This is a genomic window from Streptococcus sp. Marseille-Q0941 (assembly GCF_943736975.1).
GTDB lineage: Bacteria > Bacillota > Bacilli > Lactobacillales > Streptococcaceae > Streptococcus.
On record NZ_CALSFO010000003.1, the window covers coordinates 173,015 to 230,685 of the forward strand.

Annotated in this window: 57 protein-coding genes, 2 tRNA genes and 2 pseudogenes (2 of these 61 running past the window's edge); 54 read left to right on the forward strand and 7 right to left on the reverse strand. The window is 40.4% G+C overall.

All coding sequences use genetic code 11. The annotated features are described in order from the left end of the window. Positions 1-318, forward strand: the final stretch of a protein-coding gene (locus tag NGI26_RS02690; protein ID WP_251935613.1) for a sensor histidine kinase. The gene continues 1,017 nt to the left of window position 1, outside the view; only the last 318 of its 1,335 coding nucleotides appear in the window; its start codon lies beyond the left edge, outside the window; the stop codon is at positions 316-318. Between the two features lie 26 nt (positions 319-344). On the opposite strand, the gene NGI26_RS02695 is transcribed toward NGI26_RS02690, so the two are convergent. After that, the gene (locus tag NGI26_RS02695) at positions 345-620 is read right to left on the reverse strand and encodes a DUF3270 family protein (protein WP_251935615.1); all 276 of its coding nucleotides are present in this window, start codon (positions 618-620) and stop codon (positions 345-347) included. A gap of 369 nt (positions 621-989) precedes the next feature. On the opposite strand from NGI26_RS02695, the gene NGI26_RS02700 reads away from it, so the two are divergent. The 9 genes from NGI26_RS02700 (at position 990) to deoD (ending at position 9,555) form a co-directional block, all read left to right on the forward strand. Next, positions 990-2,045, forward strand: a complete 1,056-nt coding sequence (locus NGI26_RS02700; RefSeq protein ID WP_251935617.1) for an ABC transporter permease — start codon at positions 990-992, stop codon at positions 2,043-2,045. Positions 2,046-2,058: 13 nt separating this feature from the next. Further along, a complete protein-coding gene (locus NGI26_RS02705) occupies positions 2,059-2,739 on the forward strand; it encodes an ABC transporter ATP-binding protein (RefSeq protein ID WP_251935619.1) in 681 nt (226 codons plus the stop codon). 110 nt (positions 2,740-2,849) lie between these two features. Then, positions 2,850-3,779, forward strand: coding sequence for a peptidase U32 family protein (locus NGI26_RS02710; RefSeq protein ID WP_251935622.1), 930 nt, complete (start codon positions 2,850-2,852; stop codon positions 3,777-3,779). A 104-nt stretch (positions 3,780-3,883) separates the two neighbouring features. Then, positions 3,884-4,567, forward strand: coding sequence for a ribose-5-phosphate isomerase RpiA (rpiA, locus tag NGI26_RS02715; protein ID WP_251935625.1), 684 nt, complete (start codon positions 3,884-3,886; stop codon positions 4,565-4,567). Positions 4,568-4,586: 19 nt separating this feature from the next. Continuing rightward, complete coding sequence (locus NGI26_RS02720) at positions 4,587-5,798, forward strand: phosphopentomutase (RefSeq protein ID WP_251935627.1); 1,212 nt, start codon at positions 4,587-4,589, stop codon at positions 5,796-5,798. 1 nt (position 5,799) lies between these two features. Beyond that, positions 5,800-6,360 (forward strand): DUF1697 domain-containing protein, encoded by a 561-nt coding sequence (locus NGI26_RS02725; RefSeq protein ID WP_251935629.1) that lies wholly within the window; start codon positions 5,800-5,802, stop codon positions 6,358-6,360. Then, the gene (locus NGI26_RS02730; protein ID WP_153225929.1) at positions 6,357-7,166 is read left to right on the forward strand and encodes a purine-nucleoside phosphorylase; all 810 of its coding nucleotides are present in this window, start codon (positions 6,357-6,359) and stop codon (positions 7,164-7,166) included. The genes NGI26_RS02725 and NGI26_RS02730 overlap by 4 nt, the downstream gene beginning before the upstream one ends. A gap of 2 nt (positions 7,167-7,168) precedes the next feature. Next, positions 7,169-8,449 carry a chloride channel protein gene (locus NGI26_RS02735; RefSeq protein ID WP_251935632.1) on the forward strand — a complete coding sequence of 427 codons (1,281 nt, stop codon included), beginning with the start codon at positions 7,169-7,171 and terminating at the stop codon, positions 8,447-8,449. Between the two features lie 395 nt (positions 8,450-8,844). Further along, a complete protein-coding gene (gene deoD / locus NGI26_RS02740) occupies positions 8,845-9,555 on the forward strand; it encodes a purine-nucleoside phosphorylase (RefSeq protein ID WP_000022080.1) in 711 nt (236 codons plus the stop codon). Positions 9,556-9,897: 342 nt separating this feature from the next. Here the strand turns inward: deoD and NGI26_RS02745 are convergent, their stop codons facing one another. The 3 genes from NGI26_RS02745 to coaA all read right to left on the reverse strand — a co-directional run bounded on the left by NGI26_RS02745 (position 9,898) and on the right by coaA (position 11,700). Further along, on the reverse strand, positions 9,898-10,413 hold the full coding sequence (locus NGI26_RS02745) for a DNA topology modulation protein (protein ID WP_251935634.1): 516 nt from the start codon (positions 10,411-10,413) through the stop codon (positions 9,898-9,900). A 65-nt stretch (positions 10,414-10,478) separates the two neighbouring features. After that, the gene (rpsT, locus tag NGI26_RS02750; protein WP_006148721.1) at positions 10,479-10,727 is read right to left on the reverse strand and encodes a 30S ribosomal protein S20; all 249 of its coding nucleotides are present in this window, start codon (positions 10,725-10,727) and stop codon (positions 10,479-10,481) included. Between the two features lie 52 nt (positions 10,728-10,779). Further along, positions 10,780-11,700 carry a type I pantothenate kinase gene (gene coaA / locus NGI26_RS02755; protein ID WP_251935647.1) on the reverse strand — a complete coding sequence of 307 codons (921 nt, stop codon included), beginning with the start codon at positions 11,698-11,700 and terminating at the stop codon, positions 10,780-10,782. Between the two features lie 509 nt (positions 11,701-12,209). Here coaA and NGI26_RS02760 point away from each other — a divergent pair. The 8 genes from NGI26_RS02760 to NGI26_RS02795 all read left to right on the forward strand — a co-directional run bounded on the left by NGI26_RS02760 (position 12,210) and on the right by NGI26_RS02795 (position 19,968). Then, positions 12,210-12,800 carry a class I SAM-dependent methyltransferase gene (locus NGI26_RS02760; RefSeq protein ID WP_251935649.1) on the forward strand — a complete coding sequence of 197 codons (591 nt, stop codon included), beginning with the start codon at positions 12,210-12,212 and terminating at the stop codon, positions 12,798-12,800. Further along, on the forward strand, positions 12,797-14,080 hold the full coding sequence (locus NGI26_RS02765; protein WP_251935651.1) for a pyrimidine-nucleoside phosphorylase: 1,284 nt from the start codon (positions 12,797-12,799) through the stop codon (positions 14,078-14,080). Before NGI26_RS02760 ends, NGI26_RS02765 begins: the two co-directional genes overlap by 4 nt. 17 nt (positions 14,081-14,097) lie before the next feature. Beyond that, on the forward strand, positions 14,098-14,760 hold the full coding sequence (gene deoC / locus NGI26_RS02770; RefSeq protein ID WP_251935653.1) for a deoxyribose-phosphate aldolase: 663 nt from the start codon (positions 14,098-14,100) through the stop codon (positions 14,758-14,760). Further along, entirely contained in the window at positions 14,747-15,136 is a 390-nt protein-coding gene (locus NGI26_RS02775) for a cytidine deaminase (RefSeq protein ID WP_251935655.1), read from the forward strand. The genes deoC and NGI26_RS02775 overlap by 14 nt, the downstream gene beginning before the upstream one ends. A 90-nt stretch (positions 15,137-15,226) precedes the next feature. Then, a complete protein-coding gene (locus NGI26_RS02780) occupies positions 15,227-16,282 on the forward strand; it encodes a BMP family lipoprotein (RefSeq protein WP_251935657.1) in 1,056 nt (351 codons plus the stop codon). A 140-nt stretch (positions 16,283-16,422) separates the two neighbouring features. Beyond that, positions 16,423-17,958, forward strand: coding sequence for an ABC transporter ATP-binding protein (locus NGI26_RS02785; protein ID WP_251935659.1), 1,536 nt, complete (start codon positions 16,423-16,425; stop codon positions 17,956-17,958). Further along, positions 17,951-19,009 carry an ABC transporter permease gene (locus tag NGI26_RS02790; protein WP_214261756.1) on the forward strand — a complete coding sequence of 353 codons (1,059 nt, stop codon included), beginning with the start codon at positions 17,951-17,953 and terminating at the stop codon, positions 19,007-19,009. Before NGI26_RS02785 ends, NGI26_RS02790 begins: the two co-directional genes overlap by 8 nt. 2 nt (positions 19,010-19,011) lie before the next feature. Next, positions 19,012-19,968 (forward strand): ABC transporter permease, encoded by a 957-nt coding sequence (locus NGI26_RS02795; protein WP_251935661.1) that lies wholly within the window; start codon positions 19,012-19,014, stop codon positions 19,966-19,968. 30 nt (positions 19,969-19,998) lie between these two features. Here NGI26_RS02795 and plsY read toward each other — a convergent pair whose 3' ends face one another. Continuing rightward, positions 19,999-20,640, reverse strand: coding sequence for a glycerol-3-phosphate 1-O-acyltransferase PlsY (gene plsY, locus NGI26_RS02800; RefSeq protein WP_251935663.1), 642 nt, complete (start codon positions 20,638-20,640; stop codon positions 19,999-20,001). A 173-nt stretch (positions 20,641-20,813) separates the two neighbouring features. Between plsY and parE the strand changes: the two genes are divergently transcribed. The 20 genes and pseudogenes from parE to NGI26_RS02900 all read left to right on the forward strand — a co-directional run bounded on the left by parE (position 20,814) and on the right by NGI26_RS02900 (position 40,625). Further along, positions 20,814-22,757 (forward strand): DNA topoisomerase IV subunit B, encoded by a 1,944-nt coding sequence (gene parE, locus NGI26_RS02805; RefSeq protein ID WP_251935665.1) that lies wholly within the window; start codon positions 20,814-20,816, stop codon positions 22,755-22,757. Positions 22,758-22,775: 18 nt separating this feature from the next. Continuing rightward, the gene (locus NGI26_RS02810; RefSeq protein WP_251935667.1) at positions 22,776-23,936 is read left to right on the forward strand and encodes an AbiH family protein; all 1,161 of its coding nucleotides are present in this window, start codon (positions 22,776-22,778) and stop codon (positions 23,934-23,936) included. Between the two features lie 278 nt (positions 23,937-24,214). Continuing rightward, positions 24,215-24,953 (forward strand): annotated as a pseudogene (locus tag NGI26_RS02815) (DUF6261 family protein). Positions 24,954-24,980: 27 nt separating this feature from the next. Further along, positions 24,981-25,796: an aminoglycoside 6-adenylyltransferase gene (locus NGI26_RS02820; protein ID WP_251935669.1), complete on the forward strand. Its 816-nt coding sequence runs from the start codon at positions 24,981-24,983 to the stop codon at positions 25,794-25,796. Further along, positions 25,771-26,391 (forward strand): GNAT family N-acetyltransferase, encoded by a 621-nt coding sequence (locus NGI26_RS02825; RefSeq protein WP_251935671.1) that lies wholly within the window; start codon positions 25,771-25,773, stop codon positions 26,389-26,391. Before NGI26_RS02820 ends, NGI26_RS02825 begins: the two co-directional genes overlap by 26 nt. Before the next feature lie 302 nt (positions 26,392-26,693). Continuing rightward, complete coding sequence (gene parC, locus NGI26_RS02830) at positions 26,694-29,171, forward strand: DNA topoisomerase IV subunit A (protein ID WP_251935673.1); 2,478 nt, start codon at positions 26,694-26,696, stop codon at positions 29,169-29,171. A gap of 130 nt (positions 29,172-29,301) precedes the next feature. After that, positions 29,302-30,324: a branched-chain amino acid aminotransferase gene (locus NGI26_RS02835; protein WP_251935676.1), complete on the forward strand. Its 1,023-nt coding sequence runs from the start codon at positions 29,302-29,304 to the stop codon at positions 30,322-30,324. A 103-nt stretch (positions 30,325-30,427) separates the two neighbouring features. Then, a complete protein-coding gene (locus tag NGI26_RS02840; RefSeq protein WP_251935678.1) occupies positions 30,428-30,658 on the forward strand; it encodes a DUF2969 domain-containing protein in 231 nt (76 codons plus the stop codon). Positions 30,659-30,707: 49 nt separating this feature from the next. Beyond that, positions 30,708-30,788 (forward strand) — tRNA-Tyr (locus tag NGI26_RS02845). Between the two features lie 9 nt (positions 30,789-30,797). Next, positions 30,798-30,869: transfer RNA gene (locus NGI26_RS02850), tRNA-Gln, on the forward strand. 158 nt (positions 30,870-31,027) lie between these two features. After that, the gene (gene rpsA / locus NGI26_RS02855; protein WP_006145742.1) at positions 31,028-32,230 is read left to right on the forward strand and encodes a 30S ribosomal protein S1; all 1,203 of its coding nucleotides are present in this window, start codon (positions 31,028-31,030) and stop codon (positions 32,228-32,230) included. 85 nt (positions 32,231-32,315) lie between these two features. Next, on the forward strand, positions 32,316-32,813 hold the full coding sequence (gene msrC / locus NGI26_RS02860) for a free L-methionine (R)-S-oxide reductase MsrC (protein WP_251935680.1): 498 nt from the start codon (positions 32,316-32,318) through the stop codon (positions 32,811-32,813). After that, the gene (gene dnaX, locus NGI26_RS02865) at positions 32,813-34,477 is read left to right on the forward strand and encodes a DNA polymerase III subunit gamma/tau (RefSeq protein ID WP_251935682.1); all 1,665 of its coding nucleotides are present in this window, start codon (positions 32,813-32,815) and stop codon (positions 34,475-34,477) included. Before msrC ends, dnaX begins: the two co-directional genes overlap by 1 nt. Positions 34,478-34,499: 22 nt before the next feature. Next, entirely contained in the window at positions 34,500-34,694 is a 195-nt protein-coding gene (locus tag NGI26_RS02870; RefSeq protein WP_251935684.1) for a DUF3272 family protein, read from the forward strand. 153 nt (positions 34,695-34,847) lie between these two features. After that, entirely contained in the window at positions 34,848-35,618 is a 771-nt protein-coding gene (sufC, locus tag NGI26_RS02875; protein WP_000114489.1) for a Fe-S cluster assembly ATPase SufC, read from the forward strand. A gap of 27 nt (positions 35,619-35,645) precedes the next feature. Next, on the forward strand, positions 35,646-36,908 hold the full coding sequence (gene sufD, locus NGI26_RS02880) for a Fe-S cluster assembly protein SufD (RefSeq protein WP_251935686.1): 1,263 nt from the start codon (positions 35,646-35,648) through the stop codon (positions 36,906-36,908). 10 nt (positions 36,909-36,918) lie between these two features. After that, positions 36,919-38,145: a cysteine desulfurase gene (locus tag NGI26_RS02885; RefSeq protein WP_251935688.1), complete on the forward strand. Its 1,227-nt coding sequence runs from the start codon at positions 36,919-36,921 to the stop codon at positions 38,143-38,145. Further along, positions 38,132-38,572, forward strand: coding sequence for a Fe-S cluster assembly sulfur transfer protein SufU (gene sufU, locus NGI26_RS02890; protein ID WP_251935690.1), 441 nt, complete (start codon positions 38,132-38,134; stop codon positions 38,570-38,572). Before NGI26_RS02885 ends, sufU begins: the two co-directional genes overlap by 14 nt. Positions 38,573-38,625: 53 nt before the next feature. After that, positions 38,626-40,038, forward strand: coding sequence for a Fe-S cluster assembly protein SufB (sufB, locus tag NGI26_RS02895; protein WP_000797046.1), 1,413 nt, complete (start codon positions 38,626-38,628; stop codon positions 40,036-40,038). Positions 40,039-40,056: 18 nt separating this feature from the next. After that, positions 40,057-40,625 (forward strand): annotated as a pseudogene (locus tag NGI26_RS02900) (hypothetical protein). Between the two features lie 40 nt (positions 40,626-40,665). Here the strand turns inward: NGI26_RS02900 and pbp3 are convergent. Continuing rightward, positions 40,666-41,907 carry a D-alanyl-D-alanine carboxypeptidase PBP3 gene (gene pbp3, locus NGI26_RS02905; protein ID WP_251935692.1) on the reverse strand — a complete coding sequence of 414 codons (1,242 nt, stop codon included), beginning with the start codon at positions 41,905-41,907 and terminating at the stop codon, positions 40,666-40,668. A 105-nt stretch (positions 41,908-42,012) separates the two neighbouring features. Here pbp3 and NGI26_RS02910 point away from each other — a divergent pair, with 105 nt between their 5' ends. From NGI26_RS02910 to NGI26_RS02980, 15 genes are all read left to right on the forward strand, one after another. Beyond that, positions 42,013-43,113 carry an AI-2E family transporter gene (locus NGI26_RS02910; protein ID WP_251935694.1) on the forward strand — a complete coding sequence of 367 codons (1,101 nt, stop codon included), beginning with the start codon at positions 42,013-42,015 and terminating at the stop codon, positions 43,111-43,113. 204 nt (positions 43,114-43,317) lie between these two features. Further along, complete coding sequence (gene tuf / locus NGI26_RS02915) at positions 43,318-44,514, forward strand: elongation factor Tu (protein WP_061409157.1); 1,197 nt, start codon at positions 43,318-43,320, stop codon at positions 44,512-44,514. 160 nt (positions 44,515-44,674) lie between these two features. Further along, positions 44,675-45,784 carry a glutamate 5-kinase gene (gene proB / locus NGI26_RS02920; RefSeq protein WP_251935696.1) on the forward strand — a complete coding sequence of 370 codons (1,110 nt, stop codon included), beginning with the start codon at positions 44,675-44,677 and terminating at the stop codon, positions 45,782-45,784. Positions 45,785-45,793: 9 nt separating this feature from the next. Then, positions 45,794-47,056: a glutamate-5-semialdehyde dehydrogenase gene (locus NGI26_RS02925; protein WP_251935698.1), complete on the forward strand. Its 1,263-nt coding sequence runs from the start codon at positions 45,794-45,796 to the stop codon at positions 47,054-47,056. A 3-nt stretch (positions 47,057-47,059) separates the two neighbouring features. Next, on the forward strand, positions 47,060-47,857 hold the full coding sequence (gene proC / locus NGI26_RS02930) for a pyrroline-5-carboxylate reductase (protein WP_251935701.1): 798 nt from the start codon (positions 47,060-47,062) through the stop codon (positions 47,855-47,857). A gap of 108 nt (positions 47,858-47,965) precedes the next feature. Beyond that, positions 47,966-48,604, forward strand: a complete 639-nt coding sequence (gene tmk / locus NGI26_RS02935) for a dTMP kinase (RefSeq protein ID WP_251935703.1) — start codon at positions 47,966-47,968, stop codon at positions 48,602-48,604. Then, a complete protein-coding gene (locus NGI26_RS02940; protein ID WP_251935705.1) occupies positions 48,601-49,485 on the forward strand; it encodes a DNA polymerase III subunit delta' in 885 nt (294 codons plus the stop codon). The genes tmk and NGI26_RS02940 overlap by 4 nt, the downstream gene beginning before the upstream one ends. A 30-nt stretch (positions 49,486-49,515) precedes the next feature. Next, complete coding sequence (gene yabA, locus NGI26_RS02945) at positions 49,516-49,833, forward strand: DNA replication initiation control protein YabA (protein ID WP_251935706.1); 318 nt, start codon at positions 49,516-49,518, stop codon at positions 49,831-49,833. A 2-nt stretch (positions 49,834-49,835) separates the two neighbouring features. Further along, positions 49,836-50,714, forward strand: a complete 879-nt coding sequence (gene rsmI, locus NGI26_RS02950) for a 16S rRNA (cytidine(1402)-2'-O)-methyltransferase (RefSeq protein WP_251935708.1) — start codon at positions 49,836-49,838, stop codon at positions 50,712-50,714. Between the two features lie 131 nt (positions 50,715-50,845). Then, positions 50,846-52,180, forward strand: coding sequence for a methylenetetrahydrofolate--tRNA-(uracil(54)-C(5))-methyltransferase (FADH(2)-oxidizing) TrmFO (gene trmFO / locus NGI26_RS02955; RefSeq protein WP_251935720.1), 1,335 nt, complete (start codon positions 50,846-50,848; stop codon positions 52,178-52,180). A gap of 83 nt (positions 52,181-52,263) precedes the next feature. Further along, positions 52,264-53,001 carry a UMP kinase gene (pyrH, locus tag NGI26_RS02960; protein ID WP_251935742.1) on the forward strand — a complete coding sequence of 246 codons (738 nt, stop codon included), beginning with the start codon at positions 52,264-52,266 and terminating at the stop codon, positions 52,999-53,001. A gap of 8 nt (positions 53,002-53,009) precedes the next feature. Beyond that, complete coding sequence (frr, locus tag NGI26_RS02965; protein ID WP_251935744.1) at positions 53,010-53,567, forward strand: ribosome recycling factor; 558 nt, start codon at positions 53,010-53,012, stop codon at positions 53,565-53,567. Positions 53,568-53,627: 60 nt separating this feature from the next. Next, complete coding sequence (gene cvfB / locus NGI26_RS02970) at positions 53,628-54,482, forward strand: RNA-binding virulence regulatory protein CvfB (protein ID WP_251935746.1); 855 nt, start codon at positions 53,628-53,630, stop codon at positions 54,480-54,482. 8 nt (positions 54,483-54,490) lie between these two features. Next, on the forward strand, positions 54,491-54,706 hold the full coding sequence (locus NGI26_RS02975; protein ID WP_001232085.1) for a YozE family protein: 216 nt from the start codon (positions 54,491-54,493) through the stop codon (positions 54,704-54,706). Between the two features lie 83 nt (positions 54,707-54,789). Continuing rightward, positions 54,790-55,776, forward strand: a complete 987-nt coding sequence (locus NGI26_RS02980) for a PhoH family protein (protein WP_251935748.1) — start codon at positions 54,790-54,792, stop codon at positions 55,774-55,776. A gap of 211 nt (positions 55,777-55,987) precedes the next feature. Here NGI26_RS02980 and ald read toward each other — a convergent pair whose 3' ends face one another. Further along, on the reverse strand, positions 55,988-57,100 hold the full coding sequence (gene ald, locus NGI26_RS02985) for an alanine dehydrogenase (protein WP_251935750.1): 1,113 nt from the start codon (positions 57,098-57,100) through the stop codon (positions 55,988-55,990). 188 nt (positions 57,101-57,288) lie between these two features. On the opposite strand from ald, the gene NGI26_RS02990 reads away from it, so the two are divergent. Next, on the forward strand, positions 57,289-57,671 hold the 5' portion of the coding sequence (locus NGI26_RS02990) for a hypothetical protein (RefSeq protein ID WP_251935752.1). 232 nt of this gene lie beyond the right edge of the window; 383 of the gene's 615 nt are visible here — the first part of the coding sequence; it begins with the start codon at positions 57,289-57,291; its stop codon lies off the right edge, out of view.

Consider the following 57,671-nt stretch of genomic DNA (forward strand, 5'->3'; position numbering starts at 1 on the left):
AATGCGGTCAAGTATACAGAAGAAGAGGGTGATATTTATTTTGAGATTTCAACGACAGAACGCAGCCTTTATCTAACGGTTGCAGATAATGGTATCGGTATTTCTGCAGTCGATAAAAAGAAAATCTTTGATCGTTTTTATCGCGTTGATAAGGCTCGGACACGTCAAAAGGGTGGTTTCGGTTTAGGCTTGTCTTTAGCTAAGCAGATCGTCGATGCCTTAAAGGGCTCTATCAGTGTGAAAGATAACAAACCTAACGGAACAATTTTTGAAGTCAAGATAGCTATCTCAACACCATCAAGACGAAAGAATAAATAAAAAAACCTTCGATGAATCGAAGGTTTTTATTTGATTTTTTTCTTGATAAAAGTGCGCTGAAATTGTAAAGCCACGAGACTGAGGCCGATAGCCAAAGCAAATGATAAAACAGTGTTCAATTTTAGCGATAAGAACATAAAACTAAAGATAGCTAAAAAGACGCAGAAGCAAGCAATGTTTACAAAAAATAGGACTTCCTTTACACTAGCGACAGAAGTATTCTCTGGAACATAATCTTGATACTGAGCAGTTTTTTTACTTTCTTGTTTGAACTCATACGGGTGTAGTTTTCTTGCGGGCATATTTCTCTCCTTAACAGTACATTACTATTTTATCATTTTTTAAAGAGAGAATTATTACAGGATTGTTACAAATTGCATAAAATCTGTTATCAAGGTCACTTTCAGTTTTCTTGACATTCTTATGGCAACATGATATGATGAGTAAACTGTTTAAATTTTATCATTTTTTTCTATCTTATACGAGGAGAAGTTTGATGATTGAAACGAATAAAAATCATACACAGATGCAAATAAATTCAATTTTCAAGCAAGGACAGGATTCTTTTAAATTGATTCTAGTTGTTCATGACGAGATAGTTTTCTATCTTTAGTGCTATGGTAAAGAGGAGATTTGTTCCCTCGACAACAGAATACTTAAAGGAGATTGGCATGTATCTTGCTATCAAAGAAATTTTACAGAATAAACTGCGTTACAGTTTAATTCTAACAACCATTTTTCTCATTGCTTTTATGGTCTTTTTTATGACCAGTTTGGCTCTCGGGCTTGTTCGAAATAACAGGGCTGCTATTGATAATTGGCAGGCAACAGGAGTTGTGCTATCCGATTATGCAAATGATAATTTGACGGCATCCTTTATACCAGAAAAAGACTACAAAGATAAAGTGTCTGAGGATGCTGTTCCCCTAAGCTACATGTTTGCGGTGACAAACCTTGTCGATAGTAGTGACAAGTTGAATGTCTCTATTTTTGGTCTAGAGTGGGACAGTTTTATCTCGCCAACCTTGATTGAAGGGCGTTACCCAGAAAATGACCAAGAAGTGGTAGTGGATCAGTCTTTTGAAAATTACGGCATCAAACTCGGGGACGCTATTCAACTCAACGGAAGTGAGACAAGTTTTAAGATTGTAGGTTTGACCAGAGAAAATAAATTTTTCACGGAACCTGTTGTCTTTACAAGTTTAACAACTTATTGGGATTTACAAGGAATAACAAAAGGCAATCGTTCGATCTCTGCATTGGTATTGCAAAATAATGTAGAAGTGACTGGCGATGGCTTGAAGCAGATTTTTATTCAAAAAATGATTTCGAAAATTCCTGGCTATACTCCACAGGTCAATGTATTTTCAGGAATGATTCTAGCTATGATTGTCATTACAGGTCTGATTGTAGGGATTTTTATCTACATCATTACCATTCAAAAATTAGGCCTCTATGGAATTATGCGAGCACAAGGAATTCAGATCAAATCCATCGTATGGTCCCTTTTCTGCCAAATCTTTTTCTTATCTGGTTTGGGTATAGGATTGGCTTTATTAGCTATTTGGATTGTCATTTTAGTCTTACCTGCAACCTTCTTTTTCTACCCTAGTTGGTTGGCATACATTATGCTAAGCTTGGTTATCTGCTTGATGGCACTTCTGGGTGGCGTCATTTCGCTTCCGCGTCTACTTAAAGTGGATCCAATTACAGCGATTGCAGAATGATAAGGAGAATGATATGACGACACTAATTGAGATGATTCAAGTGACAAAAACTTATGGCGAAGGCAATATGAAAGTCGTAGCTCTCCATGAGACCAATTTTCAGCTGAATTCCGGTGAGTTTGTAGCTATCGTGGGGCCTTCTGGATCAGGTAAAACAACCTTTTTAACGACTCTAGGCCAACTTCAGGAAGCTTCAAGTGGAAAGATTCTAGTAAAGGGAAAAGAGACTGGGCATTTATCTGAAAAAGAAAAAACGGATTTGCGCTTCCGTGAATTTGGTTTTATCCTCCAGGCTTCAAATTTGATTCCATTTTTAACGGTTAAGGAGCAATTAGATTTAATTGACCGTTTGGATAAAAAGAAATCTATAAAAAGTGATCGACAAGAGTTATTTACTTTGTTGGATTTGGAAAAAGTCCAAAATCACTATCCAAAAGCTCTCTCTGGCGGAGAACGCCAACGCGCTGCAATTGCTAGAGCCTTATACAATAATCCGAGTATCGTGCTTGCAGATGAGCCGACAGCTAGCTTAGATACGCAACGTGCTTATCAAGTTACGGATATGTTGGCTTCAATTGCCCATGAGCAAGGCAGGGGAGTTGTCATGATTACACATGATACTCGCCTGCTAGATAAGGTTGACCGTATTTATGTGATGGATGACGGACGACTTGTTGAAAAGACACAAGCATAAATCTAAAAAGTGAACTGTTATTGATACGGTTCACTTTTTTTAAAATTTGGACTAACAAGATCCACTTTTCTATATAGCTGATTTTTTGGAAATGTGGTATAATTTTCTCTATGGAAAAGATTATCATTACAGCAACTGCTGAAAGTATTGAACAAGTTGAACAACTACTTGAAGCTGGTGTCGACCGCATTTATGTCGGTGAGAAAGATTTTGGACTTCGTTTGCCAACGACCTTTAGTCATGAAGAATTGCGTGAAATCGCAAAAATCGTCCATGATGCAGGTAAGGAATTAATCGTTGCAGTTAACGCCCTCATGCACCAAGATATGATGGACCGTATCAAGCCCTTCCTAGACTTTTTGGAAGAAATCAAGACAGACTATATCACAGTTGGGGACGCAGGTGTCTTTTATGTCGTTAACCGTGATAAATATTCTTTCAAAACGATTTACGATGCCTCAACCATGGTTACCAGCAGTCGTCAGATTAACTTCTGGGGACAAAAAGCAGGAGCGTCAGAAGCAGTTTTGGCGCGTGAAATCCCATCTGCAGAACTTTTCAAAATGCCTGAGATTCTTGAAATTCCTGCTGAGGTCTTGGTATACGGTGCTAGTGTCATCCACCATTCGAAGCGTCCACTCTTGCAAAACTACTACAATTTCACACAGATTGATGATGAAAAATCTCGTCAACGTGATTTGTTCTTGGCTGAGCCAAGTGACCCAGAGAGCCATTATTCTATTTTTGAAGACAATCATGGGACTCATATCTTTGCTAACAATGACCTTGATTTAATGACCAAGTTGACTGAACTAGTAGAACATGGATTTACCCACTGGAAACTGGAAGGTCTCTACACTCCAGGCCAGAACTTTGTAGAAATTGCAAAACTCTTTATCCAAGCGCGCAATTTGATTCAAGAGGGTAACTTTACACATGACCAGGCCTTCTTGCTTGATGAAGAAGTTCGCAAGCTCCATCCTAAAAATCGTTTCTTGGATACTGGATTTTACGACTATGACCCTGATATGGTTAAATAAACATCACAAAACCCGACATAACATGTTCGGGTTTTTCTAGTGCAAGGATGAATTTGAAGCGTATTCATGATATAATAGAAGTAGCTCTATTTGGAGGTGTATAAGTGGAAAATCTGAAAAAAATGGCAGGTGTCAAGGCTGCTGAGTTCGTCAAAGATAGTATGGTTGTCGGGCTTGGAACAGGCTCAACTGCCTACTATTTCGTAGAAGAAATAGGTCGTCGTATCAAGGAAGAAGGCCTACAGATTACAGCTGTAACGACTTCTAGTGTGACCAGCAAGCAGGCAGAAGGACTCAATATTCCTCTTAAGTCTATTGATCAAGTAGACTTTGTAGACCTGACAGTTGATGGTGCAGATGAAGTAGACAGTCAGTTTAACGGCATCAAAGGCGGTGGTGGGGCCCTTCTCATGGAAAAGGTTGTCGCAACTCCATCTAAAGAATATGTCTGGGTCGTTGATGAAAGTAAACTAGTAGAGAAACTGGGTGCTTTTAAATTACCTGTAGAGGTCGTTCAGTATGGTGCCGAACAAGTATTTCGTCGTTTCGAGCGAGCTGGCTATCAACCAAGCTTCCGCGAAAAGGATGGCCAACGTTTTGTGACAGACATGCAGAACTTTATCATTGATCTAGCCTTGGAAGTCATTGAAGATCCGATTGCTCTTGGGCAAGACTTGGACCATGTCGTTGGTGTCGTAGAGCATGGCTTGTTTAACCAAATGGTAGATAAGGTCATCGTTGCTGGACAAAATGGCGTTCAGATTTTAACTTCAACAAAAGCAAAATAATCAAAAAAGGAGACACACTATGCCAAAATTTAATCGTATTCACTTGGTGGTGCTAGATTCTGTAGGGATCGGTGCAGCACCAGATGCTAATAACTTTGTCAATGCTGGGGTTCCTGATGGTTCCTCAGACACTCTTGGACACATTTCAAAATCAGTAGGTCTGAATGTCCCAAATATGGCAAAACTTGGTCTTGGAAATATTCCTCGCGAAACACCATTGAAAACAGTTCCAGCTGAGAGCAATCCAACTGGTTACGCAACTAAGTTAGAAGAAGTCTCTCTAGGTAAAGATACCATGACTGGCCACTGGGAAATCATGGGACTTAATATCACAGAACCGTTTGATACTTTCTGGAATGGATTCCCAGAGGAAATCTTGACGAAAATCGAAGAATTTTCAGGACGCAAGGTCATTCGTGAAGCCAACAAACCGTACTCAGGAACAGCTGTTATTGATGACTTTGGACCACGCCAAATGGAAACTGGCGAGTTGATTATCTATACTTCAGCTGACCCTGTCTTGCAAATCGCTGCCCACGAAGACATCATTCCTCTGGATGAACTATACCGTATCTGTGAGTATGCTCGTTCGATTACTCTTGAGCGCCCAGCACTTCTAGGTCGTATCATTGCCCGTCCTTATGTAGGTGAGCCTGGAAACTTCACTCGTACAGCTAACCGTCGTGACTTGGCTGTATCTCCATTTGCCCCAACCGTCCTCGATAAACTCAACGAAGCAGGTATTGATACTTATGCTGTTGGTAAAATCAACGACATCTTTAACGGTTCTGGTATCAACCATGACATGGGCCACAACAAGTCAAATAGTCATGGAATTGATACACTGTTGAAGACTATGGGACTTGCTGAGTTTGAAAAAGGATTCTCATTTACAAACTTGGTAGACTTTGATGCCCTTTATGGTCACCGCCGCAATGCTCATGGGTACCGTGATTGTTTGCATGAGTTTGATGAACGCTTGCCTGAAATTATCGCAGCCATGCGAGAGGATGACCTTCTCTTGATTACTGCGGACCATGGAAATGATCCAACCTATGCTGGTACTGACCATACTCGTGAATATATTCCACTTTTAGCATACAGTCCATCCTTTAAAGGCAATGGATTACTTCCAGTTGGACACTTCGCTGACATCTCAGCAACAATTGCGGATAACTTTGGCGTTGAAACTGCCATGATTGGGGAAAGCTTCTTAGATAAATTGGTTTAAGATGATTCGATATGCTTTACTTGTTCGGGGCATTAATGTAGGTGGGAAAAATAAAGTTGTCATGGTGCAACTTCGTCAAGAACTGACAGAGTTGGGACTGGAAAAGGTTGAAACCTACATCAACAGTGGCAACATTTTCTTTACTTCGACAGCTCCCAAAGCCCAATTGGTTGAAAAGTTAGAGACTTTCTTTGAAGTCCATTATCCATTTATTCAGAGCTTTTCCTTGTTGAGTCTTGAGGACTTTGAAGCGGAACTTGAAAATCTGCCTGAATGGTGGACCAAAGATTTGGCACGAAAGGATGTGCTCTTCTACACGGAGAGCTTGGATGTGGATCAAGTCATCGAGAAAGTGAACGGTTTGGAACTGGAAGATGAAGTGGTTCATTTTGGAAGACTTGGGATTTTCTGGGGAAAATTTTCTGAGGAATCCTACTATGCAACTGCCTATCACAAGTACTTGCTCAAGATGCCTTTTTATCGCAACATCACCATTCGCAATGCTAAAACTTTTGACAAAATTGGTCAAATGCTTAAAAAAATAAAAGGAGACACACAATGACATTTTTAGACAAAATCAATGAAACAGCTGCTTTCCTGAAAGATAAAGGAATCCAAGCGCCTGAGTTTGGTCTAATCCTTGGATCAGGACTAGGAGAATTGGCAGAAGAAATCGAAAATCCAGTTGTAGTTGACTATGCAGACATTCCAAACTGGGGGCGTTCAACAGTAGTTGGTCATGCTGGTAAATTGGTATATGGAGAACTTGCAGGCCGCAAGGTCTTGGCTCTTCAAGGTCGTTTCCATTTCTACGAAGGAAATCCTCTTGAAGTCGTGACTTTCCCAGTACGTGTGATGAAAGTTCTCGGATGTGAAGGTGTCATTGTAACCAATGCAGCTGGCGGTATTGGATTTGGTCCTGGTACTTTGATGGCTATCTCAGACCATATCAACATGACAGGCCAAAATCCATTGATGGGTGAAAACTTGGATGATTTTGGTCCTCGTTTCCCAGATATGTCTAAGGCCTACACACCAGAATACCGTGCTACTGCCCATGAAGTGGCTAAGAAACTCGGGATTAAGCTTGATGAAGGTGTCTATATCGGTGTAACTGGTCCAACTTATGAAACACCTGCAGAAATTCGTGCCTATAAGACACTGGGAGCAGATGCTGTTGGTATGTCTACGGTTCCTGAAGTTATCGTGGCAGCTCACTCTGGCTTGAAGGTTCTTGGAATTTCATGTATTACTAACCATGCTGCTGGTTTCCAAGAAGAACTCAACCACGAGGAAGTTGTAGAAGTGACCGAACGTGTTAAAGGTGACTTCAAAGGCTTGCTGAAAGCGATTCTTGCTGAATTGTAATCATGTTACAAGAGTTGAGGAGTAGTCTTCAGAAAATCCCCTATAACCTCAAATTAGTTCTAGCGGTCATAATGCTAGGGCTAGTTTCAGGTATATTCGGAATTTTGCTTCATTATCTTTTAGAACTGGTTGAAGGGATTGCTTTTGGTCAGACAGAGCATACCACTGGATTCTTGACAGATGGTGTTGCCTCAATACGGATAGGCTTCAATTTAATCATCGTGGGTGTCAGTTCTGCCTTGGTCTGGTATTTCTTGCAAAGAAAAGCAAAGATTTATTCCATCAAAGCTCAGATGAAGGATGAGACTTCACAATACAAACTTCATTTTTTAAGACAGCTATTTCATTCAATTTGGCAGATTATTGCAGTTGGAGGGGGAGCACCTATTGGCAAAGAAGCTGCACCGCGGGAGATTGGAGCTTTATTTGCAAGACCTATTGCCAATATTTTTTCTCTCTCCGTAAAGGACCAAATCTTTCTCATTACCTGTGGAGCTGGTGCGGGTTTAGCGGCTGTCTATCAGGTTCCGTTAACGAGTGTGTTTTTCGTTTTTGAAACCTTGGGAATTGCTTTATCTGTCAAACGTTTTTTCTTGGTCGGTCTGACTACATATGTGTCAGCCATTACAGCAGGCTTTGTTGTTTCAGATCATGCTCTCTACCAGATTCCAGCCATGACTTGGCCACTAGGTGATATGTGGCTTGTTCCCCTATTAGTTCTTTTCCTGACTCCACTCGCTTGGCTTTTTAGTCGCTTCAACAAACAAGTTTCTTCAAAGAGAATAAAGGACAAGCGGATACTCTATACTCTGCCGGTAACATTCCTTTTCCTTGTTGGATTGGCTAGCCATTTGCCTCATCTACTTGGTAATGGGCGTATGATGGCTCAGGAGATTTTAAACGGCAGTAATGCCAAGACGGTAATCCTCTTGTTTGTCTTGAAAGCCTTGGTCGTTTTAGTTACCCTTTGGGCAGGTGCCTATGGCGGTACCTTGACCCCATCTTTTGCCTTGGGGATGGCAGGAGCTGCACTCTTGACCATGATTTTAGGTAGTGGCAACCAGCCAGCAGTTTTGCTATTAGGTTCGGTTTGCTTTTTAGCTGTGACCTTGAAGGCACCCCTGTCTGCAACTGGATTGGTAATGGGGTTCACTGGTCAGTCATTTGAGGCCCTACCTTTTCTTTTGGTGACTGCTTACTTGACATTTGGTTTTGCTAAAATGCTGGACCGAACCCCTTGGGAGAAATACTTACGACCTAAGACAAGGATAAAAGAAAATTAATAAGAATACTCTAGTTTTTCTAATCCAAAATATATTTTTGTTTTATAATCAATATCATTTAATAAAGAAAAGTAGAGCGTGTGTTCTAATTTGAACACGAGCGGAAAACTTTTTTAAACAAAAAAAGAAAGGATGGGTTAACCGTATTCGCTGAACTGAATACGGACGGCTCTCCTCTAAATCAAAATTAAGAAAGAAAGGTAGAGCATGTGTTCAGATTTGAACACGAGCGGAAAGCTTTTCTAAATAAAAAAATGAAAGGAAGGGCAGTTCGGGTTTGAATTGAACCCGGGCTAGAGGCCGTGTAAAAAAGATAAATCCTCCTAGATGCAGGGCATCTTTGTCGGATTTCCTATTTTTACTTTGCCTCTTTAACGCCCTTGGTATCTTAAATTATGTCTATCCATATTGCTGCTAAGCAGGGTGAAATTGCTGATAAAATTCTTCTTCCTGGGGATCCTCTTCGTGCGAAATTTATTGCTGAGAATTTCCTTGAAGATGCTGTTTGCTTCAACGAAGTCCGTAATATGTTTGGTTACACAGGTACCTACAAGGGGCATCGTGTATCTGTTATGGGAACTGGTATGGGGATGCCATCTATCTCCATCTATGCCCGTGAGTTGATTGTCGACTACGGAGTGAAGAAATTGATTCGTGTCGGAACTGCTGGTTCTTTAAATGAGGATGTACATGTCCGTGAATTGGTATTGGCACAAGCTGCTGCCACCAATTCAAACATCATCCGCAATGACTGGCCTCAATACGATTTTCCACAAATCGCTAGCTTTGACTTGCTAGATAAGGCTTATCATATTGCCAAAGAGCTTGGCATGACAACGCATGTAGGGAATGTATTGTCATCAGATGTCTTTTACTCAAACTACTTTGAAAAGAATATTGAACTCGGTAAGTGGGGCGTGAAAGCTGTCGAAATGGAAGCAGCAGCTCTTTACTATCTAGCTGCCCAACACCATGTTGATGCTCTAGCTATTATGACCATCTCGGATAGTTTGGTCAATCCAGATGAGGACACCACAGCAGAAGAACGTCAAAATACCTTCACTGATATGATGAAGGTTGGTTTGGAAACATTGATTGCTGAATAAAAGGGAACACAAAAGAGGCTGGGACAAAAGTCCTAGCCTCTTTGGATTGTCGAGCAAGACGCAGTGGTTGAGTGGGGTCTACTAGGCTGATTTCATCAGCTTTTACAGCCCTACTCAACTGTGCGAAGGTGGGACGACGAAATCGAATTCTAACGAATTACCGATTTCTGTCCCACTCTCTTTTTTAGTCATTCACCCCATACTGACCTTAATGAAATGTTACTCTATCGTCTATTTTTATCCTCTTTGAAAATTTCTTCAAACCACTTCAGCTTCCATCTGTAACCTCAAAATAGTATTTTGAGCAACCTGCGGCTAGCTTCCTAGTTTGTTCTTTGATTTTCATTGAGTATTAAGAGATTGAAAGAAACAATCAATCTCTGCTTGAGAATGGAGAATGCGCATCTTTTCTGGGTAAGTATTGTTTAAGTATTGATATCTATCCTTTGCATTTTTCGTTCGTCCATCCCAAAGAATCCAGCGGATAAACTCCCAGTCAAAACGTTCAGGACAACCGTCTGCCATACTTTCTCTAACTTTTCCTCTGTATCTTAGATAGCGTTTAAAGGCTCTTGCTAAACAATTCCATGCTGAGAAGTTTAAAAAGATAATCTGATCAGCTTGCTCCATTCTTTCCTCGTAGCAACACCAGCTATAGTTGCCGTCGATAACCCAATCCTCATGTTTAGAAAGGAAAGTCTTCATCTCCTTTAACATCCAATCGTGGTCGCTATCTTGCCACCCAGGCTGAAATTGCAATCGGTCTATATGGAGTTTAGGAATGGAGTAGTAGCTGGAAAGTTTTTCTGCCAGAGTAGATTTACCTGAGCCTGAATATCCTATAATAGCAATTTTCATGATAACCTCCAGAAAAATGTGTACAAAAAAAGCTCCGAAGAGCTCATTTTGTATCCAGTTAAAGATTAACCAAGTTTAGATGCAAGACGTGCTTTATCACGGTTAGCTTTATTCTTGTGGATCAAACCTTTAGTTTCTGCTTTATCGATGGCTGAGCTAGCAGCACGGTAAAGTTCTTCAGATGGGTTTGCTTCAAAAGCTTTGATAGCAGTACGCATAGCTGATTTTTGAGCTGAGTTCTTTTCGTTTTGTTTAACGTTCAATTCAGCGCGTTTGATAGCTGATTTAATGTTTGCCAATGTTCTTACCTCCATATTTACTAACTATACCATTATATCTGAAAACTATTATTTTGACAAGGGGAAATCACTTTTTTAAATAAATTTCATCAATTTCATGATTTTTAGATTTATGAAGAATGACTTCGGCCCGATTTCTGGTCGGTTCGATATAGTTTTGTAGATTGGTCAAATTAATACTTGTCCAAACCTGATGGGCAAAATCTTTTACTTCACTAATTGGTTGCTGGGTGAAACGATAGTAATAGTTGTTTGGATCATCTTGTGCAAAGCTAAGAAGTTTCAAGAAACGGTCCAAATACCAGCTCTCAATATCCTCGACGGCAGCATCAACGTAAATGGAAAAATCAAAGAAATCCGTGATGTAAAGACGGCTATTTTGTGGCGTTTGAAAAACATTAATACCCTCAACTATGATAAAATCCGCTGCTTGAACTCGTTGTTTTTGATGAGGAACAATGTCGTAGATTTCATGAGAATAAACAGGAATGTCAACATCTTGTCCATTTTTTAGTTGATCTAGGAAATCGAGCAATCTTTCCATATCATAACTCTCAGGGAACCCTTTTCGGTTTAGGATATTTCGCTCGTTTAAGATGCTGTTAGGATACAGAAAGCCATCAGTTGTCACTAATTCAACACTTGCCTCTGGAAAAATACGAGAAAGCAAAATTTGTAAGAGTCGACTAGTAGTTGATTTGCCAACAGCGACACTACCTGAAATTCCGATAATAAATGGTTGATTTTTACTCTCTCTTTGGAGAAAAATTCCTTTTGAAAATGCTAGGTCTTCTTTGGAACGTTTGTAGATTTGAATCAGATGAGCCAGTGGCAGGTAAATATCTGTTACGTCTTTGAGACTAATCTGGTCATTAAAACTCTTAATCGAATCCAATTCCTCCTCGGTTAAAGGAGGTGTTGTTTTACGATGTAAAGATTGCCAAGTTATTCGGCTGATTTTTTCATAATGTAAAAATTCGTTGGTCATAAATTTTCCTCGTTTGATACCTCAGTATACCATAATTTAGAAATAAAGGCATCTGAATCATTTGAGAAAAAGCGCTTTCTTTGTTAGAATATAAGTAGAATAAACATCAAAAGAGGTGATGTTATAAGACTAGTAGTGAGCGATAACATTCTAAAATGGACTAGCTTACTAGTTGCGATTTTGTGGCTATCTCCGACTGTAATAGAATTTACTGTGACATTAGGGAATCAAGCCTATAGCTGGTCTGCTTTTGTCTTGTTATTTTTGCTACCAATCATTGGTTTTATCTACTTGATTTTCGCTTTCTTAATACGAAAATGGTGGTTCTTCTTATTTGGTCTAGTTTGTGTTTTTTCTTTTCCCATTACGATGGCTTTGGGTGCTTACTTGCTTGGTCCCTAAGGGATTCGGTAATTTATACTATTTTTTAATAAATCGATGGAAAAGAATGGGCTTTGCTGTCATGCAAACGATTTACAATTAACTTATTTATGTGGTAAAATAAAACTATGAGTAAAATGTATTATGCAGAAAATCCAGATGCTGCCCATGATGTTCACGAATTAAGAGTGGAGCTACTTGGACAAAAGATGACCTTTTTGACAGATGCAGGTGTCTTTAGCAAAAAAATGATTGATTTCGGAAGTCAATTATTGTTAAGATGTGTCAATGTTGAAAATGGTGAAAAAATTCTTGATGTAGGTTGTGGCTATGGTCCTATTGGATTAACTTTAGCAAAGGCTTACGATGCCCAAGCAACCATGGTGGATATCAACAATCGTGCCCTGGATTTAGCTCAGCAAAATGCACTGAAAAACAATGTTCAAGCGACTATCTTCCAGTCCAACATTTATGAGCAGGTAGAGGGACTATTTAATCATGTCATTTCGAATCCGCCTATTCGTGCTGGCAAGCAAGTCGTTCATGAAATCATCGAGAAAAGTATTGATTATCTTACGGATGGTGGAGATTTGACCATTGTCATCCAAAAGAAACAGGGAGCTCCTAGTGCTAAAAACAAGATGGAAGAAGTTTTTGGTAATTGCGAGGTTGTAAAGAAAGATAAGGGATATTATATCCTTAGAAGTGTGAAAGAATGAGAGCAGTAGACCTAATCCAGAAAAAAAGAGACGGCCAAGAACTAACCTCAAGTGAAATCCAATGGCTGATTGAAGGTTATGTTGCAGGAACTGTTCCTGACTACCAGATGTCTGCCTTTGCTATGGCTGTGTATTTTAAAGGTATGACTACACAGGAGATTTCTGATTTGACTATGAATATGGTCAAGACAGGTCAAGAATTTGATTTATCCGCTATTGAAGGTATCAAGGTTGATAAACACTCAACTGGTGGAGTAGGAGATAAGGTCACCTTGATTTTAGCTCCCCTGGTTGCCAGTTTTGATGTTCCAGTGGCTAAGATGAGTGGTAGAGGTCTGGGACACACCGGTGGAACTATCGATAAATTAGAATCTATCAAAGGATTTCAAGTCGAACGCAGTCAGGATGACTTTATCAAACAAGTCCAAGATATGGGTGTTTCAGTCATTGGACAGTCTGATCAACTAGTCAAAGCGGATAAACTGCTTTATGCACTACGAGATGTGACTGCGACAGTTGATACCATCCCCTTGATTGCTAGTTCTGTCATGAGTAAAAAGATTGCAGCTGGTGCTGATGCTATCTTACTGGACGTAACAGTTGGTGAAGGTGCCTTTATGAAGACAGTCGACGAGGCACGTCAACTGGCTCAAACCATGGTAAATCTTGGGAAGGCAGTAGGTCGAAAGACCGTAGCAGTCATTACGGATATGAGTCAACCTTTGGGACGTGCCATTGGGAATCGCTTGGAAATTCTAGAAGCACTAGAAATTCTTCAGGGTAAAGGACGCGAGGATATTAGCCACTTTATCTGTGAGTTAGCCCAGATTATGCTATCTTTGGCAAATGTTGAAAAAACGGTTGAGGAAGTGAAAGAACATCTTGAGAATGGCAAGGCTCTTAAAAAATTTGAAGAGATGGTTCTTGCTCAGGGTGGAGATTTAGAAGATCTTTATCGGCCTGTAAAAGTTGATCATGTAGTAGAAATTCCTGCTCAGTTAGATGGTGTCATTGAGGCACTTCCAGCCATGGAGTTCGGTCTTTTTGCCATGAGATTAGGTGCTGGACGTGCAGTGAAAACAGATACTCTTGACTATGAGACGGGGATTGTTTTTGAGAAGAAAGTTGGAGAATCAGTCAAAAAGGGCGAAATTGTCGCAAAAGTATATGCAAATGGCAAAATTTCTCCTGAACTAGTTACAGATTTCCAAAAATATGTTAAAATTAAAATAAGTGATGAAGCGATAAAAACACGTGAAATCATCGAAATTATCTCCTAATTTAAGGATAAAATGATATGAAATTAAATAAATACATTGATCATACGCTATTGAAGCAAGATGCGACAGTAGAACAAATCGATCGTTTGCTATCTGAAGCAAGAGAGTACGATTTTGCAAGTGTTTGTGTAAATCCATGCTGGGTTTCTCATGCAAAAGCAGGTCTTAAAGATACAGATGTAAAAGTTTGTACGGTTGTAGGTTTCCCTCTAGGAGCCACAACTTCAGCTGTTAAGGGTTATGAAACCAAAGAAGCTATCCAAAATGGTGCTGACGAAATTGATATGGTTATCAACGTTGGTGCACTCAAATCAGAAAATGCTGCATTTGTTGAGTCAGATATTCGAGCAGTTGTTGAAGCAAGCGGAGACAAACTCGTTAAGGTGATTATTGAAGCTTGTTTGTTGACAGATGAGGAAAAAGTTCTTGCATGTCAACTAGCCCAGAAAGCAGGAGCAGACTTTGTCAAGACTTCTACAGGTTTCTCAACAGGTGGTGCAACACTACCAGATGTTCAATTAATGCGCCAGACAGTTGGACCGGATATGGGTGTCAAAGCTGCTGGTGGAGCTCGTTCTTATGCGGATGCTGTTGCTTTTGTTGAGGCAGGAGCTACTCGTATCGGAACATCGTCTGGTGTAGCAATCCTTAAAGGAGAATTAGCTGATGGCGACTACTGAGTTGATTGATTTAGCAATTGAAACTAGTAAAAAAGCCTATGTGCCCTACTCACATTTTCCAATTGGTGCCGTATTGGTTGCCAAGGATGGAAGTGTTTATACTGGAGTCAATGTCGAGAATGCTAGCTTCTCTTTGACCAACTGTGGTGAAAGAACAGCTATCTTTAAGGCGGTTTCTGAAGGACAGCGAGACTTTTCAGAATTGATTGTCTATGGTCAAACAGAAAAACCGATTTCGCCTTGTGGTGCTTGTCGCCAAGTCATGGTCGAATTTTTTAAACCAGATCTAAAGGTGACTCTAGTCGCCAAAGATAAAACGACGGTCGAGATGACGGTCGGGGAATTACTTCCATACTCATTTACAGACTTGAACTAGTCTGTGCTGCTCACTGAGTAGCAAGGGTCCTTGTGACCAAACAATCCATACTTGCAACATCGTTGCGCATCTTATTTAGGAGGTTCAGTAATGAACAAGAAACAATGGCTAGGCCTTGGTCTAGTTGCAGTAGCAGCATTTGGACTTGCTGCATGTGGTAATCGCTCTTCTCGCAACGCAGCTTCATCTTCTTCTGATGTGAAGACTAAAGCAGCTATCGTTACAGATACTGGTGGTGTTGATGATAAATCATTCAACCAATCAGCTTGGGAAGGTCTTCAAGCTTGGGGTAAAGAACATAACCTTGAAAAAGATAAAGGTTATACTTACTTCCAATCAACAAGTGAAGCTGACTACGCAAACAACTTGCAACAAGCAGCTGGAAACTACAACTTGATCTATGGTATTGGTTTTGCACTTAAAAATGCAGTTGCTGATGCTGCCAAAGAACATACAGATATAAACTATGTTTTGATTGACGATGTGATCAAAGATCAAAAAAATGTTGTAAGTGCTACTTTTGCTGATAACGAAGCAGCATACCTTGCAGGTGTCGCTGCAGCTAAAACTACTAAAACAAAACAAGTTGGTTTTGTAGGTGGTATGGAATCTGAAGTTATTTCTCGCTTCGCAGCTGGTTTCAAAGCTGGTGTTGAGTCAGTTGACCCATCTATCAAAGTTCAAGTAGACTACGCTGGTTCATTTGGTGATGCTGCTAAAGGTAAAACAATCGCTGCAGCTCAATATGCTGCAGGTGCAGATGTTATCTACCAAGCAGCTGGTGGTACTGGGGCAGGTGTCTTCTCTGAAGCTAAATCTTTGAACGAAAGCAAAAATGAAAGTGAAAAAGTTTGGGTTATCGGTGTAGACCGTGACCAAGTAGATGAAGGTAAATATACTTCTAAAGATGGTAAAGAAGCTAACTTCGTACTTGCTTCTACTTTGAAACAAGTTGGTACAGCTGTAAAAGACCTTGCTAACAAAGCTGAAAAAGGTGAATTCCCTGGTGGTCAAGTTATCGTTTACTCATTGAAGGATAAAGGTGTTGACTTGGCAGTAACAAACCTTTCTGAAGAAGGTAAAAAAGCTGTTGAAGATGCAAAAGCTAAAATCCTTGATGGTAGTATCAAAGTTCCTGAAAAATAATGGATGGAAGTCATTTCTTAGGAAGCGGTCTTGGGCCGCTTCTTTAAGAATTGAGGCAAATGGTTTTGTCTCAATAGAGCTTGCTAAGTTTCTTTAGCAGGTTTTATTGAAACAAAATAAAACTCTGAAAGGAAGAGCACATGGCACACGATAATGTCATTGAAATGCGTGAAATTACCAAAGTTTTTGGTGAATTTGTCGCTAACGACAAGATTAACCTTGAGCTTCGTAAAGGTGAAATTCATGCACTTTTAGGAGAAAATGGAGCGGGCAAGTCCACTCTTATGAACATGCTAGCGGGGCTTCTAGAACCAACTAGTGGTGAAATTGTGGTCAACGGTCAAGTTGTGAAGCTAGACTCGCCATCAAAAGCAGCTAGCCTCGGAATTGGGATGGTTCACCAACACTTTATGTTGGTAGAAGCATTCACTGTTTCTGAAAATATCATTTTGGGGAGTGAGTTGACCAAAAATGGTGTGCTAGATATTGCTCGTGCAACTCGAGAAATCAATGAGTTGTCTGAACGCTATGGTCTTGCTGTGGATCCTTCTGCCAAAGTTGCAGATATCTCTGTCGGGGCTCAACAACGGGTTGAAATCTTAAAGACACTTTATCGTGGAGCAGATATCCTTATCTTTGACGAACCAACTGCCGTCTTAACACCATCAGAAATCGATGAGTTGATGGCTATTATGAAGAATTTGGTCAAAGAAGGGAAATCAATTATCTTGATTACCCATAAATTGGATGAAATTCGTGCTGTATCTGACCGCGTCACTGTTATCCGTCGTGGTAAATCTATCGAAACAGTTGAAATTGCTGGTGCAACCAATGCTGACTTAGCTGAGATGATGGTAGGTCGTTCTGTTTCCTTCAAAACTGAGAAACAGGCGGCTCAACCAAAAGAAGTGATTCTATCGATTAAAGACTTGGTTGTCAACGAAAACCGTGGTGTTCCAGCGGTTAAAAATCTATCCCTCGATGTTCGAGCTGGTGAGATCGTCGGAATTGCCGGGATTGATGGAAATGGTCAGTCAGAATTGATCCAAGCTATCACTGGCCTTCGAAAGATTGAGTCGGGTAGTGTGGAGCTGAAAGGCCAGTCCATCGTAGGATTGCGCCCGCGCCAAATTACAGAAATGAGTGTAGGTCACGTTCCAGAAGACCGCCATCGTGATGGTTTGGTTTTGGAAATGATGATTTCTGAGAACATTGCTCTTCAAACCTACTACAAAGAGCCTCTTAGCAAGAAGGGTATCTTAAATTATAGCAATATCATCGGATATGCTAAACAATTAATGCAAGAATTCGATGTGCGTGCTGCTAGTGAGATTGTTCCGGCTAAAGCTCTTTCTGGAGGAAATCAACAAAAAGCTATCATCGCTCGAGAAGTCGATCGAAATCCTGATCTCCTTATCGTCAGCCAACCTACTCGTGGTCTGGATGTCGGTGCTATTGAGTACATTCACAAACGCTTGATTCAAGAGCGTGATAATGGGAAAGCTGTCCTTGTAGTTAGCTTTGAACTTGATGAGATTCTAAATGTCTCTGATAGAATTGCCGTTATCCACGATGGTAAGATTCAAGGGATTGTAACCCCAGAAACAACCAACAAGCAAGAGCTTGGTGTCTTGATGGCTGGTGGTGAATTGGAAAAGGAGAAGAGTGATGTCTAAAAAATTACAACAAATTTCGGTTCCTTTGATTTCTGTTATTTTAGGGATCCTACTCGGAGCCATCGTCATGTGGATTTTTGGCTACGATGCTATCTGGGGATATGAAGAACTTTTCTACACAGCCTTTGGTAGTGTACGTGGAATCGGTGAAATCTTCCGTGCCATGGGGCCTTTGGTCTTGATTGCTCTAGGATTTGCAGTGGCAAGCCGTGCTGGTTTCTTTAATGTTGGTCTTCCAGGACAAGCCCTCGCAGGTTGGGTTATGAGTGGTTGGTTCGCTCTTTCTTTCCCAGATTTGCCACGTCCCTTAATGATTCTTGCGACAATTGTTATTGCCTTGGTTGCGGGAGGAATCGTTGGTGCTATTCCTGGTATTTTAAGAGCCTACCTTGGGACATCTGAGGTTATCGTAACCATTATGATGAACTACATTGTTCTTTATGTGGGAAATGCCTTTATCCACAGCTTCCCTAAAGAAATTATGCAAAGTACGGATTCGTCTATTCGTGTTAGTGCAAATGCAACTTATCAAACACCTTGGCTTGCTGAGCTAACAGGAAATTCTCGTATGAACATTGGGATTTTCTTTGCTATCATAGCCGTTGCGGTTATCTGGTTCATGCTTAAAAAGACAACTCTCGGTTTTGAGATCCGTGCAGTTGGTCTAAATCCAAATGCTTCTGAATATGCAGGTATTTCAGCTAAACGTACCATTATTCTATCCATGATTATTTCGGGTGCCCTCGCAGGACTTGGTGGAGCAGTAGAAGGACTTGGTACCTTCCAAAACGTCTACGTTCAAGGTTCATCATTGGCAGTCGGATTTAACGGTATGGCAGTAAGTCTACTTGCGTCAAACTCCCCAGTTGGAATTCTATTTGCGGCCTTCTTATTCAGTGTCCTACAGGTTGGAGCACCGGGTATGAATGCTGCACAAGTACCGTCTGAGCTTGTAAGTATCGTTACAGCCTCAATTATCTTCTTTGTCAGCGTTCACTACATCATCGAACGCTTTGTCAAACCAAGAAAACAACTTAAAGGAGGTAAATAAGGATGTCGATTACAACAATGTTAACCCTTATGGTTTCGTCCATGTTGATTTACTCAGCACCACTTATTTTCACAAGTATCGGAGGAGTTTTCTCTGAACGTGGTGGAGTTGTTAACGTTGGTCTTGAAGGAATCATGGTCATGGGTGCATTTTCTGGAGTTGTTTTTAACCTTGAATTTGCTCAAGATTTGGGAGCATTAACTCCTTGGTTGGCGCTTCTAGTTGGTGGATTAGTAGGTGCAATCTTCTCGCTCATTCACGCAGTAGCTACAATTCATTTCCGTGCTGACCATGTTGTCAGTGGTACCGTACTTAACTTGATGGCGCCAGCCTTGGCAGTCTTCTTGGTCAAGGTGCTTTATAACAAGGGACAAACGGATAACTTAACGCAAACATTTGGTCGATTTGATTTCCCTCTTTTGGCGAATATCCCAGTTATCGGAGATATCTTCTTCAAGTCAACAAGTTTACTTGGTTATCTAGCAATTGCTTTCTCATTCTTAGCATGGTTTGTTCTCTTTAAAACTCGCTTTGGACTTCGTCTTCGTTCAGTTGGTGAACACCCACAAGCAGCAGACACTTTGGGAATCAATGTTTACAAGATGAGATATCTTGGAGTTGTGATTTCAGGTTTCCTCGGAGGAATCGGTGGAGCTATTTACGCTCAATCAATTTCTGTTAACTTCTCAGTGACAACCATCGTCGGTCCAGGGTTTATCGCTCTTGCTGCCATGATTTTCGGTAAATGGAATCCTGTTGGTGCTATGCTTTCAAGTCTTTTCTTTGGACTATCACAAAGTTTGGCAGTTATCGGTTCTCAATTACCTTTCCTACAAGGAGTGCCAGCAGTTTACCTTCAAATCGCACCTTACCTCTTGACCATTGTCGTTTTAGCAGCCTTCTTTGGTAAAGCTGTTGCTCCGAAAGCAGATGGTATCAACTATATTAAATCTAAATAATATAAAAAAACGTCAGTTTCAACTGACGTTTTATTTTTTAGGTTCTTGATGAGTTAAGTTGAGTCCCCAAGGGATAATATTTTCCGTTTTATTTTGGATGCGTTTGATATTGTCCTTGTGTCTCACAATCACTAAACTTGCAAGACCAATCATAATCACCGTGAAAAGTAGATCATAACTAGTTAAAATAAAACCAAACAGAGGAAATAGAAGGACTCCAAGAATCGCAGCAAGAGCAGCCGATATACTGGAAAGGGAAATCATGCTACCAAGATAGAGGCTTCCAAAGAATACGACTGCTAGATAGAGACAGAAAACAGGCGCAAATCCGAAAATCACCCCAGCACTGGTTGCGACAGCCTTGCCCCCCTTAAATCCTGCAAAGATAGGGAAAGTATGTCCAATCACAGCCAAAAGTCCAAATACAAGAGGTGATACACCTTGTAAATGGAAAAGGATAGGAAGGAGAGTTGCCAAGGTCCCTTTAAAGAAGTCAATCACAAAGGTTGCCATACCTGCTTTCTTACCTAAAATGCGGAAAGTATTGGTCGTTCCGGTATTGCCGGATCCATGTTCTCTTAGATTGATGTTAAAGAAGATTTGCCCAATCCACAAGCCTGAAGGGATCGAACCCAATAAATAAGCTAAAATTAATAATACTATTGTTATCATGCTTCTATTATACCATGAAACAGGAGAGAAACGTAAGGAATCTTTTCTGGAATTGTGACATCTGAAATCTTGTAATAGAAAGATTTGACAATAGGGATCTACAATTAGAAAAATTTTGCAAAATCGCTGGAAAACCTGTAAAATAGAAAAGATGAACAAATAGGAGGTTCCTTGTGTCAAAAAAGGAAATCAATATTAATAACTACAATGATGATGCCATTCAGGTGCTAGAAGGGTTGGATGCGGTCCGTAAACGTCCAGGGATGTATATCGGATCAACCGACGGTGCTGGTCTCCATCATCTGGTCTGGGAAATCGTGGACAATGCAGTCGATGAAGCCTTGTCTGGATTTGGTGATCGCATTGATGTGACCATCAATAAAGACGGCAGTCTAACCGTTCAAGACCATGGTCGAGGGATGCCGACTGGGATGCACGCCATGGGAATTCCAACTGTTGAAGTTATCTTTACCATTCTCCACGCAGGAGGGAAATTCGGTCAAGGGGGTTATAAGACATCTGGAGGTCTCCACGGGGTGGGTTCTTCGGTCGTTAATGCTCTTTCTAGTTGGCTGGAAGTTGAAATCACCCGTGACGGTACAGTCTACAAACAACGTTTTGAAAATGGCGGGAAACCTGTCACAACCTTGAAAAAAGTTGGTACAGCACCTAAGTCTAAGACAGGTACCAAAGTTACCTTCATGCCGGATGCTAGTATCTTTTCTACGACTGACTTCAAGTACAATACCATTTCAGAACGCCTTAATGAATCAGCTTTTCTCTTGAAGAATGTAACCTTGTCATTAACGGACAAGCGAACAGATGAAGCAATCGAATTTCATTATGAAAACGGGGTGCAGGACTTTGTTTCTTATCTCAACGAAGACAAAGAAACCTTGACGCCAGTTCTTTACTTTGAAGGCGAAGATAATGGTTTTCAAGTGGAAGTAGCCCTCCAGTACAATGATGGATTTTCTGATAACATCTTGTCATTTGTCAATAACGTCCGTACCAAAGACGGTGGGACTCATGAGACAGGACTCAAGTCTGCCATTACCAAGGTTATGAATGACTATGCACGTAAGACGGGGCTTCTCAAGGAAAAAGATAAAAATCTTGAAGGGTCTGATTACCGCGAAGGGTTATCAGCTGTTCTTTCTATCCTAGTTCCTGAAGAACACTTGCAGTTTGAGGGACAGACCAAGGATAAACTTGGGAGCCCACTCGCTCGTCCAATCGTTGATAGTATTGTCGCTGAAAAACTGACTTTCTTCCTTATGGAAAATGGGGAGTTGGCTTCTAATCTGATTCGTAAAGCCATTAAGGCGCGTGATGCCCGTGAAGCAGCACGTAAAGCGCGTGATGAGAGCCGAAATGGTAAGAAAAATAAAAAAGACAAGGGCTTACTTTCTGGTAAATTAACTCCAGCCCAGTCTAAAAATCCAGCTAAGAACGAACTCTATCTGGTCGAGGGGGACTCTGCCGGTGGATCTGCCAAACAAGGTCGTGACCGCAAGTTTCAGGCTATTTTGCCTCTTCGTGGTAAGGTCATCAATACAGCCAAGGCCAAGATGGCAGATATCCTCAAAAACGAAGAAATCAACACCATGATTTATACCATCGGTGCTGGTGTTGGGGCAGATTTCTCTCTTGAAGATGCCAACTATGACAAGATCATTATCATGACCGATGCGGACACCGATGGTGCCCACATTCAAACCCTTCTCTTAACCTTCTTTTATCGCTATATGCGTCCGCTAGTCGAAGCAGGACATGTCTATATCGCCCTTCCGCCTCTTTATAAGATGTCCAAAGGAAAAGGCAAGAAAGAAGAAGTAGCCTACGCTTGGACGGACGGAGAGCTAGAAGAACTCCGCAAGCAGTTTGGCAAAGGCGCTACCCTCCAACGCTACAAGGGGCTTGGTGAGATGAATGCCGACCAACTCTGGGAAACAACCATGAACCCAGAAACTCGAACTCTCATCCGTGTCACGATCGAAGACCTGGCTCGCGCTGAACGCCGCGTAAATGTCCTCATGGGTGATAAGGTCGAACCACGCCGTAAGTGGATTGAAGATAATGTCAAGTTTACTTTGGAAGAAACGACGGCGTTTTGAAAGGATGAAAAAGAGGATATGAGTTATACCAAATATACAAATCAAGAATTTGAGAAACTGGCTGATGGCGATCAAATTAATATTATGGCTCTCTTTGGAAATGGTGTAGATATTCAGTTAATGGAATACCTTAAATCTCCGCACCGAACTTCTTATCAGAATTTCTATAATTATCTTTGTTATAAAAATTTTGATAAAGATAATATAATCTTCCAAAAAATGACTGAGGATAAGAAAGAAAATGAAAAAGATCGTACTATCAAGCAAAACTGGAGTGATTTCGAGAATAGTTTAATTGAGATTTTCAACGAGAATAATTATATCAATGAAGCGAGATTGACTGATGATTTTAATCACTTTCAGGTTGAATTTTCTAATTTTCTAAATGATATAATAGGTCCAAATATGTTAGCTCAAATAGGAAATGATAGCAGTAAAAGCGAGCTAGCAATTTCATCGTTTCAAAAATTTTTGGCAGATTTAGATGAAAGCAATTTCCGAAAATTGAGTTTTCCATCAAAGCTATACCATTATAAATTATTTAATTGGGAAATTTTAAATTTCAACTATACTTCTATGTTAGATAATATTTTGGTATTGGATAAAGAACAATATGATCCACACCCGTGGCCACATGCTGATAGACAAATTTCTTTTGCGGCAAATCCTAATAATTTTACTAACGATTATTGTTTTTGGGATAGTTCCACTTATTTTTCCAGTTATTTGATGACCAACATCACTCATCCTCACGGTTATCAAAATGTTCCAAAATCAATGTTATTCGGGTTTGATAATGAAGAACAAATAAAAGATGAAAAGAAAAGGTTTTTGGCTAAAAATTTTCTAAAACCTTATTGGGCTCAGAATGATAAAAAATATAAATCATATTTCAATAATACTGATTTGTTTATACTATACGGTTTATCACTCGGTGATAGTGACTTTTGGTGGTGGAATAATATTCTTAACTCACTTTTGAAAACAGATGCTGAATTGATTATTTATAATTACAATAGCAATAATGAATCTGATAGTGACACAATTAATAGATTTATTAATGTGGCAACCAACGAGAAACTGGATAATGGTAAACTAGATAAGCTTCATAAGAAAATTGCTATAGTTCAGTATAATTCTGAAACAAAGCTTAATGCGTTTAAATTAGATAACTTGTGATTGAATTCCCCTCACCAGAAATCATCTTCCCCACCTCTAAAACAAGAATCTCTCACCAGATTTTCGGACAAGCTCTCCAGAGCGTGAATAAGTCCGTTTGATTTTCAGATGAAGCCTTTCATGACGAATTCTGTTTGTCCGAAAATCGGACGAGTGTATTTTGAGTAAAAGACGAACTTTTGTTTTTCGGACGAGCTCTTGCAGGAGTAAAAAACTTTTTCCGAAAATCAGACGAAGTAAAAAGTACATTAAAATAAAAAAATTAGAAGATTATCCAGATGAAAAAAATTTATGGAATTAACAGTTTAGATACAAAAGCTTTAGAAAACAACGAATTTTTCCAACTTCTATCTGAGAGTAAGGATGAGTTGGGGGCTTTTACAAAAGCCAATAAGTCTGAGCAGGTTTATGCAACGAAGCTTGAGGATATGGAGAAACTTCTTGAGACCTTGCAAGCTGGTTTGCACCGTTCCAAATCTAGTCAAGCGGTGGCTAGTCTGGAAGCGTCTGACCGTGAGCGTGATGATGCGCTTTCCACCTTGACTAGTTTAGTCAAGGCCTTCTCTCGTGTGAAAGAGGCAAGTAGCAAGGAAGCTTACGATAAACTCAGCAAACTTTTCAAAAATTATGCTGGGCTAACGAATATGAGCTACGAAAAAGAGACAGAAGCTATTAACCATTTGCTTAAGGAGTTAAAAGATACTGACTACCAAACTGCTCTTGCAACTCTGCATTTGACAACTCATGTAGAAATTTTGACAAAGGCACAGGCTCAGTTTGAAAAAAGCCTATAAGGAGCGCTTGGCTGAGCAAAAAGGCAAGGCACCTAGTCAAAACAAGGAAGTCCGTGCGAAACTACAAGAAATCTACGACTTCCTTGTGGATTTCACTGCAATCAACGCCTATGCTTATCCAGATAAAAAGCAGTATGCCGATCTTCGTGACCACCTCAACGCTATCCGTAGTCGCTATAAAAAATTAACACCAAAGAAAAGCAAGCAAGAAGCAGATAACTAATATCCGATAAAACGAGAAGGTATTGATATGAGAACAGAAACAGAAATGCTCGATGTGATTTCACAGACTGCCGAAACTTTACAAGTCGAGGCTGTTGCCATGTCTGGTTCACGAACTGATACAAAAGCGCCGAAAGATGAGTTTCAAGACTATGATGTTATTTATGTCGTGGACGATTTAGATAATCTGACGAGTGACCTTTCTTGGTTAGACCAGTTCGGCACTCGTATCATTGAGCAGCATAATGTCCTAGGCAACCGTCGCCTCTATCTCATGCTCTTTGAGGATGGCAATCGGATTGATTTGACCCTCTGCTCCAAAGACCATATCCAAGAGTGGGTGGATAGTGAAGCTGATTACACAGTATTGAAAGATGAGAAAGGTTTGTTTGAGTCCTATACTACAAGTCCAGAGCGTTACTGGACGAATCCAGCTAGTCAGATAGATTTTGAAGAAGCCTGCAATGAATTTTGGTGGGTGTCAGCCTACGTGGTCAAGGGTATCTGTCGCAAGCAAGTCATTTATGCCACGGACCATCTCTACGGAATTTGTCAACAAGAACTCTTGAAGGTCTTGGCTTGGCAGGTTGCAGCTGATAAGGGGACGATTGATATTGGCAAGAACTACAAGTATCTTTTTCAGTATTTACCTGCAGAGAAGGAGAAGGAATTCTCAAATATGCTTGATTTATCAAGTTTAGATAAAATCACTCAGTCTTTGTTTGCTACCATGGAACTTTTCCATCAAGAGGCTCAAATCCTTGCCCAAAAGATGGGATTTGATTATGATAAGGAAGTGGGTGAGAAGATGATTCAGTATGCTAAGGAGAGACTTAGACTCTAAATTTCGCTATGCAACTTTAGGTTCGCTGGTCTCATACACTATTTCAGCTAGCCATTACAAAAGAGAAAGGCAATCAGTCATGAAGCATAACAAACAGTCCATTACACTTCGTGAAGCACTCGAAAATGATAAAGAAATTTTTGTCGAACTGACATCTGCTCTAAGCCGATTCAACAGGCAACACCATGATGAAGAATCAACATACGATGATTATTCGCAGGTTCTTGAAGCTATTAAAAGCCAGGCACTAAAAACATTTGAAAATAGATATGATGGACGAACACACATTATTTTAGCTGAATATCATCAAGATATTGTAGGTTATGGCTTGGCAAGGGTATATGATGAAGACGCAACTGCGGATAATGGAACAGGTCAAATAGGACTGATTGATGAACTGTTTGTCAGCGCCTCTGTTAGAGGGAAAGGAATTGGGCATATGTTGTTGGACGACTGTATGGAGTGGCTGAAGAGAACTAATATCCAGCGTGTTAAACTTCATGCTTACTCGTGGAATGATAGTGCAAAGTGCATTTATGAGCGCAAGGGATTTAAAGCCTACGCTATTTCCTATGAAAAATGGCTAGAAGAATAGATAACAGTTAGTTATGAGAAACTAAAATCCCTAGATCTTTCATCTTTTCTCTATTTAAAATCTACTCTACATTCTTTGAAAGGAGTTGAACACGCCCTAAATGCTGTGTGAAAACTCCTGACGCATCTTTTAAATCGTATTTTAAACTACAGAAAGGGTCGTTTGGTTATTTATAGTAACTGAACACGGGACTAATTTCTTAGGAAAAAAGATAAATCGCTTTGGGTTCATGGAACCCTGCGTCGATTTCCTATTTTTCTACAAAAATTTTCGGCTAGCCGAAACGTCCCTTTGTATCTTATATGAGTAATATCCAAAATATGTCCTTGGAGGACATCATGGGAGAGCGCTTTGGTCGCTACTCCAAATACATTATTCAAGACCGGGCTTTGCCAGATATTCGTGATGGCTTGAAGCCGGTTCAGCGCCGTATTCTTTATTCTATGAATAAGGATGGCAATACCTTTGACAAAAGCTACCGTAAGTCGGCTAAGTCTGTCGGGAACATCATGGGGAATTTCCACCCACACGGGGATTCTTCTATCTATGATGCCATGGTCCGTATGTCTCAGGACTGGAAAAACCGTGAGATTTTAGTTGAAATGCACGGGAATAACGGTTCTATGGACGGGGATCCACCTGCCGCAATGCGTTATACTGAGGCGCGTTTGTCTGAGATTGCCGGTTACCTTCTTCAAGATATCGATAAAAAGACAGTTCCTTTTGCTTGGAACTTTGACGATACCGAGAAAGAGCCAACTGTCTTACCAGCAGCCTTTCCAAACCTTTTGGTCAATGGTTCGACTGGTATCTCGGCTGGGTATGCTACGGATATTCCACCGCATAATTTGGCAGAGGTTATCGATGCGACAGTCTACATGATTGATCATCCAACTGCCAAGGTTGAGAAGCTCATGGAATTCCTGCCTGGACCAGATTTCCCTACAGGAGCCATCATCCAAGGTCGTGATGAGATCAAAAAGGCTTATGAAACTGGGAAAGGGCGCGTGGTTGTTCGTTCTAAGACGGAGATTGAAAAGCTAAAAGGTGGCAAGGAACAAATCGTTGTCACTGAGATTCCTTATGAGATTAATAAGGCCAATCTAGTCAAGAAAATCGATGAAGTTCGTGTCAATAACAAGGTGGCAGGTATCGCTGAAGTTCGTGACGAGTCTGACCGTGATGGCCTTCGGATTGCTATCGAACTTAAGAAAGATGCGAATACAGAACTTGTTCTCAACTACCTTTTCAAGTATACTGACTTACAAATCAACTACAACTTCAACATGGTTGCGATTGACAATTTCACCCCTCGTCAGGTTGGAATTGTGCCTATCTTATCGAGCTATATTGCCCACCGACGTGAAGTCATCTTGGCACGTTCTCGCTTTGACAAGGAAAAGGCTGAGAAACGTCTCCATATCGTCGAAGGTTTGATTCGCGTGATTTCGATTTTGGACGAAGTCATTGCCCTTATCCGTGCTTCTGAGAATAAGGCTGACGCCAAGGAAAATCTCAAGGTCAGCTATGAATTCACAGAGGAGCAGGCTGAGGCTATCGTTACCTTGCAACTCTACCGTTTAACTAATACAGACGTGGTTGTCTTGCAGGAAGAAGAAGCAGAACTTCGTGAAAAGATTGCCATGCTTGCGGCCATCATCGGTGATGAGCGTACTATGTATAATCTCATGAAAAAAGAACTTCGTGAGGTCAAGAAACAGTTTGCGACACCTCGTTTGAGTAGCTTAGAAGATATTGCGAAAGCAATCGAGATTGATACAGCTAGTCTGATCGCTGAGGAAGACACCTATGTCAGCGTGACCAAGGCCGGTTACATCAAACGTACAAGCCCACGTTCCTTTGCGGCTTCCACTCTGGAAGAAATTGGCAAACGGGATGATGATCGTCTGATCTTTGTACAATCTGCTAAGACAACGCAACATCTCTTGATGTTCACAACTCTTGGAAATGTCATTTATCGACCAATCCATGAGTTAGCAGATATTCGCTGGAAGGATATCGGAGAGCATCTGAGCCAGACCATTACAAACTTTGAAACCAATGAAGAAGTGCTATACGTAGAAGTTGTGGATCAGTTTGATGATGCGACAACTTACTTTGCAGCGACTCGCCTTGGACAAATCAAGCGTGTCGAACGCAAAGAATTCTCTCCATGGAGAACCTATCGTTCTAAATCGGTCAAATATGCCAAGTTGAAAGATGAGACTGACAAGGTTGTAGCTGTTGCACCAATCAAGCTTGATGATGTTCTTTTAATTAGCCGAAATGGATATTCCCTTCGTTTCAATATCGAAGAGGTTCCTGTTGTCGGTGCCAAGGCCGCGGGTGTCAAGGCTATGAACTTGAAAGCAGATGATGCGCTTCAAGCTGCCTTTATCTGTAACACCTCATCCTTCTACCTTTTGACCCAACGTGGAAGTTTGAAACGTGTTTCTATTGACGAAATTCCAGCAACCAGCCGTGCCAAACGAGGTCTACAAGTCTTGCGTGAGCTAAAAAATAAACCGCACCGAGTCTTCTTAGCAGGAGCAGTTGCAGAACAAGGCTTCATCGGAGATCTCTTCAGTACAGAAGTAGAAGATGGAGAACAAACTCTTGTTATCCAATCAAATAATGGAACGATTTACGAAGCAATACTGCAAGATTTGAATCTATCAGAGCGCACAAGTAATGGAAGCTTTATCTCAGATACTATTTCAGACGAGGAAGTTTTCGATGCCTACCTCAAAGAAGTCTTTAAAGAAGAAAAAGATAATTAATAAGAAAATCAGTCCAAGTGACTGATTTTTTATAAGTAAAATTTTCAGAAAATTACAAATAATACTTGAATTTTTAGGAGAATAGTGTAGAATAGAACACATAGTTTTGATTAGAATAAAGGAGATTGTCATGACTGTTACGATTGATTGGGAAAATCTCGGTTTTTCCTATATGAAACTACCTTATCGTTATATCGCTTATTTTAAAAATGGACAATGGAATCAGGGAGAATTAACAGAAGATGCAACCTTGCATATTTCAGAATCATCTCCAAGCCTTCACTATGGACAGCAAGCATTTGAAGGATTGAAAGCCTATCGTACAAAAGATGGCAGTATTCAACTCTTCCGTCCAGATGAAAATGCTAAACGACTCCAACGAACTTGCGACCGTCTCTTGATGCCCCGAGTGCCAACAGAAATGTTTGTAGAAGCTTGTAAAGCGGTTGTTCGTGCCAATGAAGATTATGTACCACCATACGGAACAGGTGGAACCCTCTATCTCCGTCCGCTTCTGATTGGTGTCGGAGACATCATCGGGGTAAAACCTGCAGAGGAGTATATTTTCACCATCTTTGCCATGCCAGTTGGCAACTACTTCAAAGGTGGCTTGGTTCCAACTAATTTCTTGATTCAGGATGAATACGACCGTGCAGCGCCAAATGGTACAGGTGCGGCTAAGGTTGGTGGGAACTATGCTGCCAGTCTTCTACCAGGTAAAATGGCAAAATCACGTCATTTCTCAGATGTTATTTATCTAGACCCATCAACTCACACTAAGATTGAAGAAGTCGGTTCTGCAAACTTCTTTGGGATTACAGCTGATAATGAGTTTGTAACGCCACTGAGTCCATCCATCTTGCCATCGATTACCAAGTATTCATTGCTTTATTTGGCAGAGCATCGTTTGGGATTGAAACCTGTTGAGGGGGATGTGCCAATTGATAGTCTGGATCGATTTGTAGAAGCAGGTGCTTGTGGAACAGCAGCAGTAATCTCACCAATTGGGGGAATCCAACACGGTGACGACTTCCATGTTTTCTACAGTGAAACAGAGGTTGGTCCAGTGACTCGTAAATTGTACGACGAATTGACAGGTATCCAATTTGGTGACATTGAAGCACCAGAAGGATGGATTGTAAAAGTAGATTAAAAATATAAGAAACTCTATAGCAGTTGTAAGGTCTGATATAGAGTTTTTTCTTGCTAGATTGAGAAATTTCTTGTAAAATAGAAAAAATGAAAAGAGGTATCGTATGAGTAAAAAAGATAAAAAAATTGAGATTCAATTAGCTGATGCTAAAGTAGTGATTGGAAAAGATAATTACTCTGGTTACACATTAACAATCGGAAAAAAAATAATCGGTGAAATTGCCGAACTAGATGACCAATTTGCTATCGTAAAGAATGGAAATGTCGATAGTTTTTACAAGAATCTTGAAAAAGCTGTGAAAATATTGATTGAGAACTATAATTTAGCAAAATAATGCTTGTTTTTTGCAAATTTTCATGATATAATAGTTTTCGTTGATTGTCGGAGAGATAGCGAAGAGGCTAAACGCGGCGGACTGTAAATCCGCTCCTTCGGGTTCGGGGGTTCGAATCCCTCTCTCTCCATATCACCATTGGGGTATAGCCAAGCGGTAAGGCAAGGGACTTTGACTCCCTCATGCGTTGGTTCGAATCCAGCTACCCCAGTTCTTAGGTAATAAATTCAAGATAAAAAGAAAAATATCTTAGGGTATTTTATTTTTATAATTGAAGACGTTCGAGATGTTCATGTCGTTGCGGGTGCTTAGGAAAAAAATTATAAGTATGTCAAGTTGGAAAAACTTGATTGTTGGAGGATTTTTTAGATGAATGAATTTGAAGATTTGCTAAATAGCGTTAGCCAAGTTGAACCTGGTGATGTTGTTAGTGCTGAAGTATTGACAGTTGATGCTAATCAAGCTAACGTTGCAATCTCAGGAACTGGTGTTGAAGGTGTCTTGACTCTTCGCGAATTGACAAACGATCGCGATGCTGATATCAATGACTTTGTAAAAGTAGGTGAAGTATTTGATGTTCTTGTACTTCGTCAAGTAGTTGGTAAAGATACTGATACAGTAACATACCTTGTATCTAAAAAACGCCTTGAAGCTCGCAAAGCATGGGACAAACTTGTAGGACGCGAAGAAGAAGTTGTTACAGTTAAAGGAACTCGCGCTGTCAAAGGTGGACTTTCAGTAGAATTTGAAGGTTTGCGTGGATTTATCCCAGCTTCAATGTTGGATACTCGTTTCGTACGTAACACTGAGCGTTTCGTAGGTCAAGAATTTGAAGCTAAGATCAAAGAAGTTGACCCTAAAGAAAACCGCTTCATCCTTTCACGTCGTGAAGTTGTTGAAGCAGCTACAGCAGCAGCTCGTGCAGAAGTTTTCGGTAAATTGGCTGTTGGTGATGTAGTAACTGGTAAAGTTGCTCGTATCACAAGCTTCGGTGCTTTCATCGACCTTGGTGGTGTTGATGGATTGGTTCACTTGACTGAATTGTCACACGAACGTAACGTTTCACCAAAATCAGTTGTAACTGTTGGTGAAGAAGTTGAAGTGAAAATCCTTGATCTTAACGAAGAAGAAGGACGCGTATCACTTTCACTTAAAGCAACAACACCTGGACCATGGGATGGCGTTGAGCAAAAATTGGCTAAAGGTGACGTTGTAGAAGGTACAGTTAAACGTTTGACTGACTTCGGTGCATTTGTTGAAGTATTGCCAGGTATCGATGGACTTGTTCACGTATCACAAATTTCACACAAACGTATTGAAAATCCAAAAGAAGCTCTTACGGTTGGTCAAGAAGTTACTGTTAAAGTTCTTGATGTTAACGCTGATGCAGAACGCGTTTCACTTTCTATCAAAGCTCTTGAAGAACGTCCAGCTCAAGAAGAAGGACAAAACGAAGAAAAACGTGCTCCACGTCCACGTCGTCCAAAACGTCAAGAAAAACGCGACTTTGAACTTCCAGAAACACAAACTGGATTCTCAATGGCTGACTTGTTCGGAGACATCGAACTTTAATCTGATTAAAGAACCAATAAATCCTTTGTTTTTAAAACAAGGGATTTTTCTTTTTTCTACTAGTATTTTTTGATATAATGGTTCTATGTTATATTCAGAAAAAGAATCACTTTATCAAACTGTCAATGAACAGCTCTCTTTTTTATTAGAAGGAGAGCCCAATGTTTTGGCCAATTTATCAAATGCCAGTGCCCTACTAAAAATAAACTTTCCCAATACTGTTTTTGCAGGTTTCTATCTATTCGATGGGAAAGAACTCATCTTGGGTCCTTTTCAAGGAGGGATTTCTTGTGTCAGAATCCCTATTGGTAGAGGTGTGTGTGGTGAATCGGCAGCTAGTCGTCAAACAGTTATTGTTGGTGATGTAAAGACCTATCCAAATTATATCTCTTGTGATAGTAAAGCACTCAGTGAAATTGTTGTGCCAATGGTCAAGGATGGACAACTACTGGGTGTACTAGACTTGGATTCATCTCTTGTCGATGATTATGATGAACTGGATCAGAAGTATCTAGAAGAGTTTGTAGCTATTTTGTTAGATAAAACTGAATGGAACTTTTCAATGTTTGAGGAGAAAGCGTAATGTATCAGGCCCTTTATCGTAAATATAGAAGCCAAACCTTTTCACAGCTAGTAGGTCAAGAGGTTGTTGCAAAAACTCTTAAACAAGCTGTCGAACAGGAAAAAATAAGTCACGCCTATCTATTTTCAGGTCCTCGTGGAACTGGTAAGACTAGTGTGGCTAAGATTTTTGCTAAGGCTATGAACTGTCCTAATCAAGTGGAGGGGGAACCTTGTAATAACTGTTACATTTGCCAGGCTGTCACAGATGGTAGTTTGGAAGATGTTATCGAAATGGATGCTGCCTCTAACAATGGAGTCGACGAAATTCGTGACATACGTGATAAGTCAACCTATGCGCCGAGTGTTGCTCAGTATAAGGTTTATATTATTGATGAGGTTCACATGCTCTCGACAGGTGCTTTCAATGCCCTATTGAAAACCTTGGAAGAACCAACTCCAAATGTTGTTTTTATTTTGGCAACGACTGAGCTTCATAAAATTCCTGCAACGATCTTGTCTCGCGTTCAACGATTTGAGTTTAAGTCTATTAAGACTCAGGAAATTCGAGATCATATCTTCCAGATTTTGGAAAAAGAAGGGATTGATTACGAAACAGAGGCTGTTGAAATTATTGCTCGACGGGCTGAAGGTGGAATGCGAGATGCCCTGTCAATTCTTGACCAGGCATTGAGTTTAACCCAGGAAGCTACCTTGACAACTGCAGTCTCAGAAGAAATTACAGGGACCATTAGTTTAAGTGCCTTAGATAATTACGTAGCTGCTTTAGCTCAAAAGGATGTACCGGGCGCCTTGGAAAATCTTGATCTGATTTTTGAGAATGGAAAGAGCATGACACGATTTGTAACGGATTTGTTGCAATACCTGCGTGATATCTTAATTGTTCAAGCAGGTGGAGAAAATACACATTACAGTGATGCTTTTAAGAGAAACTTAGACCTTCCGCAGGATGTCTTGTTTGAGATGATTAGCCTTGCGACAAAAAGCTTAGCTGATATTAAGGCTAGCCTACAACCTAAAATTTATGCTGAAATGATGACCATCCGTTTAGCAGAAATTGATTCTCAACCAGAACTTTCAGGTCAGGTCGCTGAAGAGTTGTCCTCTCTTCGAGAAGAAGTTGCACGATTGAAACAAGCTCTTGCCAATGTTGGTTCTAACCCTAAGCAAACTGTTTCTACATCAAGCCGTCCGACCAACTCTAAGTCAATCTATCGTGTGGACCGAAATAAGGTGCAGTCTATTCTTCAAGAAGCAGTAGAAAATCCAGACTTGGCCCGACAAAACTTAATTCGTCTTCAGAATTCTTGGGTAGAAGTCATCGAAAGTTTATCAGGGCCAGATAAGGCACTCTTGGCTGGTTCTCAACCTGTTGCGGCGAATGAGCATCATGCCATTTTAGCTTTTGAATCTAACTTTAATGCTGGTCAAACCATGAAACGGGACAATCTCAATACTATGTTTGGGAATATTCTTAGCCGAGTTGCTGGATTTTCTCCAGAGATTCTTGCCATTTCTATGGAAGAGTGGAAAGAAGTTCGAGCTGCATTTTCAAGCAGAACGAAAGGGTCTCAAGAACAAGTCGTTAAGGAAGAGGCTGAGGAGTCAATTCTTCCACAAGGCTTTGAGTTTTTAGCAGATAAAGTGACTATAGCTGAAGATTAAAGGGAATTTGTGGTAGTAGACTATGAACAGACAACAATTTATTATCATGGCCTTATTTACTGCTGCTGAGACTTATTTCTTTAATGAATCTATCATGGAGCAACGGTATATCGTGGCCTTTCTTTGGGCTATTTTGATCCTGAGAAATTTTCGAGTAAGCTATATCATGGGTAAAATTGTGAGCGCTATAGATGATCATTTTCGAGGAAAGAAGTAACCCTCAGCTTCTAGACAAAATCAAAGCCTTTTAGGCTTTTTTTTGTTATACTATTAAAGTATATTTATTGACATTTTACCGTATTTTTCAAAGGCTTTAAAAAGTTAATTTTAAGTGAATACGGTAAGAAGAAACGAAAAGAAAGGAACTATCATGTCAGTATTAGAGATCAAAGATCTTCACGTTGAGATTGAAGGAAAAGAAATTTTAAAAGGAGTCAATCTGACTCTGAAAACAGGAGAAATCGCAGCTATCATGGGACCAAATGGTACCGGAAAGTCTACTCTTTCAGCAGCTATTATGGGGAACCCTAACTATGAAGTCACTAAAGGTGAAGTCTTGTTTGACGGTGTAAATATCCTTGAATTGGAAGTTGATGAGCGTGCTCGTATGGGACTTTTCCTTGCCATGCAATACCCATCAGAAATTCCAGGGATTACCAATGCTGAATTTCTTCGTGCAGCCATGAATGCTGGTAAAGAAGATGATGAGAAGATTTCAGTTCGTGAGTTTATCACTAAATTAGACGAGAAGATGGAATTGCTCAACATGAAAGAAGAAATGGCAGAGCGTTACCTTAACGAAGGTTTCTCTGGTGGTGAGAAAAAACGCAATGAAATTCTTCAGCTTTTGATGTTGGAACCAACTTTCGCCCTTCTGGATGAAATTGACTCTGGTCTTGATATTGACGCTCTTAAAGTTGTTTCTAAGGGTGTTAATGCCATGCGTGGTGAAGGCTTCGGTGCTATGATTATCACTCACTACCAACGTCTCTTGAACTATATCACACCAGACGTGGTACACGTGATGATGGAAGGTCGTGTTGTTCTTTCTGGTGGTCCAGAATTGGCTGCACGTTTGGAACGTGAAGGATACGCAAAATTAGCTGAAGAACTTGGCTATGACTACAAGGAAGAATTGTAATTCCCTCGTATCTTTTAGGAGAAGTAAATGACTAAAGAAACTATTAAACTTTTTTCAGAAATGCACTCTGAACCAAGCTGGTTGTCTGACCTCCGTCAAAAATCTTTTGATAAGATTGAGAGTTTGGAATTACCAGTTATCGAGCGCGTGAAATTTCACCGTTGGAATCTGGGAGATGGAACCATTACAGAAAGTGAGCCGTCAGCAAATGTTCCTGACTTCACAGCTCTAGACAATCATTTGAAGTTGGTTCAAGTAGGAACTCAAACAGTTTTTGAACAAATCCCAGTTGAGTTAGCTGAACAGGGTGTTGTTTTTACAGACTTCCACTCAGCTTTAGAAGAAATTCCAGAGCTTATTGAGGAATTCTTCATGTCATCTGTAAAATTTGACGATGACAAGTTGGCAGCTTACCATACAGCTTACTTTAACAGTGGTGCTGTTCTCTACATTCCTGATAATGTTGAGATTGCTGAACCAATCGAAGGAATTTTCTACCAAGACAGCGATAGCGATGTGCCATTTAACAAGCATATCCTTATCATTGCTGGTAAAAACTCTAAGATAAGCTATCTTGAACGTCTAGAGTCACGAGGTGAAGGTAGTGCAAAAGCAACTGCCAATATCACAGTGGAAGTGATTGCTCGTTCAGGTGCGCAAGTAAAATTTGCGGCTATTGACCGTCTAGGTGAAAATGTCACTGCCTACATTAGCCGTCGTGGTAAACTTGGCAACAATGCAAGCATTGACTGGGCGATTGGTGTCATGAACGAAGGGAATGTCGTTGCGGACTTCGATAGCGACTTGATTGGAAATGGTAGCCATGCTGACCTTAAAGTCGTAGCTCTTTCAAGTGGTCGTCAGGTGCAAGGGATTGATACGCGTGTAACCAACTACGGTTGCAACTCAATCGGAAATATCCTCCAACATGGGGTTATCCTTGAAAAAGCAACTTTGACCTTCAACGGTATCGGTCACATCATCAAAGGCGCTAAGGGAGCAGATGCGCAACAAGAGAGTCGTGTTCTCATGCTTTCAGACCAAGCACGTTCAGATGCCAACCCAATTCTTTTGATTGATGAAAATGACGTAACTGCTGGTCACGCGGCTTCTATCGGACAAGTAGATCCAGAAGATATGTACTACCTCATGAGTCGTGGCTTGGATAAGGCAACAGCAGAACGCTTGGTTGTTCGTGGTTTCCTTGGTTCCGTTATTGTTGAGATTCCAGTAAAAGAAGTTCGAGACGAAATGATTGCAACTATCGAAGAAAAATTGTCAAAACGCTAAGGGGAAGCCTATGTTAGATGTAGAAACGATTCGCAAGGATTTTCCAATTTTAGACCAGATTGTCAACGATGAACCTCTGGTCTATCTGGACAATGCTGCGACGACACAAAAACCACTAGCAGTTCTGGAAGCCATTAAACGCTACTATGAGCAGGACAATGCCAATGTTCACCGTGGTGTTCATACCTTGGCTGAGCGAGCAACAGCTTCTTATGAAGCCGCTCGTGAGACCATTCGTAAGTTTATCAATGCAAGCTCTACAAAGGAAGTTCTCTTTACCAGAGGAACGACAACCAGTCTTAACTGGGTGGCACGCTTTGCTGAGGAGATTTTGACTGAGGGAGACCAGGTCTTGATTTCTGTCATGGAACACCATTCCAATATCATTCCTTGGCAGGAAGCTTGTCGAAAGACTGGAGCAGAGCTTGTCTATGTCTATCTCAAGGACGGAGCTCTGGATATGGAGGATTTGCAGGCTAAATTGACGGACAAGGTTAAATTTGTTTCGCTAGCTCATGCCTCTAATGTCCTTGGTGTGGTCAATCCTATCAAGAAAATCACTCAAATGGCCCACAAGGTTGGAGCCATCATGGTAGTTGATGGTGCTCAATCTACGCCTCATATGAATATTGATGTGCAGCACTTGGATGTGGACTTCTTTGCCTTTTCAGGTCACAAGATGGCTGGTCCAACTGGTATTGGTGTTCTTTATGGTAAAGAAAAGTATCTGGAACAAATGTCACCAGTAGAATTTGGCGGTGAGATGATTGATTTTGTCTATGAGCAATCTGCTAGTTGGAAGGAATTGCCTTGGAAATTCGAGGCTGGAACTCCTAACATGGCAGGTGCTATTGGACTAGCTGCTGCAGTAGATTATCTAGAAAAGATTGGCATGGATGCTATTGAAGCCTATGAACAAGAATTGATTGCCTACGTCTATCCAAAACTTCAGGCAATTGAAGGACTGACCATTTATGGTTCTCAGGACTTGGCTCAACGTTCGGGAGTGATTGCCTTTAACCTTGGCGCTCTCCATCCTCACGACCTTGCGACAGCTTTGGATTATGAAGGAGTAGCCGTTCGTGCGGGCCATCACTGTGCCCAACCTCTGCTTCAGTATTTGGATGTTCCTGCAACAGCTCGTGCAAGTTTTTATATCTACAATACAAAGGCAGATTGCGACAAGTTAGTCGATGCTTTACAAAAGACAAAGGAGTTTTTCAATGGCACTTTCTAAACTAGATAGCCTTTATATGGCAGTGGTAGCAGACCATTCGAAAAATCCACATCACCAAGGGAAGTTAGAAGACGCTGAGCAAATCAGTCTCAACAATCCTACCTGTGGTGATGTCATCAATCTCTCTGTCAAGTTTGATGCAGAGGATCGATTGGAAGATATTGCTTTTCTAAACTCGGGTTGCACCATCTCAACTGCTTCTGCAAGCATGATGACAGATGCTGTTTTAGGAAAAACCAAACAAGAAATTTTAGAACTTGTGACTATTTTTTCTGAAATGGTTCAAGGGCAAAAAGATGAGCGTCAAGACCAACTTGGCGATGCAGCCTTCTTATCGGGTGTTGCCAAATTCCCTCAACGAATCAAGTGTGCAACCCTAGCTTGGAATGCCCTTAAGAAGACAATTGAAGATCAAGAAAAACAGTAAGACAAGTTACATTTGTCTTATAAATCATTAGAAATGAAGAAAGAAAGGATATTATGGCTGAAGAAAGAGTAGAACCAAAACCAATTGATCTTGGTGAATATAAATTTGGTTTCCATGACGATGTAGAGCCTGTCCTATCGACAGGAAAAGGATTGAATGAAGATGTCATTCGTGAACTATCAGCTGCCAAGGGGGAACCTGAGTGGATGCTAGAATTCCGTTTGAAGTCTTATGAAACCTTTAAGAAAATGCCTATGCAAACCTGGGGAGCAGACTTGTCAGAGATTGACTTTGATGATTTGATCTACTACCAAAAACCATCTGACAAACCAGCTCGTTCCTGGGATGATGTACCTGAAAAGATTAAAGAGACCTTTGAACGTATCGGGATTCCAGAAGCTGAGCGTGCCTATCTAGCTGGAGCTTCAGCCCAGTATGAGTCAGAAGTGGTTTACCACAACATGAAGGAAGAGTTTGAGAAGTTAGGCATTATCTTTACAGATACAGATTCTGCCCTTAAGGAATACCCAGATTTGTTTAAACAATACTTCGCTAAGTTGGTACCGCCGACAGATAACAAGTTGGCTGCCCTCAACTCAGCAGTATGGTCTGGTGGAACCTTTATCTACGTACCAAAAGGTGTCAAAGTTGATATTCCGCTTCAAACCTACTTCCGTATCAACAATGAAAATACTGGTCAGTTTGAACGTACCTTGATTATCGTTGATGAAGGAGCAAGTGTCCACTACGTAGAAGGCTGTACAGCACCGACTTACTCAAGCAACAGCTTGCATGCAGCCATTGTAGAAATCTTTGCCTTAGACGGAGCTTATATGCGTTATACGACCATCCAAAACTGGTCTGATAATGTCTATAACTTGGTAACCAAACGTGCCAAAGCATTGAAAGATGCGACTGTTGAGTGGATTGATGGAAACTTGGGTGCCAAAACAACCATGAAATACCCATCTGTTTACCTTGATGGAGAAGGTGCGCGTGGTACCATGCTTTCTATCGCCTTTGCCAATGCTGGGCAACACCAAGATACGGGTGCCAAGATGATCCACAACGCTCCACATACCAGCTCGTCTATCGTGTCTAAATCCATCGCTAAAGGCGGAGGAAAGGTGGACTACCGTGGACAAGTAACTTTTAACAAAAACTCTAAGAAATCTGTCTCTCACATCGAGTGTGATACCATTATCATGGATGACTTGTCAGCATCAGATACCATTCCTTTCAATGAAATTCACAACTCGCAAGTAGCTTTGGAACACGAAGCCAAAGTATCTAAGATTTCAGAAGAACAACTCTATTACCTCATGAGCCGTGGATTGTCAGAATCTGAGGCAACTGAGATGATTGTCATGGGATTTGTAGAACCCTTCACAAAAGAACTTCCAATGGAATACGCAGTTGAGCTCAACCGCTTGATTAGCTATGAAATGGAAGGATCTGTCGGATAACAGAAAAAGGAGAATCAAATGGGATTCTTAAAGCGATTGTTTGGAACGATTGAAAAGTGAATAAGGGAGGAGCACCGATTGAAGAGTTGGATCAGGCATTTGTTTTTGATCTTGAAGCAGAAGCAAATGATTATTGGAGACAAACGGAAGAGCTTCTCTTGATAAACGCTGTAAAAGCTGTTGGTGGTCCTGAGGCAGTAGAACGTGCCTTTGTTCTTGCTAATTTCAAAGAAAATCAAGAAACTTTTGAGCTTTTTTATCAGGTAAATGGTCAGCTTCTTTCCTGTAAAGAGATGGATGAAAGTATTGTCGCTAAGATTAGTAATCAACTCTTGCCTCAAGCACCAGAGGTAGCTCGAGCAGTAAATGAGAACTACGAAGAAGCTAAGGTGCCAGTTATTGAATACGCAATGCTTCAGTTTGAAACTGCAACCATGGCTTGGTTTGGTCGGAAGCTCACAACAGCTTCTACAGAAGCACAACTGACTTTTGAAGAATTGGTATCTGGTTGGCGTGCTATTTTGGAACAAGAAATCCCAAATCGTCCTTTAGATAGTGACCGTCCGTTTCCGTATTATGAAGTTTAAAAAATAAAAAAATAAAAAATCGCGAGTCATCGCGATTTTTTTATAATTTTTCATTGACGAATCGAATGAAACGATTCCACCAAACTTTTAAGAAGAAGGCTTTTTCAACATTTTTTTCAGCGACCATTTCAAAGCTGGGTTTATCAGCGGTAATATAACCTTGACCAACTAAGTCTTTGTCTTCGTAAGTTAGGTGTCCAACGACTGTACCTGCTTCAAGTGGTGCAGTGTGCTCAGTAGTATCAGGTGTATATGTAACTTCTGATTGTGCTCGACTACCAAGACGTTGAACAATTTTTATATCCTCTTTAGCGACTGCGGTAACAGTATCTTGCTTTCCATCATAAACTGGAGATTTGCTATCTTGGTAGCTTTCTCCTTGCTTAACAATTGTTTGGAGAGCAAAGTTTGATGAGATATAATCTAGAAGAGCTGAAGTTGCAGTGAAACGAGCATAAGGATTGCTATCTTGGTTGTCAGCATTCAAAACAACTGTAATGATACGCATTCCTTTTTCTACAGTCGTACCGACAAAAGAAGCTCCTGCTTTATCAGTTGTTCCAGTCTTAAGACCATCAATCCCACCACGATAGGCAGGCATTCCATCTAACATATAGTTTGTAGCATGAATGGTGATCCCTGCGAAAGTAGAAGAAGGTTTCTTAGTGATTTCTAAAACCTGAGGATACTTGAGGATAAGATTACGTGCAATGACAGCCACATCATAGGCACTCATCTTGTTTTCGTCATCTTTCTTAGAACCAGGATAGATATTATTCCCAAGAGTTTCATTATTTAGACCAGTAGTATTGACTAGGGTCGCATCTTGGATTCCCCATTCAAGCAGTTTAGCCTTCATCATGTCGACAAAGTCTTTTTCAGATCCAGCAACCTTTTCTGCTAAAGCGATAGCTGCACTATTGGCACTAGACACCAATGTTGCTTCAAGCAATTCTTCAACAGTGTAGTTACGAGCTTCCATAGGAACGTTACTTGCTTCGGAGTTGGTCGTGAGCTGGTAAGGATAATCAGATATTTCTACTGGAGTGGAAAGAGTGATTTTTCCTTGTTCGAGGGCCTCATAGACTAGGTAAACAGTCAGTAACTTACTAATAGAAGCAATCTCAACAGGTTGAGTTGCATCTTTCTCGTATAAAATCTTACCGCTAGTTGCCTCGACAGCGATGGCGTGTTTTGCTGCGACATCAAAATCTTGAGCATATGCAGTAGTAGCAGAACCAAATGAAATAAGCGTGATTAATGTTAAAAATAATTTCTTCATAGTAATTGTATTCTATCATAAAGATAAAAAATATTCTTGTTTTTATAATGTAGGTTATCAATCTTTATCGAAATATGGTAAAATAGGAAAAAGAGGAGGTGGCTTATGTTTCGGAGAAATAAATTATTCTTCTGGACCACTGAGATATTATTAATAACCTTAATCTTCTACTTATGGAGAGAAATGGGTGCTATTATTACACCATTTGTAAGTGTCGTAAATACAATCATGATTCCCTTTTTACTAGGAGGATTTCTCTACTACTTAACAAATCCAATCGTTATCTTTTTAGAGAAGGAATGTCGCATCAATCGAATCATTGGAATTTTGTTAACTCTTTGTGTTCTCTTCGGGTCCATAGTGATAGTTGTCGTATATCTCTTACCGATTTTAATCAATCAGTTGAGTAGTTTGATCAATTCTAGCCAAGGCATTTATGGTCGACTCCAAGATTTGGTGATAGAATTATCAAAATACCCTGCTTTCCAAGAGCTTGATATTCAACAAACAATTCAACAATTAAATCTATCTTACATCGATATTTTACAAAATATCTTAAATAGTGTGACAAATAGTGTAGGAAGTGTTCTTTCAGCTCTAGTAAGTACTGTTTTAATTATTATTATGACGCCAGTTTTCTTGATTTACTTCCTCCTAGATGGGCATAAATTTTTGCCGATGCTAGAAAGAACTATTTTAAAACGAGACAAACTGAATATATCTGGGTTAATTACAAACTTGAATACGACTATTTCCCGTTATATTAGTGGTATATCAATTGACGCATTCATTATCGGGTGTTTGGCTTTTATCGGTTATAGTGTCATTGGTTTGAAATATGCATTGGTTTTTGCTATTTTCTCAGGTTTAGCAAATTTGATTCCTTATGTTGGACCGAGTATCGGATTAATACCGATGATTATATCCAATTTGTTTACGGATCCTCAAAAGATGATTATAGCTGTCATCTACATGTTGATTATCCAACAAGTAGACGGGAATATCCTCTATCCCCGTATTGTTGGTGGAGTCATGAAGGTTCATCCGATTACTATTCTTGTCCTCTTATTATTATCAAGTAATATCTATGGAGTCGTTGGTATGATTGTTGCAGTTCCTACCTATTCGATTCTAAAGGAAATATCTAAATTCCTCGTTCAACTTTATGAAAAGCATAAAGAAGTACAAGAAGTAAAAGAAAAATAAAGATTTTTAAAAAGAAACAGATTCATCTGTTTCTTTATTTTTTTATCCATAGATTCAAGACTTAGAGAAAGAATCTGAATAATTAACAAAAACTTTGTAAAACACTTGCAATTTAGCTAAAATTTGATAAAATAGTAAGGAAAGTTAGACTGTATTGCCTACTGTCTATCTATAAAATATATTTTATTGGAGGCTTTTACTCAAATGGCAAAAGAAAAATACGATCGTAGTAAACCACACGTTAACATTGGTACTATCGGACACGTTGACCACGGTAAAACTACCCTAACTGCAGCTATCACAACTGTTTTGGCACGTCGCTTGCCTTCTTCAGTTAACCAACCAAAAGACTATGCGTCTATCGATGCTGCTCCAGAAGAACGCGAACGCGGTATCACAATCAACACTGCGCACGTTGAGTACGAAACTGAAAAACGTCACTACGCTCACATCGACGCTCCAGGACACGCGGACTACGTTAAAAACATGATCACTGGTGCCGCTCAAATGGACGGAGCTATCCTTGTAGTAGCTTCAACTGATGGACCAATGCCACAAACTCGTGAGCACATCCTTCTTTCACGTCAGGTTGGTGTTAAACACTTGATCGTCTTCATGAACAAAGTTGACTTGGTTGATGATGAAGAATTGCTTGAGTTGGTTGAAATGGAAATCCGTGACCTTCTTTCAGAATACGATTTCCCAGGTGATGACCTTCCAGTTATCCAAGGTTCAGCTCTTAAAGCTCTTGAAGGTGACACTAAGTATGAAGACATCGTTATGGAATTGATGAACACAGTTGATGAGTACATCCCAGAACCAGAACGTGACACTGACAAACCATTGCTTCTTCCAGTCGAAGACGTATTCTCTATCACTGGACGTGGTACAGTTGCTTCAGGACGTATCGACCGTGGTACTGTTCGTGTCAACGATGAAATCGAAATCGTTGGTATCAAAGAAGAAACTTCAAAAGCAGTTGTTACTGGTGTTGAAATGTTCCGTAAACAACTTGACGAAGGTCTTGCAGGAGACAACGTAGGTGTCCTTCTTCGTGGTGTTCAACGTGACGAAATCGAACGTGGACAAGTTATCGCTAAACCAGGTTCAATCAACCCACACACTAAATTCAAAGGTGAAGTCTACATCCTTACTAAAGAAGAAGGTGGACGTCACACTCCATTCTTCAACAACTACCGCCCACAATTCTACTTCCGTACTACTGACGTTACAGGTTCAATCGAACTTCCAGCAGGTACTGAAATGGTAATGCCTGGTGATAACGTGACTATCGACGTTGAGTTGATCCACCCAATCGCCGTAGAACAAGGTACTACATTCTCTATCCGTGAGGGTGGACGTACTGTTGGTTCAGGTATGGTTACAGAAATCGAAGCTTAATTCGATTTAGTTCCCAGAAGAACAATTATTTAAGTCAGACACTAAAAGAATCTTGCCTTGCAAGGTTCTTTTTTTGTAATCGAGTCAGAATAAGAGTAGCTTTTTTACATTTCCACAAATTCATGGTAAAATTGGTAAATATAAAATTTGGAGTATGAATATGAAGTATAAGCGAATCGTATTTAAAGTTGGGACATCATCATTAACCCATGAGGATGGAAGTTTATCTCGAAGTAAAGTGAAAGTAATTACTCAGCAACTTTCAATGTTACATGAGGCTGGTCATGAATTGATTCTTGTATCATCTGGTGCGGTCGCGGCTGGATTTGGACCACTTGGATTTAAGAAGAGACCCACAAAAATTGCTGATAAACAGGCTGCAGCAGCTGTAGGTCAAGGTCTGCTTTTAGAGGAATATACAACCAACCTCCTTATGCGCCAAATTGTCTCAGCCCAAATCTTACTGACGCAAGATGATTTTGTTGATAAAAGACGCTATAAAAATGCACACCAAGCCCTAACAGTACTACTTAATCGTGGGGCAATTCCTATCATCAATGAGAATGATAGTGTCGTGATTGATGAACTTAAAGTTGGTGACAACGACACTCTTAGTGCCCAGGTAGCTGCTATGGTCCAGGCAGATTTGTTAGTTCTTTTGACTGATGTGGATGGACTTTATACGGGGAATCCAAATACCGACCCAACTGCTAAGCGCTTAGAAAAAATTAAATCTATTAATCGTCAGATTATTGATATGGCTGGCGGTGCTGGATCCTCAAACGGTACCGGTGGTATGTTGACAAAAATGAAAGCTGCAACCATTGCAACGGAGTCAGGAGTTCCAGTCTATATCTGTTCATCTTTGAAGTCAGGTGCTATGATAGAGGCTGCAGAGAAGACCAAGGATGGTTCCTACTTTGTAGCACAGGAGAAGGGGCTTCGTACCCAGAAACAATGGCTGGCTTTTTATGCAAAAAGTCAGGGAATTATTTGGGTAGATGGTGGAGCAGCAGAAGCACTTTCAAAAAACGGAAAAAGTCTCCTATTATCAGGTGTCGTCAGTATCGAAGGAAAGTTTTCTTATCATGATGTTGTGACAGTAGTGGATAAAACAACTAGTCAGAGCCTAGGGAAGGGACGGGTTCAGTTTGGTGCATCTGCCATAAAAGATTTGCTTCGTACTCCAAAAACTAAAGGAGTTTTGATACATCGAGATGATTGGATATCTATTACTCCAGAAATCCAGTTACTTTTTACAGAATTTTAGAGGTAAATGATGGTAAGTACACAAGAACAATTTGAACAAGTACAGGCTGTTAAAAAATCTATCAATACTGCTAGTGAAAATCTAAAAAATCAAGCCTTGCTAGCTATGGCAGATCACTTATTGGCAGCTACTGAAGAAATTTTGGCTGCTAATGCACTGGATATGGAAACAGCTAATGGTAAGATTTCAGACGTAATGTTGGATCGGCTTTATTTAGACGAGGGACGAATTGAGGCTATGGCAACTGGAATTCGTGAAGTCGTTGCTCTTCCAGATCCTATCGGTGAAATCTTAGAAACTAATCATCTTGAAAACGGATTGGTTATAACCAAGAAGCGTGTAGCTATGGGGGTCATTGGTATTATCTATGAAAGCCGTCCTAATGTCACGTCTGATGCGGCTGCTTTAGCTATAAAAAGCGGAAATGCGGTGGTCCTTCGTAGTGGTAAGGATGCCTACCAAACTGCTCATGCTATTGTTACAGCCTTGAAGAAGGGTTTGGAGACAACTGCCATTCATCCAGAGGTGATTCAACTGGTGGAAGATACTAGCCGTGAAAGTAGCTATGCCATGATGAAGGCAAAAGGCTATCTGGATCTTCTCATTCCACGCGGAGGTGCAGGCTTAATCAATGCGGTAGTTGAGAATGCTATTGTTCCAGTTATTGAGACTGGAACTGGAATTGTCCATGTCTATGTTGATAAGGATGCGGATGAGGATAAGGCTCTTTCTATCATCAACAATGCAAAAACTAGTCGTCCGTCTGTCTGCAATTCCATGGAAGTCTTACTGGTTCATGAAGACAAGGCGGCAAGCTTCCTTCCTCGTTTAGAGCAAGTTCTAGTGAAAGAACGTAAAGAAGCTAGTCTTGAACCTGTTCAATTTCGTTTAGATGAAAAAGCTAATCAATATATTTCTGGGAAACCAGCTGAAGCTCAAGACTTTGATACCGAGTTTTTGGACTATATCCTAGCACTTAAGGTTGTTTCTAGCCTTGAGGAAGCAGTTGAGCATATCGAAACTCATAGCACCCATCATTCGGATGCAATTGTGACAGAAAATCAAGATGCAGCGAGCTATTTTACTGAGCAAGTGGATTCAGCAGCGGTCTATGTCAATGCTTCAACTCGATTTACGGATGGTGGTCAATTTGGTTTAGGTTGTGAAATGGGAATCTCTACACAGAAACTGCATGCACGTGGTCCAATGGGCTTGAAGGAATTAACGAGCTACAAGTATGTGGTCACTGGTGATGGACAGATAAGGGAGTAAGATATGAAAATTGGATTTACCGGTTTAGGGAATATGGGGGCTAGTTTGGCCAAAGTAGTCATAGGGACTAGATCTATAGATAAGATTCTCCTTGCCAATCGTAGTCAAGCTAAGGTAGATACCTTTGTAGCGAACTATGGCGGACAAGTTTCGAACAATGAAGAAGTTTTTACAGTAGCAGATGTGATTTTTCTTGGAGTTAAGCCAGCACAGTTTTCAGAACTGCTTTCTCAATATCAGACCATTCTTGAAAATAGAGATAGTATTCTTTTGATTTCTATGGCAGCTGGATTAACCTTAAAAAAATTAGGAAATTTAGTTCCAAGTCAACATCGTCTCATTCGTATCATGCCAAATACTCCAGTTTCTATTGGACAAGGAGTGATTAGTTATGCTATGTCTGCAAATTGTCATCCAGGAGACAAACAACTTTTTTGTCAACTCTTAGCTAATGCGGGCAAGTTAGTTGACTTAAATGAAGATTTAATAGATGCGGCTACAGGACTTGCAGGTTGTGGACCAGCCTTTGTTTATTTATTTATAGAGGCATTGGCAGATGCAGGAGTGCAAACCGGTTTACCACGAGAGAAGGCATTGGAAATGGCAGCACAAACAGTAGTGGGTGCGGGACAGATGGTTTTAGAGACTCAACAACATCCTGGAGTTTTGAAAGATCAGGTTTGTAGTCCAGGTGGGGCAACCATTGCTGGGGTAGCAAGTCTAGAAGAACATTCTTTTAGAGGTACGGTTATGGATGCAGTTTACCAATCATACAAACGAACACAAGAACTAGGTAAATAAGAGGTCGGAATACTTTCTGGTCTCTTTTATCATTAGCAATAAAAAGCTTTTCACAAATGCCTATTTTTTTGATAGAATAGAAGGAAGAAAAAAAGAAAGAAGTTCGTCATGTCAAAAGGATTTTTAGTCTCTCTAGAGGGGCCAGAAGGAGCTGGGAAAACAAGTGTGCTTGAAGCTATCCTTCCTTTGTTAGAAGAAGAGAATATTGAGTTTTTAACAACACGTGAGCCAGGTGGAGTCTTGATCGGTGAGAAGATTCGAGAAGTCATTTTAGATCCTAGTCATACTCAGATGGATCCGAAGACAGAGCTTCTTCTCTATATTGCTAGTCGTAGACAGCATTTGGTGGAAAAGGTATTGCCAGCCCTTGCAGCTGGGAAAATAGTCATCATGGATCGTTTTATCGATAGTTCAGTTGCTTATCAAGGCTTTGGTCGTGGTTTGGATATTGAAGCGATTGATTGGCTCAATCAATTTGCGACAGATGGTCTTAAGCCAGATTTGACACTTTATTTTGATATTGAAGTAGAAAAGGGGCTGGAACGAATCGCAGCAAACAGTGATCGTGAAGTCAATCGTTTAGATTTGGAAGGTTTAGATCTACATAGAAAAGTTCGTCAAGGCTATCTTTCCCTTCTTGAGAAAGAAGGTGAGCGTATTGTTAAAATCGATGCGAGCTTACCACTAAATCAAGTGGTTGAAAATACGAAACAAGTTTTGTTTGACAGAATGGGGCTGACAGAATGAATCAAGAGCAATTAAGAGCTTGTCAACTTCAACAATTTGAGTATTTTCTACGTATCTTGGAACAAAAACAGCTGAATCATGCCTATCTATTTTCGGGTTATTTTGGAAGTCTAGAGATGGCTTTATTCCTATCTAAGAGTTTATTTTGTACAGAAAAGCAGGGTGTCTTACCATGTGAGTCTTGTCGAAATTGTAAGCTGATTGAACAGGAAGAATTTCCCGATGTCACCATTATTCGTCCGCTGAATCAAATCATTAAAACGGAACGAATCCGAGAATTAGTTGGGCAGTTTTCTCAATCAGGAATCGAAAATCAACGTCAGGTTTTTATCATTGAACAAGCAGAAAAAATGCATGTGAATGCTGCCAATTCACTACTAAAGGTCATTGAAGAACCGCAAAGTGAAACCTATATTTTCTTCTTAACCAATGATCAAGAGCAGATGTTACCAACTATCCGAAGCCGTACACAGATTTTTCAATTTAAGAAACAAGTTGAAACCCTTATGAATCAACTGGAACAAGCAGGATTAGTCAAAAACAAAGCAAGACTTTTGGCGGAATTTAGCCAATCGCCATCGGAAGCTGAAAAACTGACAAATCAAGCAAGTTTTTGGAATTTGGTTGAAGAAGGTGAGCGTTTCTATAGCTGGTTGGAGTCTGAGAAAAAGGAATCCTACTTACAGGTTGCGAAATTAGCAAGTTTAGCTGATGATAAAGAAAAACAAGACCAAGTATTCAGAATTTTGGAAGTTTTAGCAGGTCAAGAGATTCAAAAAAATGCAGCTCGTACAATTTTGCAAAATCTCCTCGAAGCTAGAAGAATGTGGAAGGCAAATGTTTCCTTTCAAAATGCTTTAGAATTCTTAGTTTTACAATAAAATGAAAATAAATTACAGAAAGGGCTGTCCATGAACAAAAAAGAATTATTTGATGCTTTAGATGATTTTTCTCAACAATTATTGGCAACCTTGGCAGATGTCGAAGCCATCAAAAAGAATCTCAAGAGTGTTGTAGAAGAGAATACAGCTCTTCGTTTAGAGAATGATAAACTAAGAGAGCGCTTGAGTGAGGAAGAAGAAGCAACTCCAACTAAGACCAAACATATCAGAGAAAATGTGAGCCGAATTTATGACGACGGTTTTCATGTGTGTCGTGATTTTTATGGCCAACGTCGTGAACAAGATGCAGAATGTATGTTTTGCGATGAATTGTTGTTTAGGGAGTAAGCATGCAGATTCAAAAAAGTTTTAAAGGACAATCACCTTATGGCAAGCTGTATCTTGTTGCAACTCCGATCGGGAATTTGGAGGATATGACCTTTCGCGCTATTCAGACTTTGAAAGAAGTGGACTGGATTGCTGCTGAGGACACTCGAAATACTGGACTATTGCTCAAGCATTTTGATATTCCGACCAAACAGATCAGTTTTCACGAGCACAACGCCAAGGAAAAGATTCCTGATTTGATTGATTTGTTGAAACAAGGTCAAAACATTGCTCAAGTTTCTGATGCGGGGATGCCAAGCATTTCAGACCCTGGTCACGATTTGGTTAAGGTTGCAATTGAAGAGGATATCCCAGTTGTTACAGTGCCGGGTGCAAGTGCAGGAATTTCTGCCTTGATTGCTAGTGGATTGGCTCCACAACCCCACATCTTTTATGGCTTTCTGCCGCGAAAATCAGGTCAACAAAAGCAATTTTTCGAATTAAAAAAAGACTACCCTGAGACTCAGATTTTCTATGAATCGCCTCACCGTGTAGCAGATACGCTGGAAAATATGTTAGCTGTTTATGGTGACCGTCCAGTAGTTCTGGTTCGAGAATTGACTAAGATTTATGAAGAATACAAGCGAGGTCATATTACAGAGTTATTGGAAAGCATCTCTGAAACTCCACTCAAAGGCGAGTGTCTTCTCATCGTGGAAGGTGCTAGTCTAGAAGTAGAAGATAAGGATGAAGAGGATTTATTCTCTGAAATACAGGAACGCATCCAAGAAGGTGTTAAGAAAAATCAAGCAATTAAGGAAGTCGCAAAGATATATCAGTGGAACAAAAGCCAGCTCTACGCTGCCTACCACGAATGGGAAGAGAAACAATTCAACGACTAAACAGGGAAGTTTGCCTTCTTCCCTTTTTTTGTTATACTAGTAAAAGAAAAAATAGAAAGATTTGTGGGTGTCAAATAGTCCAGTGTTTTTTTGATATGGACTTATCTTACACCCAAAGAGGTATTAGTGTCATGTCTCAATCTTATATCAATGTTATCGGTGCTGGTTTAGCAGGTTCTGAAGCAGCTTACCAAATCGCAGAGCGTGGTATTCCAGTTAAACTCTATGAAATGCGTGGTGTCAAGTCAACACCTCAGCACAAAACAGACAATCTTGCAGAGTTGGTTTGTTCCAATTCTTTGCGTGGAGTTTCCCTAACAAATGCTGTTGGCCTCCTCAAGGAAGAGATGCGTCGTCTTGGTTCTGTGATTTTAGAATCCGCAGAAGCTACACGTGTTCCTGCTGGTGGGGCGCTTGCGGTTGACCGTGATGGGTTCTCCCAAATGGTCACTGAAAAAATTGCCAACCACCCTTTGATCGAAGTGGTACGTGACGAAATTACAGAATTGCCGACTGATGTAATCACAGTTGTCGCTACTGGTCCTTTGACCAGTGATGCCCTGGCTGAAAAGATTCATGCCCTTAATGATGGTGCTGGCTTCTATTTCTACGACGCGGCAGCACCTATTATCGACGTCAACACCATTGATATGAGCAAGGTTTATCTCAAGTCTCGTTATGACAAGGGGGAAGCAGCTTATCTCAATGCTCCGATGACCAAACAAGAGTTTATGGATTTCCATGAAGCCTTGGTCAATGCAGAGGAAGCACCTCTTAATTCTTTTGAAAAAGAAAAGTACTTTGAAGGTTGTATGCCTATCGAAGTCATGGCAAAGCGTGGTATTAAAACCATGCTCTATGGTCCGATGAAACCAGTTGGTCTGGAATATCCAGAAGACTATAAAGGTCCTCGTGATGGTGACTTCAAAACACCTTATGCAGTAGTTCAGCTTCGTCAGGACAATGCAGCAGGAAGTCTCTATAATATTGTTGGATTCCAAACTCACCTTAAATGGGGAGAACAAAAACGTGTCTTCCAAATGATTCCAGGTCTTGAAAATGCTGAGTTTGTCCGTTATGGTGTCATGCACCGTAATTCTTACATGGATTCACCAAATCTTCTTGAGCAGACCTATCGTTCTAAGAAACAGCCCAACCTCTTCTTTGCTGGCCAGATGACGGGTGTGGAAGGCTATGTCGAGTCAGCAGCATCAGGCTTAGTTGCGGGAATTAATGCGGCTCGTCTCTTTAAAGGAGAGAGCCCAGCTATTTTCCCAGAGACGACAGCTATCGGTAGTTTAGCTCATTATATCACCCATGCTGATAGCAAACACTTCCAACCCATGAATGTTAATTTTGGCATTATCAAGGAGTTAGAAGGTGAGCGTATTCGTGATAAAAAGGCTCGTTATGAGAAAATTGCAGAACGTGCCTTGTCTGATTTAGAGAAATTTTTATCTATCTAATTTTTTTGAAAGAATTGCTCATGATACTATAAAAATCTTTTAAATTGTGATAAAATAGGTAGGATGAAAAAAGGAGAGAGAAAATGGTAGAACCTAAGTATAAACGTATCTTAATCAAGCTATCTGGTGAAGCCCTTGCTGGCGAACGTGGTATCGGGATTGATATCAAAACCGTCCAAAGTATGGCCCAAGAAATCAAGGAAGTTCACGAGCTAGGAATTGAAATTGCCTTGGTTATCGGTGGTGGAAACCTTTGGCGTGGAGAACCTGCAGCAGAAGCTGGTATGGATCGTGTTCAAGCGGATTACACTGGAATGCTTGGGACCGTTATGAATGCTCTTGTGATGGCAGATTCATTGCAACAAGCTGGTGTTGATACTCGTGTACAAACAGCCATTGCTATGCAACAAGTAGCAGAGCCTTATATTCGTGGACGTGCTCTTCGCCACCTTGAAAAAGGACGTATCGTTATCTTTGGCGCGGGAATTGGTTCACCTTACTTCTCTACAGATACAACAGCAGCTCTTCGTGCAGCTGAGATTGAAGCAGACGCTATTTTGATGGCTAAGAATGGTGTAGACGGTGTCTACAATGCTGATCCTAAGAAAGATAAAACGGCTGTTAAATTTGAAGAATTGACTCACCGTGATGTCATTAATAAAGGACTCCGTATCATGGATTCAACAGCTTCAACTCTATCTATGGATAACGATATTGACTTGGTTGTCTTTAATATGAATCAGCCTGGCAATATCAAACGTGTTGTATTTGGTGAAAATATCGGAACAACAGTTTCAAACAATATCGAAGAAAAGGAATAAGAAAAATTATGGCTAACGCAATTGTAGAAAAAGCTAAAGAGAGAATGACGCAATCTCACCACTCACTTGCCCGTGAGTTTGGTGGTATCCGTGCAGGTCGTGCGAACGCAAGCTTGCTTGACCGTATCACCGTTGAATACTATGGTGTCGAAACACCTCTTAACCAAATTGCTTCTATCACAATCCCAGAAGCGCGTGTCTTGTTGGTAACACCATTTGATAAATCTTCATTGAAAGATATCGAACGTGCCTTGAACGCTTCAGACCTTAGTATCACACCAGCTAATGATGGTTCAGTTATTCGTTTGGTGATCCCAGCTCTTACTGAGGAAACTCGTCGTGATCTTGCTAAAGAAGTGAAAAAAGTTGGTGAAAATGCTAAAGTAGCTATTCGTAATATTCGTCGTGATGCTATGGATGAAGCTAAGAAACAAGAAAAAGCTAAAGAAATCACTGAAGATGAATTGAAGGGTCTCGAAAAAGAAATCCAAAAAGCAACAGACGATGCTGTTAAACACATCGACGACATGACTGCCAATAAAGAAAAAGAAATCTTGGAAGTCTAAGAAATAAACAGAAAAACTCAGTTGGCATTGCTGGCTGAGTTTTATTCGAAAGAAGGAAACATGAATACAAATCTTGCAAGTTTTATCGTTGGACTTATCATCGATGAAAATGACCGTTTTTACTTTGTTCAAAAGGATGGTCAAACATACGCTCTTGCTAAGGAAGAAGGCCAGCATGCAATAGGTGATACCGTTAAAGGCTTTGCCTACGCGGATATGAAGCAAAAACTTCGCTTGACTACCCTAGAAGTGACTGCGACTCAGGAACAATTTGGTTGGGGAACAGTAACAGAGGTTCGTAAGGATTTGGGTGTTTTTGTTGATACAGGGCTTCCTGACAAGGAAATCGTTGTGTCACTGGATATCCTACCTGAACTCAAAGAACTCTGGCCAAAGAAGGGTGATAAGCTCTATATTCGTCTAGAAGTAGATAAAAAAGACCGTATTTGGGGAATTTTGGCTTATCAGGAGGACTTCCAAAAACTAGCACGTCCGGCCTACAATAATATGCAGAACCAGAACTGGCCTGCAATCGTATATCGTCTTAAGCTATCAGGGACCTTTGTCTATCTGCCAGAAAATAACATGCTGGGCTTTATCCATCCTAGCGAGCGTTATGCAGAGCCACGTTTAGGACAAGTGTTGGATGCGCGTGTTATTGGTTTCCGTGAAGTGGATCGTACACTTAATCTTTCACTGAAACCTCGCTCATTTGAGATGTTGGAGAACGATGCGCAGATGATCTTGACTTACTTGGAAAGCAATGGTGGCTTCATGACCCTGAATGACAAGTCATCTCCTGAGGACATCAAGGCAACCTTTGGCATTTCTAAAGGTCAATTTAAAAAAGCGCTTGGTGGTTTAATGAAAGCTGGAAAGATTAAACAAGACCAGTTTGGTACGGAGTTAATTTAAGGAGGCTTATGCGAAAATCATTTTATACTTGGTTGATGACCGAGCGCAATCCTAAAAGTAACAGTCCCAAAGCCATCCTAGCAGACCTCGCTTTTGAAGAGTCAGCTTTTCCAAAACACACGGATGATTTTGATGAGGTTAGTCGCTTTTTGGAGGAACATGCCAGTTTCTCTTTTAACCTAGGAGACTTTGACTCTATCTGGCAGGAATATTTAGAACATTAAAATGGCAGAAGTATTAGGGATAGCAATTTCTAAATGCCTTTGCTATAATAAAAAGAAATTAAAGAGTTAGAGAGGTTCTTTGTTTGAAGGAACATTCAATAGACATTCAGTTAAGTCATCCAGATGACCTGTTTCATCTTTTTGGTTCCAATGAACGCCACCTTCGTTTGATGGAGGAAGAGTTAGATGTTATCATCCATGCTCGTACAGAGATTGTACAAGTCTTGGGAGAGGAATCTTCTTGTGAAGAAGCACGACAGGTTATACAAGCCTTGATGGTCTTGGTCAATCGGGGGATGACTGTCGGAACTCCAGATGTGGTGACAGCCATTAATATGGTGAGAAATCATGAAATTGATAAGTTTGTTGCCCTCTATGAAGAAGAGATTATCAAAGATAATACTGGTAAGCCGATTCGTGTGAAGACGCTGGGACAAAAAATTTATGTTGATAGTGTTAAGAACCACGATGTTACCTTTGGAATTGGGCCTGCCGGTACAGGGAAGACATTCCTAGCCGTGACCTTGGCTGTCACAGCTCTCAAGCGTGGTCAAGTCAAGCGTATTATCTTGACTCGTCCAGCAGTTGAAGCGGGAGAAAGCCTAGGATTTCTACCTGGTGATTTGAAAGAAAAGGTAGATCCTTATCTTCGACCAGTCTACGATGCTTTATATCAGATTTTAGGGAAAGACCAAACAACCCGTCTCATGGAGCGAGAAATTATTGAGATTGCACCACTTGCCTACATGCGTGGACGTACCTTGGATGATGCCTTTGTGATCTTGGATGAAGCACAAAATACAACCATTATGCAGATGAAGATGTTCTTGACACGTTTAGGATTCAATTCTAAAATGATTGTCAATGGGGATATTAGTCAGATTGACCTGCCCCGTAATGTCAAGTCAGGTTTGATTGATGCCCAAGAAAAACTTAAAAACATTCACCAGATTGACTTTGTTCATTTTTCAGCCAAGGATGTGGTTCGTCATCCAGTAGTCGCTCAGATTATCAGAGCCTATGAACCTCGACCTGTCAAAGCTGAAGAAAATCAAGAAGAAACAGAATAAAGAAAAAGAGAGTGGGACAGAAATCGGTAATTCGTTAGAATTCGATTTCGTCGTCCCACCTCCGCACAGTTGCGTAGGGCTGTAAAAGCTGATGAAATCAGCCTAGTAGAGCCACTCAACCACTGCGTCTTACTCGAAAATCCAAAGACAATTGAGAGGCTAGGACTTTTGTCCCAGCCTCTATTTTTGTAGTTTTAATTTATAAATCATTTTAAACAAGCTCACTAATAGGTGTGAAGTCACGTTCTAAACCTTCAGCTACTGGTTGGCTGGTAAGTTGACCTTGATAAGTTGTTACACCTTCACATAAGCCAGCATCTTCAAGGATTGCTTTCTTAAATCCTTTTCCTGCCAAGGCTTCGATGTATGGAAGAGTTACATTTGTAAGGGCGATGGTAGAAGTACGTGCAACAGCACCAGGAATGTTAGCTACTGCATAGTGAAGAACACCGTGTTTTTCATAGACAGGCTCATCATGGGTTGTCACACGATCAGCCGTTGCGATAACACCACCTTGGTCTACAGCAACGTCTACGATAACAGAACCAGGACGCATTTGTTGGACCATGTCATCGGTTACTAACTTCGGAGCTTTAGCACCAGGAATTAAGACTGCACCGATAACAACGTCTGCTTCACGCACACTTGCTTCGATATTAAATGGGTTAGACATGAGGGTTTGGATTTGGTGACCAAAGACATCTTCAAGGACAGAAAGGCGCTTAGCACTGATATCAAGAATAGTGACTTGTGCTCCTAAACCAAGAGCGATACGTGCTGCGTGTGTACCAACGACACCGCCACCGATAATAGTGACTTTTCCTTTTGGAACACCAGGAACACCACCGAGTAGAACTCCTGAACCACCAGCTTGTTTAGTCAAGAAGTGAGCTCCGATTTGGACAGCCATACGACCGGCAACCTCACTCATTGGAACCAATAAAGGAAGTTGACCTTCAGTATCGCGCACCGTTTCATAAGCAACACCAGTCGTTTTAGCTGCAAGCATAGCATCCGCTAATTCTGGAGCTGCTGCCATGTGCAAGTAAGTGAAGAGAAGTAAATCCTCACGCAAGAACTGGTACTCACTAGAAAGGGGTTCCTTGACTTTAACAACTAACTCTGCAGCCCATGCTTCGGCAGCAGTTGCGACAATTTCTGCTCCTTGCTTTTCATAGTCTGCATCAGTAAAACCTGAGCCAAGTCCCGCATTTGTTTCGATGAGGACACGGTGACCACGACCAACGAGACTTTGTACACCAGCAGGTGTCAAAGCAACTCGATTTTCATTATTTTTAATTTCCTTTGGAATTCCAATTAGCATAGAGATTTGCTCCTTATTTAACATTTAGGTTCTTATACTATATCATCACGGGAAGAACCCAGTCTTTTCTTGTGATGTTCTTATTTTATATGAAACCCCTCGGAAAATCAAGAAAAATTATTGATTTCTAATGCATTTTTTGTTAAGCTTTTAGAAAATATACTTAATTCAGTGAGGGGGAAAGTTGTGTGATTATTTATGAAGATGTCAACATAGATTCTGTTTCTCTTAACTTTACATCCACATTTAATATATATGTGGGACGTTGGTATATTATTGGTGACTATAGAAGAAGGGAAGAGTATTTACAGTATTTGGTTTCACGATTATATGATTATTCGACTAAAAATAAATTTAATCTATATTTAGTATTAGGAGATGATTGTTTTAATGATAACAGTAGAATAATCCAATATTATAAACTTTGGAAATTGCTCAAAAAGCAACACCTAGAGGTTAGGAATGCAATTTATTCTGAAGAGATTATGATTACGAAGAATGATAAAGTGAAATTTTTTGGTGGAATTCAAATATCGGATAGAGAGTCTGTTTCAGACATTGTTTCAATCTT

Coding starts and splice junctions, on each gene's coding strand:
- NGI26_RS02730 (WP_153225929.1), top strand. CDS start 6,357: ATGACATTTTTAGACAAAATCAATGAAACAGCTGCTTTCCTGAAAGAT.
- NGI26_RS02760 (WP_251935649.1), top strand. CDS start 12,210: ATGAGTAAAATGTATTATGCAGAAAATCCAGATGCTGCCCATGATGTT.
- msrC (WP_251935680.1), top strand. CDS start 32,316: ATGTTATATTCAGAAAAAGAATCACTTTATCAAACTGTCAATGAACAG.
- frr (WP_251935744.1), top strand. CDS start 53,010: ATGGCTAACGCAATTGTAGAAAAAGCTAAAGAGAGAATGACGCAATCT.
- NGI26_RS02745 (WP_251935634.1), bottom strand. CDS start 10,413: ATGAAAATTGCTATTATAGGATATTCAGGCTCAGGTAAATCTACTCTG.
- NGI26_RS02810 (WP_251935667.1), top strand. CDS start 22,776: ATGAGTTATACCAAATATACAAATCAAGAATTTGAGAAACTGGCTGAT.
- rpsA (WP_006145742.1), top strand. CDS start 31,028: ATGAATGAATTTGAAGATTTGCTAAATAGCGTTAGCCAAGTTGAACCT.
- rsmI (WP_251935708.1), top strand. CDS start 49,836: ATGCAGATTCAAAAAAGTTTTAAAGGACAATCACCTTATGGCAAGCTG.
- trmFO (WP_251935720.1), top strand. CDS start 50,846: ATGTCTCAATCTTATATCAATGTTATCGGTGCTGGTTTAGCAGGTTCT.
- coaA (WP_251935647.1), bottom strand. CDS start 11,700: ATGACCAACGAATTTTTACATTATGAAAAAATCAGCCGAATAACTTGG.
- NGI26_RS02785 (WP_251935659.1), top strand. CDS start 16,423: ATGGCACACGATAATGTCATTGAAATGCGTGAAATTACCAAAGTTTTT.
- pyrH (WP_251935742.1), top strand. CDS start 52,264: ATGGTAGAACCTAAGTATAAACGTATCTTAATCAAGCTATCTGGTGAA.
- ald (WP_251935750.1), bottom strand. CDS start 57,100: ATGCTAATTGGAATTCCAAAGGAAATTAAAAATAATGAAAATCGAGTT.
- sufU (WP_251935690.1), top strand. CDS start 38,132: ATGGCACTTTCTAAACTAGATAGCCTTTATATGGCAGTGGTAGCAGAC.
- NGI26_RS02975 (WP_001232085.1), top strand. CDS start 54,491: ATGCGAAAATCATTTTATACTTGGTTGATGACCGAGCGCAATCCTAAA.
- NGI26_RS02795 (WP_251935661.1), top strand. CDS start 19,012: ATGTCGATTACAACAATGTTAACCCTTATGGTTTCGTCCATGTTGATT.
- deoD (WP_000022080.1), top strand. CDS start 8,845: ATGTCTATCCATATTGCTGCTAAGCAGGGTGAAATTGCTGATAAAATT.
- sufB (WP_000797046.1), top strand. CDS start 38,626: ATGGCTGAAGAAAGAGTAGAACCAAAACCAATTGATCTTGGTGAATAT.
- NGI26_RS02840 (WP_251935678.1), top strand. CDS start 30,428: ATGAGTAAAAAAGATAAAAAAATTGAGATTCAATTAGCTGATGCTAAA.
- NGI26_RS02910 (WP_251935694.1), top strand. CDS start 42,013: ATGTTTCGGAGAAATAAATTATTCTTCTGGACCACTGAGATATTATTA.
- rpsT (WP_006148721.1), bottom strand. CDS start 10,727: ATGGAGGTAAGAACATTGGCAAACATTAAATCAGCTATCAAACGCGCT.
- parC (WP_251935673.1), top strand. CDS start 26,694: ATGAGTAATATCCAAAATATGTCCTTGGAGGACATCATGGGAGAGCGC.
- NGI26_RS02720 (WP_251935627.1), top strand. CDS start 4,587: ATGCCAAAATTTAATCGTATTCACTTGGTGGTGCTAGATTCTGTAGGG.
- NGI26_RS02700 (WP_251935617.1), top strand. CDS start 990: ATGTATCTTGCTATCAAAGAAATTTTACAGAATAAACTGCGTTACAGT.
- pbp3 (WP_251935692.1), bottom strand. CDS start 41,907: ATGAAGAAATTATTTTTAACATTAATCACGCTTATTTCATTTGGTTCT.
- NGI26_RS02835 (WP_251935676.1), top strand. CDS start 29,302: ATGACTGTTACGATTGATTGGGAAAATCTCGGTTTTTCCTATATGAAA.
- tuf (WP_061409157.1), top strand. CDS start 43,318: ATGGCAAAAGAAAAATACGATCGTAGTAAACCACACGTTAACATTGGT.
- NGI26_RS02735 (WP_251935632.1), top strand. CDS start 7,169: ATGTTACAAGAGTTGAGGAGTAGTCTTCAGAAAATCCCCTATAACCTC.
- NGI26_RS02775 (WP_251935655.1), top strand. CDS start 14,747: ATGGCGACTACTGAGTTGATTGATTTAGCAATTGAAACTAGTAAAAAA.
- plsY (WP_251935663.1), bottom strand. CDS start 20,640: ATGATAACAATAGTATTATTAATTTTAGCTTATTTATTGGGTTCGATC.
- dnaX (WP_251935682.1), top strand. CDS start 32,813: ATGTATCAGGCCCTTTATCGTAAATATAGAAGCCAAACCTTTTCACAG.
- NGI26_RS02725 (WP_251935629.1), top strand. CDS start 5,800: ATGATTCGATATGCTTTACTTGTTCGGGGCATTAATGTAGGTGGGAAA.
- sufC (WP_000114489.1), top strand. CDS start 34,848: ATGTCAGTATTAGAGATCAAAGATCTTCACGTTGAGATTGAAGGAAAA.
- NGI26_RS02765 (WP_251935651.1), top strand. CDS start 12,797: ATGAGAGCAGTAGACCTAATCCAGAAAAAAAGAGACGGCCAAGAACTA.
- NGI26_RS02820 (WP_251935669.1), top strand. CDS start 24,981: ATGAGAACAGAAACAGAAATGCTCGATGTGATTTCACAGACTGCCGAA.
- yabA (WP_251935706.1), top strand. CDS start 49,516: ATGAACAAAAAAGAATTATTTGATGCTTTAGATGATTTTTCTCAACAA.
- NGI26_RS02710 (WP_251935622.1), top strand. CDS start 2,850: ATGGAAAAGATTATCATTACAGCAACTGCTGAAAGTATTGAACAAGTT.
- tmk (WP_251935703.1), top strand. CDS start 47,966: ATGTCAAAAGGATTTTTAGTCTCTCTAGAGGGGCCAGAAGGAGCTGGG.
- NGI26_RS02780 (WP_251935657.1), top strand. CDS start 15,227: ATGAACAAGAAACAATGGCTAGGCCTTGGTCTAGTTGCAGTAGCAGCA.
- NGI26_RS02940 (WP_251935705.1), top strand. CDS start 48,601: ATGAATCAAGAGCAATTAAGAGCTTGTCAACTTCAACAATTTGAGTAT.
- NGI26_RS02870 (WP_251935684.1), top strand. CDS start 34,500: ATGAACAGACAACAATTTATTATCATGGCCTTATTTACTGCTGCTGAG.
- deoC (WP_251935653.1), top strand. CDS start 14,098: ATGAAATTAAATAAATACATTGATCATACGCTATTGAAGCAAGATGCG.
- proB (WP_251935696.1), top strand. CDS start 44,675: ATGAAGTATAAGCGAATCGTATTTAAAGTTGGGACATCATCATTAACC.
- sufD (WP_251935686.1), top strand. CDS start 35,646: ATGACTAAAGAAACTATTAAACTTTTTTCAGAAATGCACTCTGAACCA.
- NGI26_RS02695 (WP_251935615.1), bottom strand. CDS start 620: ATGCCCGCAAGAAAACTACACCCGTATGAGTTCAAACAAGAAAGTAAA.
- NGI26_RS02790 (WP_214261756.1), top strand. CDS start 17,951: ATGTCTAAAAAATTACAACAAATTTCGGTTCCTTTGATTTCTGTTATT.
- NGI26_RS02825 (WP_251935671.1), top strand. CDS start 25,771: ATGCTAAGGAGAGACTTAGACTCTAAATTTCGCTATGCAACTTTAGGT.
- proC (WP_251935701.1), top strand. CDS start 47,060: ATGAAAATTGGATTTACCGGTTTAGGGAATATGGGGGCTAGTTTGGCC.
- cvfB (WP_251935746.1), top strand. CDS start 53,628: ATGAATACAAATCTTGCAAGTTTTATCGTTGGACTTATCATCGATGAA.
- NGI26_RS02705 (WP_251935619.1), top strand. CDS start 2,059: ATGACGACACTAATTGAGATGATTCAAGTGACAAAAACTTATGGCGAA.
- NGI26_RS02925 (WP_251935698.1), top strand. CDS start 45,794: ATGGTAAGTACACAAGAACAATTTGAACAAGTACAGGCTGTTAAAAAA.
- NGI26_RS02885 (WP_251935688.1), top strand. CDS start 36,919: ATGTTAGATGTAGAAACGATTCGCAAGGATTTTCCAATTTTAGACCAG.